This is a genomic window from Acidaminobacter sp. JC074, from assembly GCF_022496765.1.
GTDB lineage: Bacteria > Bacillota > Clostridia > Peptostreptococcales > Acidaminobacteraceae > JABXKX01.
In genome coordinates, this window is the sequence record NZ_VANV01000020.1 from 57,672 (window position 1) to 115,342 (window position 57,671).

Annotated in this window: 57 protein-coding genes and 1 riboswitch (2 of these 58 cut by a window edge); of the genes, 43 read left to right on the forward strand and 14 right to left on the reverse strand. The window is 36.1% G+C overall.

Annotation, left to right across the window (positions count from 1 at the left end):
* The 3 genes in view from EZV73_RS20960 to EZV73_RS20970 are tightly spaced (at most 45 nt apart) and all read left to right on the forward strand, a layout consistent with a single transcriptional unit that may run on beyond the window.
* A protein-coding gene (locus EZV73_RS20960) for a DNA-3-methyladenine glycosylase 2 family protein (RefSeq protein ID WP_240842389.1) crosses the window boundary here: on the forward strand, positions 1-832 show its 3' portion. It extends 584 nt beyond the left edge of the window; the window shows 832 of its 1,416 coding nt (coding positions 585-1,416); its start codon lies beyond the left edge, outside the window; it ends in the stop codon at positions 830-832.
* A complete protein-coding gene (locus tag EZV73_RS20965) occupies positions 832-1,305 on the forward strand; it encodes a methylated-DNA--[protein]-cysteine S-methyltransferase (RefSeq protein WP_330637176.1) in 474 nt (157 codons plus the stop codon). The genes EZV73_RS20960 and EZV73_RS20965 overlap by 1 nt, the downstream gene beginning before the upstream one ends.
* A 45-nt stretch (positions 1,306-1,350) precedes the next feature.
* Positions 1,351-1,887, forward strand: a complete 537-nt coding sequence (locus tag EZV73_RS20970; RefSeq protein ID WP_240842391.1) for a HutD family protein — start codon at positions 1,351-1,353, stop codon at positions 1,885-1,887.
* A gap of 84 nt (positions 1,888-1,971) precedes the next feature.
* Here EZV73_RS20970 and EZV73_RS20975 read toward each other — a convergent pair whose 3' ends face one another.
* Complete coding sequence (locus tag EZV73_RS20975) at positions 1,972-3,147, reverse strand: dicarboxylate/amino acid:cation symporter (protein ID WP_240842392.1); 1,176 nt, start codon at positions 3,145-3,147, stop codon at positions 1,972-1,974.
* A 288-nt stretch (positions 3,148-3,435) separates the two neighbouring features.
* On the opposite strand from EZV73_RS20975, the gene EZV73_RS20980 reads away from it, so the two are divergent.
* Positions 3,436-3,816, forward strand: a complete 381-nt coding sequence (locus EZV73_RS20980; protein WP_240842393.1) for a hypothetical protein — start codon at positions 3,436-3,438, stop codon at positions 3,814-3,816.
* Here the strand turns inward: EZV73_RS20980 and EZV73_RS20985 are convergent.
* On the reverse strand, positions 3,809-5,065 hold the full coding sequence (locus EZV73_RS20985; RefSeq protein ID WP_240842394.1) for an MFS transporter: 1,257 nt from the start codon (positions 5,063-5,065) through the stop codon (positions 3,809-3,811). The genes EZV73_RS20980 and EZV73_RS20985 overlap by 8 nt on opposite strands.
* Before the next feature lie 203 nt (positions 5,066-5,268).
* Between EZV73_RS20985 and EZV73_RS20990 the strand changes: the two genes are divergently transcribed.
* From EZV73_RS20990 to EZV73_RS21020, 7 genes are all read left to right on the forward strand, one after another.
* Positions 5,269-5,673, forward strand: a complete 405-nt coding sequence (locus EZV73_RS20990; protein ID WP_240842395.1) for a helix-turn-helix domain-containing protein — start codon at positions 5,269-5,271, stop codon at positions 5,671-5,673.
* 219 nt (positions 5,674-5,892) lie between these two features.
* Positions 5,893-6,061: riboswitch (cobalamin riboswitch) on the forward strand.
* A 63-nt stretch (positions 6,062-6,124) separates the two neighbouring features.
* Positions 6,125-7,873, forward strand: a complete 1,749-nt coding sequence (locus EZV73_RS20995; RefSeq protein WP_240842396.1) for a ribonucleoside triphosphate reductase — start codon at positions 6,125-6,127, stop codon at positions 7,871-7,873.
* Positions 7,870-8,361: a 4Fe-4S cluster-binding domain-containing protein gene (locus EZV73_RS21000; protein ID WP_240842397.1), complete on the forward strand. Its 492-nt coding sequence runs from the start codon at positions 7,870-7,872 to the stop codon at positions 8,359-8,361. Before EZV73_RS20995 ends, EZV73_RS21000 begins: the two co-directional genes overlap by 4 nt.
* 140 nt (positions 8,362-8,501) lie before the next feature.
* Complete coding sequence (locus tag EZV73_RS21005) at positions 8,502-8,975, forward strand: NAD(P)H-dependent oxidoreductase subunit E (protein WP_240842398.1); 474 nt, start codon at positions 8,502-8,504, stop codon at positions 8,973-8,975.
* Positions 8,968-10,242 (forward strand): NADH-quinone oxidoreductase subunit F, encoded by a 1,275-nt coding sequence (locus EZV73_RS21010; RefSeq protein ID WP_240842399.1) that lies wholly within the window; start codon positions 8,968-8,970, stop codon positions 10,240-10,242. The genes EZV73_RS21005 and EZV73_RS21010 overlap by 8 nt, the downstream gene beginning before the upstream one ends.
* The gene (locus EZV73_RS21015; RefSeq protein WP_240842400.1) at positions 10,232-11,953 is read left to right on the forward strand and encodes an NADH-dependent [FeFe] hydrogenase, group A6; all 1,722 of its coding nucleotides are present in this window, start codon (positions 10,232-10,234) and stop codon (positions 11,951-11,953) included. The genes EZV73_RS21010 and EZV73_RS21015 overlap by 11 nt, the downstream gene beginning before the upstream one ends.
* Positions 11,954-12,038: 85 nt before the next feature.
* The gene (locus EZV73_RS21020) at positions 12,039-12,794 is read left to right on the forward strand and encodes an EFR1 family ferrodoxin (RefSeq protein ID WP_240842401.1); all 756 of its coding nucleotides are present in this window, start codon (positions 12,039-12,041) and stop codon (positions 12,792-12,794) included.
* A gap of 21 nt (positions 12,795-12,815) precedes the next feature.
* On the opposite strand, the gene nadD is transcribed toward EZV73_RS21020, so the two are convergent.
* Entirely contained in the window at positions 12,816-13,403 is a 588-nt protein-coding gene (nadD, locus tag EZV73_RS21025; RefSeq protein ID WP_240842402.1) for a nicotinate (nicotinamide) nucleotide adenylyltransferase, read from the reverse strand.
* Positions 13,404-13,510: 107 nt separating this feature from the next.
* Here nadD and EZV73_RS21030 point away from each other — a divergent pair, with 107 nt between their 5' ends.
* From EZV73_RS21030 to EZV73_RS21060, 7 genes are read left to right on the forward strand one after another with little or no spacing between them, the layout of a single operon-like run.
* Positions 13,511-14,575 carry a type IV pilus twitching motility protein PilT gene (locus tag EZV73_RS21030; protein ID WP_240842403.1) on the forward strand — a complete coding sequence of 355 codons (1,065 nt, stop codon included), beginning with the start codon at positions 13,511-13,513 and terminating at the stop codon, positions 14,573-14,575.
* Between the two features lie 10 nt (positions 14,576-14,585).
* Positions 14,586-15,638, forward strand: a complete 1,053-nt coding sequence (locus EZV73_RS21035; RefSeq protein WP_240842404.1) for a type II secretion system F family protein — start codon at positions 14,586-14,588, stop codon at positions 15,636-15,638.
* A 13-nt stretch (positions 15,639-15,651) separates the two neighbouring features.
* On the forward strand, positions 15,652-15,972 hold the full coding sequence (locus EZV73_RS21040; RefSeq protein ID WP_240842405.1) for a hypothetical protein: 321 nt from the start codon (positions 15,652-15,654) through the stop codon (positions 15,970-15,972).
* Between the two features lie 9 nt (positions 15,973-15,981).
* Complete coding sequence (locus EZV73_RS21045; protein WP_240842406.1) at positions 15,982-16,473, forward strand: DUF4860 domain-containing protein; 492 nt, start codon at positions 15,982-15,984, stop codon at positions 16,471-16,473.
* Complete coding sequence (locus tag EZV73_RS21050; RefSeq protein WP_240842407.1) at positions 16,466-16,855, forward strand: type II secretion system protein; 390 nt, start codon at positions 16,466-16,468, stop codon at positions 16,853-16,855. The genes EZV73_RS21045 and EZV73_RS21050 overlap by 8 nt, the downstream gene beginning before the upstream one ends.
* Positions 16,856-16,859: 4 nt before the next feature.
* Entirely contained in the window at positions 16,860-17,330 is a 471-nt protein-coding gene (locus EZV73_RS21055) for a hypothetical protein (RefSeq protein WP_240842408.1), read from the forward strand.
* 14 nt (positions 17,331-17,344) lie between these two features.
* On the forward strand, positions 17,345-18,232 hold the full coding sequence (locus EZV73_RS21060) for a transglutaminase family protein (protein WP_240842409.1): 888 nt from the start codon (positions 17,345-17,347) through the stop codon (positions 18,230-18,232).
* A 6-nt stretch (positions 18,233-18,238) separates the two neighbouring features.
* On the opposite strand, the gene EZV73_RS21065 is transcribed toward EZV73_RS21060, so the two are convergent.
* Both EZV73_RS21065 and EZV73_RS21070 read right to left on the reverse strand, forming a co-directional pair.
* Positions 18,239-19,045 (reverse strand): MBL fold metallo-hydrolase, encoded by an 807-nt coding sequence (locus EZV73_RS21065; RefSeq protein WP_240842410.1) that lies wholly within the window; start codon positions 19,043-19,045, stop codon positions 18,239-18,241.
* 9 nt (positions 19,046-19,054) lie between these two features.
* Positions 19,055-19,810 carry an MBL fold metallo-hydrolase gene (locus tag EZV73_RS21070; protein ID WP_240842411.1) on the reverse strand — a complete coding sequence of 252 codons (756 nt, stop codon included), beginning with the start codon at positions 19,808-19,810 and terminating at the stop codon, positions 19,055-19,057.
* A gap of 160 nt (positions 19,811-19,970) precedes the next feature.
* Here EZV73_RS21070 and EZV73_RS21075 point away from each other — a divergent pair, with 160 nt between their 5' ends.
* Positions 19,971-20,399, forward strand: coding sequence for an Lrp/AsnC family transcriptional regulator (locus tag EZV73_RS21075; RefSeq protein WP_240842412.1), 429 nt, complete (start codon positions 19,971-19,973; stop codon positions 20,397-20,399).
* 11 nt (positions 20,400-20,410) lie between these two features.
* On the opposite strand, the gene EZV73_RS21080 is transcribed toward EZV73_RS21075, so the two are convergent.
* Positions 20,411-22,891: an EAL domain-containing protein gene (locus EZV73_RS21080; protein WP_240842413.1), complete on the reverse strand. Its 2,481-nt coding sequence runs from the start codon at positions 22,889-22,891 to the stop codon at positions 20,411-20,413.
* Positions 22,869-24,749 carry an anti-sigma factor domain-containing protein gene (locus EZV73_RS21085; protein WP_240842414.1) on the reverse strand — a complete coding sequence of 627 codons (1,881 nt, stop codon included), beginning with the start codon at positions 24,747-24,749 and terminating at the stop codon, positions 22,869-22,871. The genes EZV73_RS21080 and EZV73_RS21085 overlap by 23 nt, the downstream gene beginning before the upstream one ends.
* Positions 24,750-24,862: 113 nt before the next feature.
* On the opposite strand from EZV73_RS21085, the gene EZV73_RS21090 reads away from it, so the two are divergent.
* From EZV73_RS21090 to EZV73_RS21120, 7 genes are all read left to right on the forward strand, one after another.
* On the forward strand, positions 24,863-25,321 hold the full coding sequence (locus EZV73_RS21090; RefSeq protein ID WP_240842415.1) for an NAD(P)H-dependent oxidoreductase subunit E: 459 nt from the start codon (positions 24,863-24,865) through the stop codon (positions 25,319-25,321).
* Positions 25,318-26,586, forward strand: a complete 1,269-nt coding sequence (locus tag EZV73_RS21095) for an NADH-quinone oxidoreductase subunit F (protein ID WP_240842416.1) — start codon at positions 25,318-25,320, stop codon at positions 26,584-26,586. Before EZV73_RS21090 ends, EZV73_RS21095 begins: the two co-directional genes overlap by 4 nt.
* Positions 26,567-29,254 carry a formate dehydrogenase subunit alpha gene (fdhF, locus tag EZV73_RS21100; protein WP_240842456.1) on the forward strand — a complete coding sequence of 896 codons (2,688 nt, stop codon included), beginning with the start codon at positions 26,567-26,569 and terminating at the stop codon, positions 29,252-29,254. Before EZV73_RS21095 ends, fdhF begins: the two co-directional genes overlap by 20 nt.
* Positions 29,255-29,365: 111 nt before the next feature.
* On the forward strand, positions 29,366-29,782 hold the full coding sequence (locus EZV73_RS21105; protein ID WP_240842417.1) for a (2Fe-2S)-binding protein: 417 nt from the start codon (positions 29,366-29,368) through the stop codon (positions 29,780-29,782).
* 67 nt (positions 29,783-29,849) lie between these two features.
* Positions 29,850-30,929, forward strand: a complete 1,080-nt coding sequence (locus EZV73_RS21110; RefSeq protein ID WP_240842418.1) for an apolipoprotein A1/A4/E family protein — start codon at positions 29,850-29,852, stop codon at positions 30,927-30,929.
* 5 nt (positions 30,930-30,934) lie between these two features.
* The gene (locus tag EZV73_RS21115) at positions 30,935-32,314 is read left to right on the forward strand and encodes a hypothetical protein (RefSeq protein ID WP_240842419.1); all 1,380 of its coding nucleotides are present in this window, start codon (positions 30,935-30,937) and stop codon (positions 32,312-32,314) included.
* Positions 32,315-32,325: 11 nt separating this feature from the next.
* A complete protein-coding gene (locus EZV73_RS21120) occupies positions 32,326-33,003 on the forward strand; it encodes an SDR family oxidoreductase (RefSeq protein ID WP_240842420.1) in 678 nt (225 codons plus the stop codon).
* Positions 33,004-33,007: 4 nt separating this feature from the next.
* On the opposite strand, the gene EZV73_RS21125 is transcribed toward EZV73_RS21120, so the two are convergent.
* Complete coding sequence (locus tag EZV73_RS21125; protein WP_240842421.1) at positions 33,008-34,177, reverse strand: PucR family transcriptional regulator; 1,170 nt, start codon at positions 34,175-34,177, stop codon at positions 33,008-33,010.
* A gap of 130 nt (positions 34,178-34,307) precedes the next feature.
* Between EZV73_RS21125 and EZV73_RS21130 the strand changes: the two genes are divergently transcribed.
* From EZV73_RS21130 to EZV73_RS21175, 10 genes are all read left to right on the forward strand, one after another.
* On the forward strand, positions 34,308-35,198 hold the full coding sequence (locus tag EZV73_RS21130; protein WP_240842422.1) for a DMT family transporter: 891 nt from the start codon (positions 34,308-34,310) through the stop codon (positions 35,196-35,198).
* Between the two features lie 138 nt (positions 35,199-35,336).
* Positions 35,337-35,969, forward strand: a complete 633-nt coding sequence (locus EZV73_RS21135; protein WP_240842423.1) for a hypothetical protein — start codon at positions 35,337-35,339, stop codon at positions 35,967-35,969.
* A 110-nt stretch (positions 35,970-36,079) separates the two neighbouring features.
* Positions 36,080-36,745 (forward strand): TetR/AcrR family transcriptional regulator, encoded by a 666-nt coding sequence (locus tag EZV73_RS21140; protein WP_240842424.1) that lies wholly within the window; start codon positions 36,080-36,082, stop codon positions 36,743-36,745.
* Positions 36,746-36,763: 18 nt separating this feature from the next.
* Positions 36,764-39,304, forward strand: coding sequence for a PEP/pyruvate-binding domain-containing protein (locus tag EZV73_RS21145; RefSeq protein WP_240842425.1), 2,541 nt, complete (start codon positions 36,764-36,766; stop codon positions 39,302-39,304).
* Positions 39,305-39,410: 106 nt separating this feature from the next.
* Positions 39,411-39,773, forward strand: a complete 363-nt coding sequence (locus EZV73_RS21150; protein WP_240842426.1) for a diacylglycerol kinase — start codon at positions 39,411-39,413, stop codon at positions 39,771-39,773.
* A gap of 87 nt (positions 39,774-39,860) precedes the next feature.
* A complete protein-coding gene (locus EZV73_RS21155; protein ID WP_240842427.1) occupies positions 39,861-40,430 on the forward strand; it encodes a DUF5052 family protein in 570 nt (189 codons plus the stop codon).
* Positions 40,431-40,507: 77 nt separating this feature from the next.
* Positions 40,508-41,266 (forward strand): endonuclease/exonuclease/phosphatase family protein, encoded by a 759-nt coding sequence (locus tag EZV73_RS21160; RefSeq protein ID WP_240842428.1) that lies wholly within the window; start codon positions 40,508-40,510, stop codon positions 41,264-41,266.
* Positions 41,267-41,352: 86 nt separating this feature from the next.
* Positions 41,353-42,279 carry a diguanylate cyclase gene (locus EZV73_RS21165; protein ID WP_240842429.1) on the forward strand — a complete coding sequence of 309 codons (927 nt, stop codon included), beginning with the start codon at positions 41,353-41,355 and terminating at the stop codon, positions 42,277-42,279.
* Between the two features lie 73 nt (positions 42,280-42,352).
* Positions 42,353-42,781, forward strand: coding sequence for a GtrA family protein (locus EZV73_RS21170; protein WP_240842430.1), 429 nt, complete (start codon positions 42,353-42,355; stop codon positions 42,779-42,781).
* Positions 42,782-42,843: 62 nt separating this feature from the next.
* Positions 42,844-43,710, forward strand: coding sequence for a GNAT family N-acetyltransferase (locus EZV73_RS21175; protein WP_240842431.1), 867 nt, complete (start codon positions 42,844-42,846; stop codon positions 43,708-43,710).
* A gap of 49 nt (positions 43,711-43,759) precedes the next feature.
* Here EZV73_RS21175 and EZV73_RS21180 read toward each other — a convergent pair whose 3' ends face one another.
* Entirely contained in the window at positions 43,760-44,587 is an 828-nt protein-coding gene (locus EZV73_RS21180; protein ID WP_240842432.1) for a MerR family transcriptional regulator, read from the reverse strand.
* Positions 44,580-45,407 carry an aminoglycoside phosphotransferase family protein gene (locus EZV73_RS21185; protein WP_240842433.1) on the reverse strand — a complete coding sequence of 276 codons (828 nt, stop codon included), beginning with the start codon at positions 45,405-45,407 and terminating at the stop codon, positions 44,580-44,582. Before EZV73_RS21185 ends, EZV73_RS21180 begins: the two co-directional genes overlap by 8 nt.
* Before the next feature lie 110 nt (positions 45,408-45,517).
* Between EZV73_RS21185 and tsaA the strand changes: the two genes are divergently transcribed.
* The 3 genes from tsaA to EZV73_RS21200 are packed head-to-tail and all read left to right on the forward strand — an operon-like array spanning position 45,518 to position 48,474.
* Complete coding sequence (tsaA, locus tag EZV73_RS21190; protein WP_240842434.1) at positions 45,518-45,922, forward strand: tRNA (N6-threonylcarbamoyladenosine(37)-N6)-methyltransferase TrmO; 405 nt, start codon at positions 45,518-45,520, stop codon at positions 45,920-45,922.
* Positions 45,919-47,280, forward strand: coding sequence for an MATE family efflux transporter (locus EZV73_RS21195; RefSeq protein WP_240842435.1), 1,362 nt, complete (start codon positions 45,919-45,921; stop codon positions 47,278-47,280). The genes tsaA and EZV73_RS21195 overlap by 4 nt, the downstream gene beginning before the upstream one ends.
* Positions 47,281-47,316: 36 nt before the next feature.
* Entirely contained in the window at positions 47,317-48,474 is a 1,158-nt protein-coding gene (locus tag EZV73_RS21200) for a hypothetical protein (RefSeq protein ID WP_240842436.1), read from the forward strand.
* Between the two features lie 75 nt (positions 48,475-48,549).
* Here the strand turns inward: EZV73_RS21200 and EZV73_RS21205 are convergent, their stop codons facing one another.
* The gene (locus EZV73_RS21205) at positions 48,550-48,786 is read right to left on the reverse strand and encodes a hypothetical protein (RefSeq protein ID WP_240842437.1); all 237 of its coding nucleotides are present in this window, start codon (positions 48,784-48,786) and stop codon (positions 48,550-48,552) included.
* Between the two features lie 205 nt (positions 48,787-48,991).
* Between EZV73_RS21205 and EZV73_RS21210 the strand changes: the two genes are divergently transcribed.
* From EZV73_RS21210 to EZV73_RS21220, 3 genes are all read left to right on the forward strand, one after another.
* The gene (locus EZV73_RS21210) at positions 48,992-50,167 is read left to right on the forward strand and encodes a helix-turn-helix domain-containing protein (protein ID WP_240842438.1); all 1,176 of its coding nucleotides are present in this window, start codon (positions 48,992-48,994) and stop codon (positions 50,165-50,167) included.
* Positions 50,168-50,296: 129 nt separating this feature from the next.
* The gene (locus tag EZV73_RS21215) at positions 50,297-52,102 is read left to right on the forward strand and encodes an ABC transporter ATP-binding protein (RefSeq protein WP_240842439.1); all 1,806 of its coding nucleotides are present in this window, start codon (positions 50,297-50,299) and stop codon (positions 52,100-52,102) included.
* A complete protein-coding gene (locus tag EZV73_RS21220) occupies positions 52,099-53,940 on the forward strand; it encodes an ABC transporter ATP-binding protein (RefSeq protein ID WP_240842440.1) in 1,842 nt (613 codons plus the stop codon). Before EZV73_RS21215 ends, EZV73_RS21220 begins: the two co-directional genes overlap by 4 nt.
* A 28-nt stretch (positions 53,941-53,968) precedes the next feature.
* Here EZV73_RS21220 and EZV73_RS21225 read toward each other — a convergent pair whose 3' ends face one another.
* On the reverse strand, positions 53,969-54,238 hold the full coding sequence (locus tag EZV73_RS21225; protein ID WP_240842441.1) for a hypothetical protein: 270 nt from the start codon (positions 54,236-54,238) through the stop codon (positions 53,969-53,971).
* Positions 54,239-54,435: 197 nt separating this feature from the next.
* Between EZV73_RS21225 and EZV73_RS21230 the strand changes: the two genes are divergently transcribed.
* Positions 54,436-56,508, forward strand: coding sequence for a glycosyl hydrolase (locus EZV73_RS21230; protein ID WP_240842442.1), 2,073 nt, complete (start codon positions 54,436-54,438; stop codon positions 56,506-56,508).
* A 34-nt stretch (positions 56,509-56,542) separates the two neighbouring features.
* Here the strand turns inward: EZV73_RS21230 and EZV73_RS21235 are convergent, their stop codons facing one another.
* On the reverse strand, positions 56,543-57,400 hold the full coding sequence (locus EZV73_RS21235) for a 2-oxoacid:ferredoxin oxidoreductase subunit beta (RefSeq protein WP_240842443.1): 858 nt from the start codon (positions 57,398-57,400) through the stop codon (positions 56,543-56,545).
* Positions 57,401-57,671: the 3' end of a 2-oxoacid:acceptor oxidoreductase subunit alpha gene (locus tag EZV73_RS21240; protein WP_240842444.1), read on the reverse strand. It continues 1,352 nt past the right edge of the window; the window shows 271 of its 1,623 coding nt (coding positions 1,353-1,623); its start codon lies off the right edge, out of view; the stop codon is at positions 57,401-57,403.

Genomic DNA, 57,671 nt, shown 5'->3' on the forward strand with positions numbered 1-57,671 from the left:
GCCTTATGATGAGTACTTTGATTTTGCCAGTGTTTTAGACTTTTTACCTCATAGGATCACAAGAGGGGTAGAGATCATTCAAGATCAGACTTACTTACGTACCTACCGTATAAATGATTCACAGGGCTATATCTCTGTCAGTGATGAAATGGGTTATCTAAAGATTGAAGTTTACACAGAGGATTTAAGAGATGCTTATGAAGTATACCAGAGAATGCAGGGTCTCTTTGATTTAAAGACGGATTTTAATCCCATACTCAAGCGCTTTAAAACTGATCCACTCTTATCTAAGGGACTGGTAAATGGACGTGTACCTAGACTGCCTAAAGCATTTAATCCCTTTGAGCTTACCATTAGGGCTATTATCAACCAGCAAATTTCTATCAAGGCAACCTCAACATTTATGGAAAGACTGGTCAAAAAAGCTAACATAAGGACACTGGCTTGTTTTCCTCAGGGATTGGATTATTATTTCCCAAATGAACTTGAACTCGACCAGACCCTACTGGACGATATTGGCTTAACGAATACCAGACAAAAGACCATCAAGAATGTAACAGAAGCCTTGTTAAATGGTCAGGTATCTTTAACAATCAACCAATCTTTTGAAGCCTTTCAGAAATCTTTTATACAGGTAAAGGGGATTGGTAACTGGACCATCAATTATGTTGCCTTAAGAGGCTTAGGCATGGTGGACTCTTTTCCAGCTAAGGATTTAGGTGTCATCAAGGCACTTAAGACAAAAAAAGAAAAAGAACTAAATGAAATTGCGGACAAGTGGCGACCTTATAGAGGTTATGCAACTTTGTGTTTATGGCATTTGGAGGCATGATGTATTATACAAGATTTGAAACAGACATATGTGAAGTGATTTTAATTGGAGATGAATCTGGTCTAAAGCGGATTCATCTAGTGGCTGAAGACTCTAATAGAGACTTGGAGATAAAAGAGGAATGGCTTTTAAATGATGATTTTTTTAAAGAGGCAAGGTGTCAGCTGAAAGCCTACTTTGAAGGAAAAAGAAAAACATTTGATTTAAAGTTAAATCCAGACGGTACAGACTTTCAAAAAAAGGTTTGGCAGGCTCTTGGAAACATTGACTATGGGCAAACCGTTTCTTATAAGGACATTGCCATAGAAATCGGCAACGAAAAAGCATCAAGGGCTGTTGGCATGGCCAATGGTAAAAACCCTCTACCGATTGTTATTCCCTGCCATCGAGTGGTTGGCTCAAACGGCAAGCTGACAGGCTATGCATTTGGTATGACCCTTAAAGAAAAGATTATAAGCCTAGAAAAACATTGACTATTCTTTGACTAAGGTCTATTATGATGGCTTTGAGGTGAAAAGATGATTAAACATATAAGAAAAGAAGACTTAAGTACAAAGACTTGGTCGGGTGGCACAACAACACAACTTTATATATATCCAGAATCAAGTGATTATAAAGCTTTGAATTTTGATTTTAGAATATCTACGGCGACCGTTGAAGTAGAAACTTCTAATTTTACCAAGTTATCTGGCATCAATAGATTGATTATGAGTCTAGATGGTCCACTGTCTCTTATGCACAATGATGGGCCGATGATTGATCTACTGCCTTTTGAAGTGGATGCTTTTACAGGTGATGATGAAACCATCAGCTTTGGCCAAGTGACAGACTTTAATGTCATGTTTACAAGAGACTATAAAGCCAGCCTTAAAAGGGTGGAAAGTGAGATTATTAAGACCCATATAACTTGTTTATATGCCTTTGATGATCCAAGTAAACTTACCATAGATAATCAAGTTTATAGGCTTGAAGAGGGTGAGATGTTGATTATTATGGATGATCAAGAAATACAAATATCAGAACCACTTATATGTGTTCAATTACAAAAAAACTAGGGTTATGCAGCTGCATAACCCTTATATTTATTGGTTTGAAAATTTGGTTTTCATAAGTAACGAAGCACTCGATGTGCTGAGTTCTTATTCTTTGTGTTTTTTCTTGTAGATTGTATCAATGATAATTGCAATGGCACCGTCACCAGTAACATTTGTTGCTGTACCGAAACTGTCTTGTGCAAAGTGTAGAGCAATCATTAAAGTCTGTTGTGCTACTGTAAAGCCTAACATAGAATCTAATAGACCAAGTGCTGCCATAACACCACCACCTGGGATACCTGGTGCTGCAACCATTGTAATACCTAACATAAAGATAAATGGTAACATCATTGTAAATGTAGGTGTAATACCAGCAAGTAACATAACACCCATTGATGCAAGTACTAAAGTGATTGTATCACCTGCAAGGTGAATAGTAGCCCCTAAAGGAATAACCAAGTCAACAATATCTTCTGAAACATCATTTTTCTTAGCTGAATCCAGTGTAACAGCAATGGTCGCTGCAGAAGACTGCGTACCTAAAGCTGTAAAGTAAGCTGGTAACATGTTCTTAATAGCCTGTACAGGCTTCTTACCACTCACTAACCATGCAATGAGGTATTGAACAATGATGTAAGCCAGTTGTAAACCTAAAATCATAACAAATACAGAAGCGAATGCTTTCATTGTTGCAAAGATTTCGCCTGTTGCTGAGATTTTAGCAAAAATACCAGCGATATGGATTGGAATTAAAGGAATTAATACCTTATGAACAACCTGTTCCATGATGTGTTTAAAGTCTAATACCACATCAAATAGCTTTCTAGATTTAATAGAAGCCATACCTATACCCAATAAGAAGGCAAGGACAAGTGCTGTCATAACGCCCATTACAGCGCCCATATCTAGACTGAAGAAACCAGATACATCAACTCCAGCAGCAGATGATACTTCACCAGCCTTGATCACATTTGGTAGAACCATTGAACCTACAAAGAAGGCTACAAAACCAGCTGTTACAGCTGAAACATAAGCAATACCTGCTGTGATGGCAAGCATTTTACCAGCATCTCTACCAAGATCTGCAATACCTGGTGCTACAAAGGCAATGATGATCAGTGGAATAACAAATTTTAAGAAGCTTCCAAAGATACCTGAGAATGTAGACATCAATCTAACAAGTAAGTACTGTTCGATGCCAGCAGAGATAAGTCCAATAATAATACCAGCAATAATACCAATAATCAGTTTGGGTAATAACCCTAATTTTTTTTCTTTCATAATAAGACCCCTTTTTTTCAAATTTTAAGATGATTATAAAGACTTCTAAAAGGCAAAGATATGTTTTTGATGAAATATTCTGATATTTAGAAATAATTTATAAAAGGATGGGCTAAAAAGATACAAAATTTGTGGAGGCTTTGTATACTTTTTTTGAAAAAAGGTCTTTGTCCGTGTACGGGAGACACACTTTTGTCCGCAAGTGGCGGATTTGTTCTTTGTTTTTAAAAGTGTTATCATGGATTTATAATAGATGTTTATAAATTTGTCTATTGAGCGAGGTTTTATATGATAATTTATATTAAGTTGATGACATTCATTCAGTTTCTAATTGGTACTGGTGTCTTGTTATTTCATCGTTTAACAGCTTCCAATGAAGCCTTAATGACTTATGTTTACGTGCGTAAGCCAGACCATATGTTGCTTCTGAATTCAAATAATAGGCTAGGCATAGCCATTTATCTGATCATAACAGTTGCTGTGATTATGTGGGTTTATAGAAGGCTTAAAATGAAGCAAGTCCCTTTAGGGATACTACTCATTGTGAATGTGTGCCTTCTTTTGTTACCTGTACAGGAGATTTTGATATATTCTTATCTAATAGCAGCAGCCATGTCCATACTAATAATAGAATACATAAAGATTGGATTAAAAGAGCGGTCTACATAAGACCGCTTTTACTAGGTTTTTGAATTGATAGTGCCATAAGAGTAGATAAAAGTGTTATGGCCATCATGGCAATTAAAACAGCATTGTAGCCCCCTGTTAAGTCATAAGACAATCCAAATGGAATTGGACCAAGTGCAGAACCGATGACCATAAAGATGGTTGCAGCACCACGGATACTCCCCAGATATTTTCTACCAAAGTACCTTGGCCAAATAACACTGATGGTAACCGTTTGTACATTGGTGACAAGACCATATAAAAGCATGAAGATGACAGCTGTAGCAACTGAAGCTACATTTATAAACAGTAGTAAACAAAGTGTTATGGCGACAAGTGTAAATGTAATGATGTACTTTGATCTAAACCTATCGATGATAAGACCTGATACAAGTGGCATAATAAAGCCTGGAAGGGCCATTAAACCAATAACAAAGGATGCCTGTGTTTCAGAGATACCTTTTAAATCCATAATCTTAAAGAAGTGAATTACAAGTCCTGTCGAGATCATAGGTACAATCATAGAGATGATACCTACAAACCAAAATTCTTTTGTTTTCAAAGCCTGATCTAAAGTCCATGCATTTTCTGTTTGTACATTGTTTTCATAATCATCAAGGGCTTTTTCATTATCAGGCAAAGCACCAATATCTTCTGGTTTATTTACAATAAAAAGATAAGAAAGCGGTATAAAAATGACTATTACTGCTAGTGACCATAATCGCCATACATGCTGCCATGAATAGAGATTGATTAAATAGACATTGATAACAGGTACAATTAGGTTGGCAATCATGCCACCTAGGTTCATCAAACTGATGCTAAGGGCTCGTCTTTTTTCAAACCATTGTGGTGTTAATGAGTTTGGTATCAATGTTAAAGAGCCTTGCCCTAAATACCTTAATAGGAAGAAACTGATAGCAATCATAACAATGTTACTAATAAAGCTGTTAAAGAAGCAGACAATGGCTAAAGCGATGCCGACAATAATTGTCATTTTTCTTTGACCATGTTTATCAACAGCCCTGCCCACAAAGACTAGGAGTAGGCCAGAGCAAACGGTTGCTATGGAATAAATAGAAGAAATTAAAGTTTGCGATAAGCCAAAATCACTGGTATATGATTTCATAAATGTTGAAATGGAATAAGATTGTCCTGGTGCAGAAAAGAATACCGACATGCCTGCTACAAGGATAATCATCCAGCCATAAAAGAATTTCTCATTGATATATTTTGATATTTTTATATTCATATGTCCTCCGATACTTTCAAAGACAGATTATATAGGATATCGACTAAAAGGTCAATGTGGGACGACTTTGTTACCGTAACAAGGGGAATGTTAAAATATAGAGCAATTGAAAATACAGACTTGCAACCAATAGTTGCAGGATGTTATACAAGATTTCTAGCATGATTGACGTGTATGTTGTATGCTTTTAAAGAGGTGAGAAAATGAAATTTAACGAAAAACTATTACAGCTTAGAAAAGAAAAAAATATGTCACAAGAAAACCTAGCAAGTAGACTCAATATCTCTAGACAGTCCATCTCTAAATGGGAGTCTGGACAATCCATGCCGGATATGGACAACCTAATTAGGTTGAGTGACATATTTGAAGTGAACTTAGAAAGTCTAGCCAAAGAAGGCAGTTTAGAAAAGGACACCATGACCTATGATGACTATATGAAGTATAAGGAAAACACGCAAATGCCTGCGCCACTTATGCTTATGTTTGGCTTTGGTGTCATAGGACTTGCTTGGTCCATTTATGCTTCAAATTATTTTTTTGTTTTAATAGGCGCTTTGTTTGGCGTGGGTCTCGGACTAATACTAAAAGTCTTTAATTTAGTCAAGTGATTTGTGAAAAAAAATGCTCAAAAAAATGAAATTATAGAAACTATACAAACTTAAAAAATTGGCCTTTTGGTTGATTTTTTTTTATGCCTATGAAGATGAATAATTGCAATACTTTGGTCATATTAGTTTTAGATGCCATCTTTTTTTAGACACAATATCTAGTTTCTAATTGTGTAAAACGTATTGTCAGACACAATATGTTGTGCTATCGTAATTATAGAAGTTAATATTTTTTATGGTCCTTTGTTAAATGGGAATCAGGTGAAATGCCTGAACAGCGCCCTCTACTGTGATCTGGACGCGTGTATGAAAAACCACTGAGGAATCGGGAAGGTATACACAAGGGAGAAAGTAAGTCAGGAGACCAGCCATAAAAAGGAAATGAGCTCGGGGATGGGGCAAAGTTGGTTAGATAACTGCACCCTAAGTGCGGTTTTTATTTGGAGGAAATATGTTAAATAGTCAAAAAATAGTAGATTCTTATTTGAAGCAACAAGACTGGCGTGTAAAAGAAAACTCAAATTCACCATTTTCATTTGGTGCTCTTAACAAACATATAGCAGCTGAGGTTTCAAAGGATTATTGGCTAAGACAAGTTTATCCTCAATCAATTGCAGATGGTTATGTAAATGGTGACTACCATATTCATGACTTGGGTGGCCTAACAGTATACTGTTGTGGTTATTCCATTAAAAAAGTTATTAAGATGGGGGTTACAGGTATTCCTAATATCCCAACATCATCACCAGCAAAACACTTTGCTTCAATATTAAATCAGTTGGCAAACTTGATTACAGTTTTCCAAAATGAAATTATGGGTGCAGTAGCATTCTCTTCTGTAGATACTTACTTAGCCCCTTACATAAAAGAAGATAATTTATCATATAAAGAAGTAAAACAGCAATTACAGAACTTTATATTCTCAATCAACTCTAATTCAAGAGGTGGTGCAGAGCCAGCATTTTCTAATATTACATTAGACTTAACACCGCCAAGAGATTTGATTGACGAGGAAGTTTACTTCGGTGAAGGCCGTTTAAACTATACATACAGAGATTGTCAGAATGAAATGAACTTATTTAATAGGGCCTTTTATGAACTTATGGACAATGGTGATGCTGAAGGTAGACCTTTTGCTTATCCAATACCAACATACAACATTCATGACCGATTTGACTTTGACAACACAATGAACGATGCCTTATGGGATATGGCAGGTAAGTTTGGTTACCCATACTTTGCTAATTTCCTAAATAGCGACATGGATCCAGAAGATGCAAGAAGCATGTGTTGTCGTTTAAGACTTGACCTGAGAGAACTAGAAAGAAAGAACGGTGGTCTTTTCGGTGCAGGTGAATCTACAGGCTCTATCGGTGTTGTGACACTTAATATGCCGCGTTACGGTTATGAAGCCAAGACAAAAGAAGAGCTATTTAACTTAATTGATAAGAATATGGTACTGGCTAAAGACAGTCTTGAAATCAAGAGACAGTTTTTACAAGAACATGTAGTTGATTTAAACCTAGTGCCTGCTTTTAACACATATGTTGGCACTTTAGGCAATCACTTTTCGACGATTGGTCTTGTTGGTTTAAATGAAATGTGTGAAAACTTCTTAGGCAAAGACATCTTATCTGAAGAAGGTCATGACTTAACAGTAGAAGTACTTAACTATATGAGAGAAAGATTGAGTGACTTCCAAGAAGAAACTGAAAATCTATACAATTTAGAAGCAACACCTGCAGAGTCTACAGCTTATAGACTTGCTAAAAAAGACAAGGAACAGTACTTTGATATCATCACTCAAGGGACTCAAGATGTACCATATTATACAAACTCTTGTCATATACCAGTAAACAAGGTTGAATCCATCCAACAGGTATTTGATCACCAAGATGACATTCAAGTTTTATTTACAGGTGGTACAGTTATTCATGTATTCTTAGGTTCACCAGTATCTGGTGCCAAGGCCAAGCAAATTGTAAAAACAGTTTGTGAGAAATACAGGGTACCTTATGTGAGTTTATCACCAGTCAACCACTATTGCCCGGACCATGGTTATATCAGTCAGAAGACAGATGTGTGTCCATCTTGTGGTAAAGAAGTTGAAAAGTATCAAAGAATTACAGGCTATTTAAGAAACGTTAAATATTTTAATGATGGCAAACGTGAAGAGTTTGGAGACAGGACGCAAATATGAAAATAAGGTATAAATCAATTACACATGAACGTTTGGAAGATGCCCCTTTTGTAGGTGCATTGGTATGTGCATTAGATTGCAATATAGGCTGCAAGGGTTGTTTTAACCAGTCCTTAAAAGAGGCGCCTATCTTCTATAAAAAGGCAGATGAAGTCCTAGATGAGATTATGTCTAATCCTTTTAATGAAGGTGTTATTTTAGCAGGTCTTGAATGGTCACTTCAACCCAGTGAGTTGATGGCTATGATCAAATCATGTGCATCTAAAAACATACCCGTAATTGTTTATACTGGCCATAAGATTGAAACATTTTTAAGACGTGTTCCAAAGATCAAAAACTACCCTGAGGTACTGATTAAGTACGGTGCTTATGACGAGTCTAAACTGTCACTGACTCATGAAGCTTATGGTGTTAGATTGGCTTCAACCAATCAAAACATCCAGTCAGTAGCAGACATCATGGAAGTTTATTATAAAAGAGTTATATAACAAATGTATTACTAGGACAGCATTTCGAAAGAAGTGCTGTTATTTTTTTGTCGATATGTAGAAGAAAAGTCCTGAAAAGTCTATCTAAGATTTTAATAGCCATTTCCGGGTAGTGTATTAATGAGGAGGTGGGTAATCATATGGGGAATACAGTAATAGACATAATTGAGGGGATTGGTAAAAGTGAGGACAAGTTATTAGAAATCCTTATAGAGATTCAAAATCAAGAGACTTATAATTATCTTTCTAAGTCAAATATTGAAGAGGTATCTAGGTACTTAGATATTTCTGTAACGAAAATATACGGGATTGCAGAATTTTATTCTATGTTATCAACTGTAAAGAGGGGCAAACATATCATCAGACTTTGTAATTCTACACCCTGTTATTTAGAGGATGGCATGCATGTGAAGAAAATATTTGAAGACATTTTAGGTATCGGTGTGGGACAGACTACTGAAGATGGCATGTTTTCTTTAGAATACTGCTCTTGTCTGGGTGCATGTGATCAGGCTCCTGCTGTTCAAATAGATGATGCTATTTATGGCAGGCTTGATAGAAATAAGATATTTGATTTGATTTCAACCATTAGAAGGAGGGACTTAGATGAGTAAATTATTATTTGATCCTTCTGAAACCTTATTATCTTTTGATTCTTATCAAAAATCAGATGGCTTTAAGGCGCTTGCGTGTGTATTGAAAATGAAGCCTGAAGATGTTATCAAAGAGATCCAAGATTCAAAACTCGTTGGTAGAGGAGGGGCTGGATTTCCAGTAGGTATAAAAATGTCTTCGGTCCTAAGTGAAAAAGATGGGCCTAAGTACATTGTTTGTAATGCAGATGAAGGTGAACCAGGTACCTTTAAGGACAGGGAACTTTTAAAAAGAAACTCTATGAAAGTCCTCGAAAGCATGGTCATAGCTGCTTATGCAATTGGGGCGTCAAAGGGCTATCTGTATGTTAGGGGTGAGTATAACTTTTTAAAAGATCAGATACTAAACCAGCTGGATGATATGAGAAAAAATCATTATTTAGGTGACGATATTTTAGGCTCTGGCTATGACTTTGACATTGAATACCGGTCAGGCATTGGGGCTTATATATGTGGTGAAGAAACAGCCCTCATTGAATCCATTGAGGGACGTTCAGGCGACCCTAGAGTTAAGCCGCCTTATACGGCATCTAAGGGACTTTGGAATAAACCGACTCTCATTCATAACGTAGAGACCCTTATCAACATTCTACCTATTATGAATTATGGTGCAGACTATTACAAGCAGTTTGGCACTGAAAAAAGTACTGGGACAAAACTCTTTTCAGTATCGGGTTCTATAAAAAACAAGGGCGTTTATGAAGTCCCCTTTGGTACCACATTAAATAAACTTCTAGACCTTTGCGGTGGGCCTACAGGCAGGATTAAGTTTGTTCAAATAGGTGGTTCGTCAGGTATTGTCTTATCCAAAGACCAATTAGACATAGAACTGTCTCATGAGGCATTTGAAAAGATCAATGCAGGTCTTGGATCAGGAGCTGTTTATGTAGCCGATGAATCGGTTTGTATCATAGATTTTTTAAATGCCACAGCCGCTTTCTTTAGACATGAGTCTTGTGGTAAATGTACACCTTGTAGGGAAGGCAACAGGCATATTGAAAAGATATTAGCCAGCTTCAAAGAAGGCCAGGGTAAGCTTGAAGATATAGATGTCTTATTAAGAACCAGCAAGGTTATGAAAGAAGCGTCCTTCTGTGGATTAGGTCAAACAGCGACCAGTGCCTTGTCATCAGCCATTGAAGTTTTTAAAGAAGAGTTTATAGAGCATATTGAAGGTAAGTGTAGGACAGGTGTTTGTAAGATAGGAGGTCTCTCTCATGAAAGTTAATTTAACCATTAATGGTCATCAAGTTCATGCAGATGAGAACAAGACCATTTTACAAGTGGCAAAAGACAATCATATTAGGATTCCAACCCTTTGTTATCATCCCGATTTAAGGGCAAAGGGCAATTGCCGTGTTTGTTTGGTTGAGGTTGAAGGTTATAGAAACCTACAAGCAGCATGTATGACCAAAGTAGCTGAAGGTATGGTTGTAAACACCAACAACGAAAGGGTTCGTGAAGCCAGAAGAATTGTCGTTGAACTCATTCTAGCCAATCATGATCAAAACTGTACCATCTGTCACTCCAATGGTGTTTGTGAACTCCAGAGATTGACTGAAGAGCTTAATATCAAGGAAAACAGGTATGAAAATATTCTTGACCAAGAAGAGATCATGTATGGCAATCCATCTGTTGTAAGAGATATGAACAAGTGTATTAAATGTGGCAGATGTGTTCAAGCCTGCAATGATGTTCAGCGTGTTGGTGCCATTTACAACATTGGCAGGTCAACTGAAATGAGAATGGGACCAGCTTATGACTATGACTTGACCCAGGTGTCTTGTACTTATTGCGGACAATGCATCAGTGTATGCCCTGTAGGTGCCATTTATGAAAAGGATGATGTGGTAGCCGTACTTGAAGCCATTGAAGATAAAACGAAGACGGTTATTATACAAATAGCACCATCCATAAGAGTTTCTGTTGGTGAAGTCTTCGGTATGAAACCTGGTACCTTGGTCACTGGCAAACTTGTCAAAGCCTTAAGGATGATTGGTTTTGACCGTGTCTTCGATACCGACTTTACAGCTGACTTGACTATTTTAGAAGAAGGTACTGAGTTTATAGGTCGTATTAAAAATGGTGGGGTTTTACCAATGTTGACCTCTTGTTCTCCAGGCTGGATCAACTATATTGAAAACTTTTATCCAGAGCTTTTAGACCACTTGTCATCTTGTAAGTCACCTCAGCAAATGTTTGGCGCTTTGGCCAAAACTTACTACGTCGATAAACTGGGCATTAATCCTGAGGATTTGATTGTTGTTTCATGTATGCCATGTACAGCTAAGAAGTTTGAAGCCTTACGACCTGAAATGGGCAGAGATGGCATCCAGGATGTGGATTATGTTTTAACAACAAGAGAGATTGGTAGAATGATCAAGATGCAGGGCTACAATCTAGAGCATATGGATGAAGATTCATTTGATGAACCATTTGGTATCACAACAGGTGCAGGCCTTATTTTTGGAGCCTCTGGTGGTGTGATGGAAGCAGCTTTAAGATCTGTTTATGAAATTCTAACAGGAGAAGAACTTAAATCTATTGATTTTCATAATGTCAGGGGCCTAGATGGTTTTAAAGAGGCAAGCGTCATGATTGGTGATTTAGAAGTCAAAGTAGCCATTACCAACAGTCTAAAAAATGCCAAAGTCATGTTAGAAAAGATTAAGGCAGGACAAGCAGACTATCATTTTGTAGAAGTCATGTGTTGTCCAGGGGGGTGTATTGGTGGCGGCGGACAGCCTAGACCAACCAATAATGTCATAAGAATTGAAAGAATCAAAGGCATTTATAATTCTGAGAAACAGATGAAACTTAGAAAATCACATGAAAATCCAGCTGTTAAGCAACTCTATAAGGAATTTCTAGATATGCCTAACAGTCATATAGCCCATCAACTCCTTCATACGAAATATACAAATAAAAGAGACAAATAGACCTTAACCGGTCTATTTTTCTGTACATACTGATAGGGATGACTTATAATATTTTTAGTGGCTTATGCCAATTAAGGGAGGTTGTATGAAAGTAAAGGGGATATATTTTAGTCCGACAGGGACATCTAAGAAAGTTGTAGAAAGCATTTGTAAATCATTATCAAGTGAAGTCAAGTATGTAGACATAACACTACCTAAAAAGAGAAGTGTGATGACAGAGATCAAAGAAGATCTTGTGGTGCTTGGTCTTCCTGTTTACTCAGGTAGAATACCACTTACAGTAGATGGATACATAAAATCTTTAGTAGGCCATGATACACCTTGTGTTGTGGTTGCTGTTTATGGTAACAGAGATTATGATGATGCCCTTTTGGAAATGAAAGACATCATGAAGGAAAGGGGTTTTAAAACCCTTGCTGCAGGTGCATTTATTGGTGTCCATTCTTATACCACTCAAGTAGCAGGCGGAAGACCGGATACAAAAGATCTTGAGATTTGTAGAGAATTTGCTGAAAATATAAAAGAGGCTCTGAATAAAGAGGGTGATCTTAAAGTGAAAGGCAAGTTTCCATATAAGGCAAGAAAAACTGCCAGTCCGATTGGTCCAGTTATTGATGAAAGATGTTTATCATGTGGCATTTGTGCCATTAACTGTCCAACAGGTGCATTGATATACAATGGCAAGCTAAAAATTGATGACACTTTATGTATCAAATGTAATGCCTGTGTAAGAAAATGTCCAATTGAAGCCATTAGCTTTGGTGGCAAGCTGGACCCCTTTGAAAAATGGCTGATAGAAAACTGTTCTGAAAGAAAAGAACCTGAATACTTTACACTTTAAAAGAAGACCTGGTGGTCTTCTTTATTTGTATAGGTTATTTGATTTTATAATAGACAGTATATCTGGATGTAAAAATCTAGAAACCAAAAGTTTATTTTTAATCCCATGTCGGATCATGGTTGAAGAAATACCTTCTAGTGCCATCTCATGGATTTTACATGGACAGTTAAGCTGTTTTATGACCTTCTTGCTAGCTGGTAAGTCCTCTTTCTCTCTTAGAATAACTGAAAAACTCACCAAGCTTTCAAGCTCATGAACAGATGGCCAAGATAAGATATGATTAAAGACATCAGAACCAAGAATATAATGAAGCTCTGCATCTTTATAAGCTTTTTTTAGTTGATGAATGATGTCTATGTCATAGCCTTCAATTTGATGGCGAATGATTTCGTCAGTGACCTCAATGTTTTTTTCGCCTAAGAGGGCCACTCTACACATCTGGAGTCTAACAGCTGCTGAAGAGATCGTTTCATCCTTATGAGGCGCATCATAAAGCGGCACTATGATGACCTTATCAAGTTCATTTGTCAGATTTCTAGCGATGGAAATATGACCATTATGTATAGGATCAAAAGTTCCTAAAAAAATTCCAATCTTAAGTTTAGACATATCTACCTTCTTTCTGTTATTATTATACACGATTATAGATGAATATGACATGAAATATAGGGTATAATCAATATGTAGAAGTAGGTAAAAGGAGAATTGGAGAAAAAATGGATTATAAAGAATACGTAGAATATCTACTTGGGGAAACCATGAAACATAAGGCAACAGACTTACATATTTGTGTAGGTTCTAAACCTTTGATTCGCGTGAATTCAAAACTACAACCTGTAGAAGGTTCTGAAGTGATAAAACCTGATGTGATTGATGAAATTGTACAGGTTTATTTGGATGATAAAAAATATGAAAAACTAGAGAAAAATAAGTCTGTTGACTTGTCTTACTCAGTACCTAGACTGGGACGCTTTAGATGCAATTTCTATTATCAGAGAGGGACTGTAGCAATTGCTATAAGATCTTTACCCCTTGAAATTCCTGATTTGGATTCCTTAAGGCTACCAGAGAATATTATGAGATTTACTTCTAAAAAGAAGGGGCTTGTCATCATTACTGGGGCAACTGGATCTGGTAAATCCACAACCCTTGCAAGTCTAATCTCTACCATAAATCAACAGTACCATTATCATATAACAACCATAGAGGATCCTGTTGAGTACTTACATAGACACCAAAAAAGCCTGGTGACCCAAAGAGAAGTTGGTTCAGATGCCAACTCATTTGTCTCTGCTTTAAGAGGTGCTCTTAGAGAAGATCCAGATGTGGTCATGGTTGGTGAGATGAGAGATATGGAAACCATAGCCACTGTACTCACAGCTGCCGAAACTGGTCATTTGGTCTTTTCAACCCTACATACAAGTGGGGCCGTTAAAAGCATTGATAGAATACTGGATGTCTTTCCAAACAGTCAACATGACCAGATCAGAAGCCAGCTGGCAACGGTTTTAGAAGGTGTTGTCACCCAGCATTTGATTCCAACCAAAGACCAAAAGGGATTGGTACTTGCTTGTGAAATCATGATGGTAACACCAGCCATCAGAAACTTAATTAGAGAGGGCAAGCACTATCAGATTAACAATCTGATTCAAGGTGGTAGAAGTGAAGGTATGCATTCTTTAGAAAGAGAACTGGCAAAACTGTGTAAAGAAGGCATAATAGATGTGGACGAGGCTAGGTTGAGAGCCCATGATCCACAGCTATTCGATTCATACTTATAAAGAGGTCGCAATGAAGAGAAATAAGAAACAATTAGACAATCAAGTCATTGCCACATTTATCAGGCAACTAGGACTTGTACTGGATTCGGATTTACCAATTAACTCAGGTTTAGAAGTCATTCGAACAAAAGCAGACCATCCTAAACTTATATCCATCATCCAGGTTTTGCAAGATGATATAAAAGAAGGTTATTCACTCAGTGAATCCATCAAGAAATTTGAAGATGAGTTAACGCCTTTTGTTGTCAACATGATAGAACTAGGTGAAAAATCTGGTTCCTTATCAGGTGTGATGAACCAAATTGCAGATGCCATTGAAAAGGAAATAGAAATCAGAGAAAAGGTACGTTCAGCACTGGCTTATCCTGTAATTTTGTCCTTGCTTATGTTGGGTGTCATCATATTATTAGTTGTAAAGGTTATGCCGACATTCAATGAGATTCTTAATTCACTAGGTGGCGAAATGCCGGCCTTTACTCAAGGCATGATGAACTTCTCAGAGTTTATCGGTCAAAACATCATTGTTATTGTATCTGTTGTAGTCGCTCTTATAGCAGCTTACTTGTGGTATAGAAATACTGAAAAAGGTGCTTTTAGGATTGATAAACTTAAGTTTTCAATGCCTATTCAAAAGGATATCATAGCCGCACTTATGGGGGCTAAGTTTTCTAGAAACCTTTCAATCCTTTTAAAGTCTGGCTTTAGTTTTTCCATTGCACTTGAGATGTTAAAGCCTGTTATGAACAATCTATACATGACATCACTAATTGACAATGCCATTGAAAGATTAAAAGAAGGTGAGTCTCTTGCAGATGTTATTGCAAACTTTAACATCTTCCCTGGTGTTATGATCAGACTCTTTTCAGTAGCCCAGCAGACAGGGCATATGGATAAGATGTTAGAAAAAGTAGCTTTGGAAATGGAGAAGGAAGCAGATAGTAAGTTAGAAAGTATTGCAACTGTTTTAGAACCACTTCTGATCATTATCTTATCAATATTGGTCGGTGTGATTTTGGTATCAGTGATACTTCCAATTATCAACATCCTAAATGCTATTGGTTAGAAAGTAGGTTGTTATGAACAAGTACAAACTAAAGAATATTCAGTTGCTTGTAATGCTTTCTATATCCATTGTTACACTTGTCATCATCTTTTCAAGTATAGACTCTTATCAAAATCAGTTCGGAGATTTAGAGACCGATAGGATTCAAGAAGTCGTTGAAAAGTATGCTGTCCAGTGTTATGCAACTGAAGGTGCTTATCCTCCAAATGTCTATTATCTACAAGAACATTATGGACTGATTCTTGATGAGGACAAGTATATATATGAATATGAACCTGTTGCTGAGAATATTAAACCAGTCATACAGATCTTTATTAAACCAGGTTTTGAATAGGAGGATTTTATGAAAAGATTGAATGTAAATACTTCTATTGAATCCTTCTTAGTCATGGTTTTAATGATTGTATTTGCTGTGTCTACCATGTTTATTATTATAGAAGGCAAAGAAGCCTTTGAACGTGTGACAGAAAATAAGATTGAAGATGAAAATGCTAGAATTGCCCTTTCATTTGTCAATAAACGTATCAAACAAGATGATTTTAAGGGCAGCATACAAGTTTTAGACCAAGGTGTAGAAGGCTTGCCTGCACTTAGGGTTGACCATGGAGACGGTATGTATACCTATATCTATGAGTTTGAAGGCATCATGTATGAGTGTTATACCGATGAGGAACCTATCATTGCACTCAGTAGTGAAATTGTGCCTGTAAAAGATCTTGAGTTTAAAATGGACTCAAATAAAGTCATTATGTCTTTAAGCTATGAGTATCAAGGTACCATGATACCAATTGAGCAGGTGACAACACTTAGGTCAAAGGGGGAAAACGATGAATAAAAAAGGATTTACACTTATTGAAATCATCTTTTCTATCGCCTTTATCAGTGTTGTATCAGTGGTTATGTTGTCGCTTTTAGCCACATCATTTGAGGTCGAAAATGAGACCGATCTGATGGATATGGCCATCTTGAAGTTATCTAATGAAATAGAACAAGTAAAAGCCTTAGACCATATTGAAGAACAAGTGATTGAAAAGTACTACAGTGACTTTTGGCAAGAAACAAGTAAAGATGAGGCGGCTTACAAGCTGACCCTTAAGATACAAGAAGACACGAATTATGAGCAAGGCTTGTATGATATAATAGTCGATATAAAAGAAAACAAAGAGGGGCAAGTACTGGTTGCCACTCGAGCCAAACATTATTGGAATAGGAAGTGATGCCATGAGCGTATTGAATAAAAAGGGTGCCACTTCAGTTCTCATCATATTGCTGATGGTGGTTTTGATGGTTTTTGGTTTGACCATCTTAACAACAACATTATCAAACCAATCTTTATCAGAAAAAAAGCAGACTTGGCTTAGCGAGTATTACGATCTAGAGTCATATGTTGCTATAGAACTTGCATCCATAGACCAGCGTTTAACAGACCTTAAAGAAGCAAATCAAGAAGAAACACTTCTGCAGGCCTATATGGATGAGTTTGATTTAATCAAAGAAGGCGATGCTTATTACTATTATTTCAGAGTTTCTGAAGATGCAGAGGAAAATCTAAAACATATTGATGTGACCCTTGAAATATATCTTGATAAGAATCAAATTAAAAACTATGATATAGTTGACTACAGTGAAACACAAGATTTATTTGAGTATGAAGACATTAAGTTTGGGAACCCATTTATCCCTAAAGACTAGTTAGAAGGTGTGGTATGAAAAAAATCTTTATAATATGGCTGATTATTTCATTGATGACAGTGCCTGCACTTGCCTTTGAGAATGAGCCTGTAAAAACTTCGGTCAATGACCATTATGAGCTGACTGAAAAGACCCACGTTGAAGAAGCTGACCATATGTTGTTTGTTATGAAAACAAGCTCTGTCAACTGGCTTGCCATGAATATCAAGGTTCAAGCTGTAGATGCGACGGTTATTGTCAACAAGGGTTCTACGTCATATAAAAATGTAAAAACCATTGTTGAAAAGGACCAGGAGTACATTTACAACAATGTCTCAGACATTGAGTACTTCCCACTTCAAATGGGCAGTGGCAAGTATACGGTTTCTTTATTAGGGTCTAATGACGGTAGAAGGTATAGGTCACTGACTTCTAAAGACTTTAAGGTTGAAGTTGAAGAGAATGTTGTATTTCTAAATTCTACACAGACCGTTAACTGGTCAGATGAAACAGAAGTCAGCATACTTGCTAAGGCCTTGACCTTAGATCTAGAAACTGATCAAGAAAAGTTAGAAGCTGTCCATAAGCATATTGTTGATAATGTAAGGTACAACTATCAAAAGGCTGCTACACTGCCAAAAGGCTATATACCAGATGCAGAAGCTACCCTAGAAGTTGGAGACGGTATCTGTTATGATTTTGCAGCACTTTTGGCTGCAATGATGAGGTCTGTAGACGTGCCAACCAAGCTTGTTAAGGGCTATTCATCCTATACACCTGTCTACCATGCATGGAATGAAGTCTTGATTGGAGACGAGTGGTGGATAGTAGATGCCAGTACAGATTCTATATATGTAGATTATAAGGTCCAGTATGTGATCAACAAGCCAATAGAAGCTTATCAAGCAAGTAAAGTATATTAAAAAATCCTAGTTAACTAGGATTTTTTTTGTAACAAGATATTGATAGTACATATAGACCAGTGGATTGGCTCTAGGATTTTGCATGAGTCTTAAGGTGATATCATAAGCTTTCTGATACTCTTTGTTTTCTAGATGAACCCTCATTTTCTGGAATGTCTCATAATCATCATAGGTATCTCTTATGATGGTACCAAGCTCTTTCCATCGGTGATAAAACATATTGGATAGTCTTTCTTGGCCTATGGTAGACTTGTCGCCATGGGCAGGGTAGATGATTGTAGCTGGGTCATAATCTTCTAATAAGTGAATAATAGACTTTCTTAAGTCTTCTTGCTTGCCTGAAGGAAAGTCCCATTGTCCAACAGACCCCTTGAATAAGGTGTCACCAGTAAACATATGGTTTGAAAATTTATAACACACACAGCCTGGTGTATGACCAGGTGTTAAAATGACATCAATGGGCTTAGTGTTTAAAAATAACTTTGTGTTTTCATTCATTTTAATGATGTATAAGTCATCTAGATTGAAGTCCATAGAACGGCCTTCATAGTCAAAACCGTTTTTAAAACCATCCATTAAGATAGGATACTCATCTTCATGGATATAAATAGGCACGTCATAAACATCTAGAGCACCTATATGATCAAAATGGGCATGGGTTAAAAGTATGCCAATGACTTCAAGTTTGTTTTTTTCAACATAAGCTCTTATCTTATCTTTTTCATAACCAGGATCAATGATGTAACACTTGCCTTGATCTTCTAGAAAAAAGCAGTTGACTGGTATATCTCCATTTAAAAGTATTGAATTCATATGACCTCTCTAAAATTCTAATGAATCCCCTTCATTTGGGATAAGGATTCGATTCTTGTAGTTCTTGTCTTTGATAAAGTCCTTTAATAGATCTTTTGTTAAGAAGCAGTGGCTCCATGCATCCATATGAATAGCAAGTATCTTAGCATCTCCAGAATTATTTGCAAGCTGATCAATATCATTTGTAGACATGGTGATGTTCTTTCCAAATGGTAGGACAGCAGCACCTGCAAAGGCAATCACAAGATCTGGTTTTTCAGTTTCAAGTGTCTTCTCTACTTCATCACACCAAATAGAATCACCTGTTAAATAGGCTTTAGGCTCAGCAGATGAACTTAATACAAAACCAGTCGTTTTTCCCATCAACAAACCTTCTAAACCTTTACCATGACGACCACCTACTGTTTTGACTTTGATGTCATCAAAAATCTGTTTAGAACCATCAATGGCTACAATATTCTTAAAGCCACTTTTACTGATTTTCTTTACATCATGAGACCTGCAAAAAATTTTCAAGTTCTTTGGAAGCATTTTGATTGCGACATCATCGAAGTGATCAAAGTGAGTATGGGTAATAAATACACCATCTAGGGCATTCATAAAGTCTAGTTTAAATGGTAAGGGCAGTAATGGATTCTTTTCTTTGTTTCTTGCCTTAGGCATAGAAGACTTAGATCCTTTTTCAGCAAATACTGGATCGACCAGAAAAGTTTTATTGTTATACTCTAGTAAGTGACTACCGTGACGTATATGTGTAAATTTCATTTTAAATTCTCCTTTCGCTTGTATGGTCATTATAGCAAGGAAGCATCTTTCGCCGAGAACTTCTTTGATGGTTCTACTTTCACCGTGAAAGTGTTAAAATAGTAGAAAAGAAGGCTTTGTATCCAAAAGCATGAATTTTCAATGAGAAGAGGTGACTTACATGAAGAAGGTTTATATACCTGATGAAACTGATAAAAAAATTATAGACATGTTAAAAGAAAATGCCAGACTTCAATGGCGAGAAATTGGTGAAGAAGTTCATATCAGTGGTCAGGCAGTAGGAGAGAGGGTTAAAAGACTTGTGTCTAATAAAATCATCACCGGCTTTCATGCAAGCATTGATGATCAAGCCTTTGGCAAGAAAAGAGTGGATTTTATCACTGTGATCATGACAACTTCTGACCATTCAAAGTTTATGGAGGTGGTGAGTGGTATAGAAGAGATCAAGGAAGTTTACAGAATCAGTGGCAATGGTTGTTACATGATGAAAGTAGAAAGCAATGACCAAGAGGATCTCAATCAAATCTTAGAAAAACTCTTAGCATTCTCCAACTATAGCATCAATTCTGTTGTGAAGCAGATGAAATAAAAATCAACAGTTTATGACTGTTGATTTTTTATGCGTGCATCAAAATCTTCTAATGTTAAAGGTTTGCTGTAATAGTAGCCTTGTATGATGGTATCTAAATCATGTCTGATGATATTGATTTGATCTTCATACTCTACACCTTCTGCAATGATATGCATGTTATAGAGTTTGGCTAGATTGGCTATAAGGTGGTATAGTTTCTTAGACTTATCACTGGTATGAATATGGTCTACAAAGGCCTTGTCTATTTTTAGAAAATCAAAAGGCAACTGGTCTAAGTAGTTGATGGAAGAGTAACCCTTACCAAAGTCGTCTAGAGCAAAGCGTATCCCGTGATTTTTTATGTCCTTCATAATGTCTTTTGCCTGTTTGATATTAGAAAGACCGGATTCTTCTGTTATTTCTAAGGCAAACCAAGAGGTATCAATTTCCGATTTGGAAATGATGTCTAAAAGTTCCACTGTCATGCCAGGACTGTCAAAGGTATAAGTAGACATATTGACGGAGATCTTCATCTTAGGTAGACCTTGGTCTTGCCATAGCTTAATCTGTTTGCAGGCATTTTTGATCATATACATGTCTAGCTTTCTCATGAGGCCATTTCTTTCTGCCACACCGAGAAACTGGTCTGGATAGATTGGTCCTCTTTCCTTATGAACCCATCTGACCAATACTTCTGCACCAATGGTTTTTTCATGGTAAAGCTCCGTTTGAGGCTGATAGAATAACATAAAATCATTTTTTTCAAGGGCAGTCTGGATTTCTATAGCAAGTTCTTGTTCATTTAGATAATGTTTGTAAATGTCATCATCAAAGGCAGTCCATTCATTGGTGATGTTGTTTTTCTTTACAAAGTACATAACGCTTTCTAGGTACTGAATAAGTGTGTCGAAAGAACTTGTGTACTTAGGGTACTCTACATAAGAAAGACTTAGACTGAGTTTTCTTGTCCTATAATTACCCTCTTTCAGCGATTCAAAAGCCTCAGTAATCTTATTAAAATAGCTTTCATAATCATTGAGTGCAATACATGTAAACTGGTTGCCCGAGGTACGTCCGACAATTAATGAATCTGATATCTGGTCCAGCATATGAGCCATTTCTATAAGGATCTGATCACCTACTTCATAACCATAAAGATCGTTGATCAGCTTAAAACGTTTGATATCTATGAGCAAAAATGCCCCCTGACTAGATGGATTAAAGAGTTTCTTTAAGCCATAATTGTTCGGTAGATAAGTTAGCTGGTCATGTTTAAAAAGATAATTAAGTCTTCTTTTTTCATTTTGACTGAGTATTAGTTTCATAATAATATAAATAGCTATGATAAATAGCCCCGCCAGTATAAGCTGTACGATAAGACTTCTTGTTTCCATAGCTTCACGCTCTTTTGGAATATCATATAAGCTGAGTCTATAAAGTCTTTCCATAGGAAGCTGAATAGTAAAGTTTTCGAGTGAATCTAATAAGTCTATTTGACCACTTATATAATAATGCTGTTTGTTTTCAGTGATATGGTTGAGGTAAAGGACTTTTGAATCTAAATGTGACTGGCTAAACAAATAGAGACTTCTTGGTATTTGGTAGTATTTACCTGTTTGATTATGGATGTCATCTAGAGTGTTTAACTGATCATCGTAATTAAAGGACTCAAGATAGTCTGAATGATCATGGCTTGCAATAACAAGCGGCTCAGAATAGAATTCAAGACATGCTCCAAGTTTTTCATCAGAGACTAACAAGTCTATTTCACCCTCATCTAACATGGTATAAAGCTTGTCCTTTTCGCCTGTGATATAAACAATCTGACTCTTGTTGAGTTCACCATACTTATTGATAAGAGCAATGGAAAGGCCGTAGAGCCGATTGTTGTAAATATAAGAAATCGGAGGCATACTGATGATACCTACCTTGATTTCATCTTGATTAAAAGGGGCCATTTCTAAGTATTGGTCATTGTAATCATCAATCCATTTATCTATCAAACCAGTATTCAAGTAATGTTCAAAGATCGGAATAAATTCTTTATAATCTTCTTGACTGATATACAGGCCAGGTGACTCTATACTATCGAAGCCATTGAAATAAAGACCTGAGTCAGGCAAATAGTCACCTATATACGGCATAGAGATGGCATCGATGGTGCCGTCTTCAAGTCGACTTAACAATAAGTCAAAATCATCATTTAAGATAGAAACAGATGTAGTGTCTTTTTTCTCTATTTGATAAATACCATTTTGGTAGGAAAAAAGTACATGACCATCTAGACCCTCTACAAGTGTAAGGGATCTGTTTAGGTCATTTGCAAGTTGTTCCTGAAGAGGCTCTTTTATGATTTCAAAAAGAGGTCCTGATAGATGTAGAGTTACAGGACCTGATGAGCTTATGTCAAAGAGATCGTTAGAGTCCAATAGATTAAACAAAAGGATGGATAATCCAATAAGGATAATAAAGATCAAGAGCCATTTCTTATTCAGAGTCAGTTGATTCATCGTATTTTTGCTCCAATTCTTTTAGTAGATTTCTCTCTTTATACAATTGGTTTTCGTACTGAGACTGCTTGTTTATCAGTGCATTGTAGTCATCTTGTAAAATCTTGTAGGCTGCTTCTAATCCTGCTAACTCATTTTTAAGATTATCGATGGCAATTGAAAAATTGTTGATGATTCTTTCAAAATCAGCAATAGATTCATTGGTTGAAGCAAGTACAGCCTCAGGTTCAGCATATTTTTCTTCTAATTCGCCAAGAGTAGTGTTTAAGTTCTTTTTGGCTTTTTTGAGATCAGAATCTATGTCGTCTTGAAGTTCATCTGCTTCATCTTTTATGGCATTGATCTCAGCTTTCTTACCTTCAAAGACTTGATAAATACTATTGTAGTGATAGATAAATTCATAATTGTATGTGCCTGCAGGTGCGCCTTCAGAAAGATAATCATTTTCCATATAAACGGTTTCTAACATGCCTTCTAAACTTGACTTTTCTTCTTTATAAGTGTTTGCTAAATCAGTGTTGTCACCAGCTTCTTGTATAAGAGCGTCCTTGTTTATGATTTCCTGTTCGATCATCTCGATGACTGTTATACGGTCATTGAGATAGGTGTCTCTTGCCTGGTCGTATTCTTCTTCATAAGTAGAATACAGTTTATCTACTTTTTCTTGGTCGTTTTTAGTGTTTTCAACCTTTTTATTGTATAAGGCATTGGCTTCATTAATCTCTGTAGTTTTTCCTTCCAAAGCTTTTTCTAAGGCTACTTTTTCATTGGAAAGTACAATGTATTCATCCTTTAACTCTGATGAACCAGCTTGTTTCTTTTCCAAGTTGACTTTGCTTTCTGCAATTTCAGTTTCTTTTTTACTCATTTCCACTTGCTTGTTTTCAGCAGCGTTTTTAGTATTGATGAAGTTGTTATAAGTTGCATCAACTTTAAGCTTTTGATCATCGATTTGTTTAATGAGTGCATCGAGTTCTTCTTGACTTATTTGGTCTTTTTCATCCGATTCCACTGTATCGGGGGTTTGATCACTAGTTTCTTGATTAGACTCATCGTCTTCTGTCTCTATGGGATCATCGGGCTTTTCTACTTGGTCGTCTTTAGTATCAGTCACATCTTCTTCATTGGTTTCAGTATTTTCCACTGAATCAGATGAATCATCTTGAACTTTTGTTTGAGGTTTGTAAATACCTTCGACCTCCATAAAGTCATCTTCTAAGGCTTTAAGGGCATTGTTAATAAAGTCCTCATCTTCTTTAATGATGATGTCCTTTTCTTCAAGTTTTTCTTTTATGAACTGACGACCATAAGACGCTTTGGTCTCAGTTTCATGGTAGACAAGTACAATCTTATAGTTGGATTTGTTTTTACTTAAGTAGTCATCAAGTGGGATATCATCTTTGTCATAAGAGATGATGATGGTATCTTGATCATTTAGGATATCAAGTGTTAGAGCTTTTTCTGTCATTTGATCGAGAACTGCTTGTATAGGTAAGTCTGTGTAATTTTCTGGGATGAGTGATGGATCGCCTGTTACAGTAAGTGTTTCATAATCTTTATTAACTTCTATGACCATACTAGGATTGACATCATAGGATACGATACCGTAGACCCTGTTGTCGGAAGCCTGATTGAAGAGATAACCACCAATCAGTACAACCATAATGAGCATGGAGACAGATGTACCAATTTGTCTATAAGAAAATTTACCAAAGCCCTTATAGATATCTCGTTTTTCGAAGCTGACCCGCTCACCAACTTTTGTATCTCGTCGCAGTTTAATGCGTTCAATGTCATTGCTTTCTGTTTTAACAATCATAAATTTCTTTTCAATTTTAGTTACAAGTCCATGTTTCATGTCATCACTTCCTTATGTTTTATTTATTCCCCCTTTAATCTAGATAAAACAAGTAGTGATAAGTGTTTTATAAAAAAGTCTTGGGGTAGACTTAAAGGGAGGGGGGAAAATATATGAATATTGGAAAAGTACTGGGTAAATACGAGCATAAAGTAGAAAATCTATTACCAATCTTGTTAGAGATTCAAGATGACCTTCAAGATAAGTACATCACACCTGACATCGCTAGGGCTGTATCTGAGGAGATGAAGATACCTTACTCACAGATGTCAGAAGTCATTTCATTTTTTGCAGCCATCAACAAGACACCTAAAGGCAAGTATCATATAGAGATGTGTAATTCTACAGTCTGTAAGGTCAACGAAAATTTTCTGATAGAAAACTACTTAAAGGACACTCTAGGCATACAGATTGGTGAAACGACGGAAGATAAGATGTTTTCACTGGATTATGCACCATGTTTTGGGGCATGTGATGTCTCACCATCTATTCGTATCAACAAAAGAGCTTACGGGAAGCTAAGTGTTGAAAAGGTCAGAAAGATCATAAATGAGTTAAGAGGTGAACAATGAGACCATTGATTACAGAGTATTTTGGTAAATATAAATGCAATGATGTCCAATCATACGTCGATTTAGGGGGCTATTCGGGTTTGAAGAAAGTCATCCAAAAGGGTGTGGACTGGGCATTAGAAGAACTAAAGGCTGCTGATATCAGAGGCCGTGGTGGTGCTGAATATCCTGCTTGGCGCAAATGGTCTATGGCCAAAGGACGTCAAGGTGAAAAACTCATTTTATGTAATGCAGATGAAGGTGAGCCAGGCTCATTTAAAGACAGAGATATATTATTACATGACCCTATGAAAATTATAGAAGGCATGACCATTGCCGCTTACTGTACAGGGGCCAAAAATGGTTATATATACATAAGAGAAGAGTATGCCCATATAAGAGAACGATTTATTGATGCATGTGAATCAGCTAAATCTCAGGGGTATTTAGGCAATCAAATTTTAGGTCAAGACTTTGATTTTGATATCCATGTAAACATCGGTGCAGGTGCTTATATATGTGGTGAAAATACAGCCTTGATCGAGTCCATGCATGGTATGGCAGGACGACCAAGACTCAAGCCACCAAGAGTTGGAGAAAAAGGTTTGTTTGGCCTGCCGACTTTGGTCAACAATGTGGAGACCTTTGTCTGTGCGACCACAGTATTTATTCATGGCAAAGGGGTTTATTGTCAGTCTGGTACAGAAAAAAGCAAGGGCAACAAGGTCATCAGTTTAAGCGGCAAGATAAAACATGCCGGTACTTATGAAATACCATTTGGCATGACCATCAATGAAATCCTAAATGATTTAGGAGGCGGTTCTAAAAATGGCTTAAAACTCAGTTTTGTCCAATCCGGCGGTGCATCCGGGCCTTTGATTCCAGCCAGTGAGTTTGATATGCCATTTACCTATGAAGATTTTAAGGACAGGGGCTTTGTCATTGGAGCAGGTTCTATGGTTGTTGTAGATGAATCCATGGATCTTATTGATTATCTGATTGCTGTAGAAGGCTTTTTCCACCATGAATCATGTGGCAAATGTACCCCTTGTAGAGAAGGCATGGTTCATATTGTTAAGATTCTAGATAAGATTAACAATCAAACAGCCACACTAAAAGATTTAGATAAGTTAAAGCGTGTTATGAAAGTCATGGTAGAGGCTTCTTTCTGTGGTTTGGGTACCACTGCACCTACCGCTCTTTATTCAGCTTTTAAATACTTTGAGGAAGATTTGTGCAAAAACATTATTGGTTGGGAGGCGAAAAATGATTCAAGTAACCATTAACAATCAGAAGGTTCAAGTGGAAGAATCGTCTACTATTTTGAAGGCATGTGAAAAATTATCTATAGATATTCCAACCTTTTGTCATGATGATAGATTGAAGGCATTTGGCGCCTGTAGGATATGTGTTGTAGAAGTAGAAGGCATGAAGAAATTAGCAGCTGCCTGTGCAGACAAGGTCAAAGATGGTATGGTCATTCATACCCATTCTCAGCGAGTAATAGATGCAAGAAAAGAGATCTTAGAACTTATGTGGGGTGTTCACGACAATGATTGTTTATCCTGTGAAAAAGCCGGTGACTGTAAGCTACAGAACTATTGCTTTGAGTATGGCGTAGAAGCTTCAACGTCTGAGTACCAGATGAATCTACTGGGCAGGTATGATACTTCCAATAAGTTTTATACCATTGACAGGGATAAATGTATCCTGTGCGGCAAGTGCATCCGAATGTGTGGTGAACTGCAAAACACCCATGCTATTGGCTTTGATTGCAGATCAAGTGATATGCATGTGGCTCATCCATTTTCTCAGGGCATGTCAGGCTCGACGTGTGTTTCATGCGGTAACTGTGTCAATGTTTGCCCGACGGGCGCCTTGATGGAGAAAAAGGACAAACCTTTTAGAAACTGGGATATAGAAAAGAAGGTAAGAACCACTTGTGTTTACTGTGGTGTGGGTTGTCAAATTGACTTGGTCGTAAAAAACAATCGAGTGGTTAGAATAGATCCCGCTGTGGACGCTCTTAACAAGGGTCTTCTGTGTGTAAAAGGCAAGTTTGCTTATAATTTCATAGGTCATCCAGATCGACTGACAAGTCCCCTTATTAGAAAAGAGGGTAAACTTGTAGAAGCCACTTGGGATGAAGCCTATGATTTAATAGCTGAAAAAGTTAAGATGACTAAAGAGAACTACGGTTCTGATGGCTTTGCAGGATTTTCATCAGCCAAATGTACAACTGAAGATAACTACATCATTCAGAAGTTTTTTAGGGCAGTTTTAGGTACCAATAACATAGATCACTGTGCACGACTCTGACATAGCGCAACGGTTGCAGGTCTTGTAGCCTCATTTGGAACAGGTGCTATGTCAAATAGTATTGAAGAAATTGAAAACGCAGAAACCTTATTTATAACTGGATCCAATACAACGGAAACCCATCCTGTTATCGCCACCTTTATGAAACGTGCTATAAACAAGGGCGCTAAGCTGATTGTTGCTGATCCAAGAAAAATTGAAATGGCTTCTCTAGCAGATGTTTATCTACCGATTAAGCCAGGTACAAATGTCGCCATGTTAAACGGTATGATGTCATATATACTAGACAACAACTGGCATGACAAAGATTATATCAAGGATAGAACAGAAGGCTTTGATTATGTAAGACAAGCTTTAAAAGACTTTACAATTGATGATGCTGCTAAGATTTGTGAAGTGGATGTAGAAGATTTAAAGAAGGCAGCTGAGATTTATGCAAAATCAGATAAAGCTGGTATTTACTATACCATGGGTATTACCCAGCATAGCCATGGTACTGAAAATGTCAAATCAGTGGCCAACCTAGCCATGATGTGTGGCAATGTGGGTATTGAATCTGCAGGTGTCAATCCGCTTAGGGGTCAAAATAATGTTCAGGGTTCTTCGGATGCGGGCGCCTTACCGATTTATTATCCTGGCTATCAAGATGTAACAGACCCTGATATTATAGAAAAGTTTTCTAAGGCATGGTCAGTAGATCATATGTCTACAAAGAAGGGATTGACTATTCCTAAGATGATGGAAGCCATTCAGGAAGATAAAATCAAATTCTTATATGTCATGGGCGAAAACCCTATGGTCTCTGAACCTGATTTGAATCACTTTGAAAAAGTCGTTAAAAAGTTGGATTTTATAGTGGTACAAGATATTTTCCTAACAGAAACGGCTCAGATAGCTGATGTTGTTTTACCAGCCACCTGTTATGCAGAAAAAGAAGGGACTTTTACTAATAGTGAAAGAAAGGTTCAACGCGTCAGAAAGGCTGTAAACCCACCAGGCACTTGTAAAGAAGATTGGCTCATTATCCATGAACTTATGGAAAAACTCGGTTATAAAAATAAGTTTACATGTCCAAGTGAAATAATGGATGAAATGGCCACTTTAACTTCTAAGTATGGCGGCATCTCTTATGATAGAATTGAAGAAGATGGTCTTAAATGGCCATGCCCCTCAAAAGACCACCCAGGCACCAAGTATCTTCACAAGGGATCGTTTACAAGGGGACTAGGAAAGTTCCATGGCATCAAGTATACACCGCCTGCAGAAGTAACCGATGAAGATTATCCATTTGTTTTAACAACCGGTCGAGTACTCTATCATTTCCATACAAGAACCATGACAGGACGTGAAAAAGGTCTTGATGAGATATCGCCTAGAAACTATGTAGAAATCTCAAGTGAAATGGCAAAAACACTCGGTTTATCAGATAAGGAGATGGTTTATGTTTCATCTCGAAGGGGTAAGATTGAAGTGCCTGTTATGATTACAGACAGGGTGTCGAGAAATACTCTCTTTATACCATTCCACTTTGCAAAAGAGTCTGTTAACAGGTTGACCAATGAAGCCTTAGATCCTACAACCAATATACCTGAACTCAAGGTATGTGCTGTTAGGATTGATAAGATAAAGCGCTAGATTAATTTCTAGCGCTTTTGTGCTATAATGGGATGAAATGAGGTTATTATGCTGTGACGACGTAAAAGAATCCTACAGGATGGTAGGAACAAAAGAACCTATAAATGTCCCATGTGTGGTAAGACAGGCTATTTGGTCCCCAGTCAAACGGTTGAAAAACTGGTAGGTAATCTAGAGCCAGGTGTTTTCAAACTAGAGATTTTTTCATTATGCATGGACCAAGCTTGTGAAATGGCTTATTTTTCAGCTGATTATGGCTACTTGTATTTACAAAGGCAAATCAAGGTACCACTGGATTATAAAGAGGATGCAGATAAAAAATATGCCTGTTACTGTCATGAAATCACATTAGATGCACTAAGACATGCAGTTTTAAAAGAAGGGGCATCCAGTGTTAAAGATGTCCTTAAAAAGAAACCTGTCATTGTAAGTCAGTGTCAATCCAACAATCCATTTGGTTGTTCTTGCCTTGCAGATATGAATAAAAGAATAGAGGAAATAAAGTTGGGCCTAAGTGGAGAGTTGTAAACTTAGGCTCTTTTTTTGTGTAAATTTCTAGAAGTGGGTATATATAAGATGTATGAGGAGGTCTAATATGTCTGAAATGATGAACCAAGAAGAAAAAAATGAACTTTTAGAAGAGTTTGAAACCTTGATTCTTAATGTAAGCAAGGAAGTTATCGATACATCAGTGATGGACGATTTGGTACTACTTAGAGATAATTTAACACGTGAGATGAGTGAGTTCTCAGAAAAAGCTGATAAAGTGAACTCTGTCATCATCTCTATTGATAATATATTAAGCCAAACTTCTGGCAATATGACCAGTGCCATTAAAAGAACTTCAGAAGACTTGGACCGTTTTTTAAACCAGTCTATTGAAAATCTGGATGAAAAGATGGTCTCTATTGTTGATGAATTAAAGAGAATACTCACAGAGTCATCTGAACAAGTGGAGGATAAGTTTGGTTCTGTTACAGGTGATATTGATGAGATATTAAGGAAATCTTCTCATGACATCAATGAGAAATTTGATGAAACCGTTGAAGAAATTGCCAAGATCATGGCAAGGTCATCTAGTGATATGAAAACAACTTCTGATGAGTCGAATGAACAGATGAATCAAACGCTTGATGAAGCAACTACTAGGATAAAGGAATCAGTAGCCTATGTTTCTGAATCTCTTAATGATAGTTTAAGAGACAACACTCAGGAGATGGACCGTGTGATTCAAAAAACAACTCAGCGTTTAGATGGCTTAATCAACTCTACAAATGACCATTTTTCTGAAGAGATTAAGATGATCAAGGATTACTTAATCAACTCAGATAAGTTGATACGGGGCAATCAGGATTCTATTACTGATATCCAGCGTTCCATTGAAGCGAGGATGAACGAAACCCTTGTAAAGATTATGGAGCAATCTGAAAAATCAAAAGACTACTTAGATAAATCAGTTGAAAAAATTGATGATTTTGTTGAGAAGTCTTCAAAAGACATCTACTCCATGAATGAGCTTAACAATACCATCAACATCAAGGCAGACTATATTTTAAATAAGGTAAAGGAAAGTCAGAAGGCTTCTAATAAGCAGTTTCTGATAGCCTTGATACTCAATATAATCACACTGGTTTCAGTACTTGGACTAGCAGGTCTCTTGCTACTTAGGGGGTAGTTTTTATGTATGAATCTGCTAAAGATTTACTTAAGTTTTACAAGAAAATTTATGACTTAAAAAATGCAAAGCAGTCTAAATCTATAGATGATGATGTTAAAAGTGTTCAAGATAAATTATCACTACTTAATGAGACGATAAGTGGTCTTCATATAGAAGGTCAAACCAAGCTATCGGATTTGAATGGCTATTTAAAGGAACTTACATCTTCTGCTGAATCTGGGGAGGATTTTAAACTCAAAGTATGTATCATTGGTGATCAAGGCGTTGGGAAAACAACACTTGCGAAGTTCTTAAATGAAGCTGTTGATGAAATCGACTTTGTAGATATGCCTGCATATGAAGAAGATGCACTTGAATCCTATTACTACTGTGATGGTCTTATTTACTTGATTAACCATGAGACCATGTATTTTAAGAAAGATCATAAATTACAGACACTTTTTAAAAGTAAACCGAACTTAGCGGTATTATCAAAAATTGACTTATTTGATGACCCTGTATATATGTTAACAGATGCCAGAAAGTACTTTGAAGAGATGGTTAGCTTAGTCTTGCCTTTCAACGGTTTAACTCTAGAAGGCAAGTTTGAGCTGATTAATGCCATTAATAAAAGATTTATTCATGAAGAGGCTTCGCTTAAGGTGCAAAGTGTCTTTAATGTAACCAGTCAAAAAATTGCTGAGCTAAAAAGAACATTAAGAGACAACGCCATGCTATTTAGGCAAGGGGAAAACAAGAGAATTACAGATAAATCTGATGTTAAAAAATCACACCAGCAATTAGTTGATGGTTTGAATCATAAAATTGAAATGATGCTTGGTTCTTATGAAGTAGATGTTAAGCAACAAGTCAATTATCGTTCAAAGGATATTTTTGAAGTTAGTGATAAGAGAGACTTCGTTGAGAAGGAGATTTTTAAAGTAGATGCTTTGAAAAGAGACATCAATCGACTTATTGATGGTATTGAAAATGAACTTAAGAAGTTAGCGACAGATGAGGAAATTCTTTTAAGTGTTGAAGAAGATGATATTGAGTTTGTCAGCGGAGTTGAACTTAACTTGATGTTAGATCGATTAAATGAAGGTGGTTTATTTGCAACACTACAAAGAAAGAAGAAGTTGTCTGTATTTCAAAATGATTTGATGAACATGATGACTCACCATGTTTCAAATTTAAGGATTCATATAGAAAAAGCGCTGAGTGAAGCCATGAATCAAGCTTATCAGATCCAGTTCAAAAGAATAGATAAAAGTTTCGAAGAAGACTATTGTTTGGTGTCTGAAGTTGGTATTGTTATTAGAAGTGTTGATGAAGTCATCAGGGCTCTTGAACTTTCCAACATTCAAGTTGACTTAAAAGATATTATTTTAGGACGTGTATAGAAAGGAGTCATATGGGACTAGCAATCATTACAGGCGGTAACTCAGGTCTTGGCTTTGAAATGGCCAAGTTACTAAGAAGTTTGGATATAAATATTTGTTTGCTCGGAAGAGATGATCTTAAACTGAAAACGTCTTCAGAGTTTGTAAAGTCCATACAAGGAAAAGGAGATGTGGATGCTTATAGGATAGACATAAGCAGTGAAGATGAAGTAAGAGCCTTTGGTAAATACCTTAGAGACAAGGGGCAAGAAGTCGAATATCTTTTTAATGCAGCTGGCGTTGGTCGTTTTGGGCCACCAGATGAAATGAAAAGGTCAGATATTGACGAGGTTTTGTCGTCAAACTTAATAGGTATGATGCTATTAACCGGTGAGCTTCTTAGTTTGATGTCTCATAAGAGGTCTAGAATCATCAATATTTTATCAACTGCAGCAAAGGTTGGTAAGGCGGGAGAGGCTCTTTACTGCGCTTCTAAATGGGGAGCAAGAGGTTATACAAAGGCCCTGCAGGCCCATTATAAGAATACCAATATCAAAGTCATGGCCGTTTATCCTGGTGGTATGGACACGCCATTTTGGTCAGAACAAGTGACCTCTGATTATATGAATCCAGGTCAAGTTGCCAAACAGATTGTAGACACAGCCATAAGTGATTTATATATAAGTGAGTTAGTGATTGAGAGACATTGAGAAATCAATGTCTCTGTTTATGATAAATATGGCTTGCTTCATAAAACTTGATGGCAATGGACATTTGCTCGTAAAAGTCTAAATCATGTAGATAAGGCCCTGTTAATTCCTTAGCCTTTTTTACACGATACAAAATGGTGTTTCTGTGCTGAAAAAGCTGGTCAGCAACTGCTTGAGTTTGAAGACCATAATCAAAATAGAGTTTCAGTGTTTGATAGATTTCACTTTGATATTTGTCGTCGTATTCTAAGATGGGTCTTAATTTATCTTCTACAAATTTAATGGACCAGGTGTGATCCATTAAGGGCATCAAGAGCTGATGAATACCAATTTGGTCAAATGAAAGTGAGGATCTATTCTGGCTAATGGCGGTTTGATAAGCATAGTAAGATTCTTTAAGAGATTCATCTAATTGCATGAGCTGTTGTTTGATCAAGCCTTTACCAACTGTAATGCTATCTTTATCTAAACCAATCAAATCAAGTATGTACTTAAAGTCCGATTCAATATTGGTCTTGTCTTCATAAGTAAGTAGGATTAGAAGGCCCTTTCTAAATTTAAATAAGCCGTGACCAAGAGGTTTGTCATTAAGTCTATGGTATTTATCGATTAATCGGATGATGTTTTCTTCACTGATGAATCTTTTTTCGTGACAGTAAATGGCTATATGCTTGTCTTTAAAATGGCTATTAAGCTCTAAAGAGACTTCCTTAACGATGTATGGATTTAAATTACCTGTCATCAAGGTTTCAAGTTTGGCTTCTAAATGTTCATGAATCCCCTTAGTTTTTATGCCATTGAAGACTGTCCTGATAATATGCTCTATGTAGATATCTGGATGGAAGCTAAATATGGGAAAATGGTGGTCATTGGCATATGATATGATTTCATCGGGTAAATCACTATAATAAACAGATTTAATACCTAAACCAGCAGCTCCTTGAGTAATAAGGGCTTTAACTGCTTCAAAAACGAGATTGACATCGTTTCTAGCGGCAGACAGTGTGGTCATAACAAATTCACCTTCTACAAAAATATCCATCAGACCTTCAAGGATTTCATGGTCTAAAATCCCTACTGTTGTGACCTGATTGTTAAAGCCTGACTCATTTGTTAAGAGCTTAAACTCTTCTAAATACTCTAATTGTAATGCTTCTCTTACTGTAATTGACATAGGAACCTCCTAACTATATTCTATTAAATAAAAGATCCTTGTGCAAGAAACAAAGTTATGAGTGTATTATTAGTTTTGGTACAATGATTAAAACGGCGGCATCTGCTACAATTATCTTGAGGTGAGGTTTATGAAAAAAATATCAAGTTTTAAAGCAGATATGATTCTTCTGCTAGTCGCTATTTTATGGGGTACTACATTTGTAACATCGAAGTTTTCTTTAAATGAATTGGGACCACTAACCATTATATCGATGAGGTTTATATTAGCCGTATCATTTATGTCTATTATCTTTAGGAGTCATATTAAAGACATCCAAAAAAGTGATATCATAGGTGGTATGATTGTTGGTTCTGTATTATTCATTGCATTTGCAACACAGTTGATTGCACTTAATTACACAGAGCCAGGCAAGCAGGCTTTCTTAGCTGGTACTTACGTTATATTTGTACCATTTCTAGTATGGGGTGTTACTAAGAAGAGACCCGATACCAAGTCATTTGTAGGGGCATTTGCCTGCATGATCGGTATCGCCATGTTGACACTAAAATCGGGTTTATCCATTTCTTTTGGTGATTCGTTAACTCTTTTTTCTTCTGTATTCTTTGCACTGCATATATTAACAACAGGACATTTTGTTAAGAAGTCCACACCAGTTAAAATAACCATTGTTCAGTTTGCAACTGTTGCTGTATTGTCAACGGTATCTGCACTGGCTTTTGAAGGTGTACCATCACAAATGTCTCCTGGTATTATGATAGGTATCTTGTATCTAGGTATTGTATGTACAGGACTGGCTTACTTTTTACAGACTTTTGGCCAGAACTATACCAAGTCTACCCATACTGCCATTATCTTAAGTTTAGAAGCTGTATTTGGTAGCCTATTATCAGTTATCTTTATGAAAGAGGTCTTTACACCTGTTATGATCTTAGGATGCGTGATTATATTTGCATCAGTCTTAATTATAGAACTAAAGGGGTCTGGTGAAACTGAAGAAGTATTAGAACAAGTCAATTAAAGTGCGAATGCACTTTTTTTTGACATGACCAATTATTTTCACATATTTGTTTGATTTTCTCCACACAGTCTGAGTATACACTGTACTCAGAAAACAAAACAAATGGCAAACAGCCACACAAGAAAAGGAGAAAAGAAAATGAAAAACTTACAAAAGGTATTAGCAATGACAGTGGTAGCAACATCTCTATTTACATTCAATGTATTCGCTGAAGATATGACAGCTAAAGAAAGAATGGAAGAATTACATGAGGATGGCTATTCAAGAGTAGAGATTGTAGAAATTCTTAAAGAAGAAGGTTATGAGCTTCATACCTTTGATGGTTCAAAGTTTACAAACAAGGTTAGAGAGAATGTTGCTGGTCCTAAAATGAATCAAGAAACATTGGATAGAATGAATGAACTCAAAGAAGAAGGCTATGAAAGAAGTGAGATCAAAGACATCTTAGTTGAAGAAGGCTATGTGCTTGAGTCGCCAGCTCAAACCTTATTAAAGATTTTAAATGCTGATTATTATGAGGCACTTAAAGACATCGAGTTTGATAAAGACAACCGTGAAGAGAACATGACACTTGTAAAAGAGTTAAATGATATCTATCAGCCATTACACATTTTTAACTTATCAGAAGAAATCATTGAGATTGCCAATGAAATGCTAGAAAATGGTGATGATCTAGAAGAAATCAGAAACTATATTAGAGACTCATCTGAAAGCTTAAAGACTGAAAGAGCTGGTCAAGTAATCAATCAAGTTATTTCAAAAAGAAACTAATTCTAAGGATACATCCATGAGGGTGTATCTTTTTATATTTGACAGAAAAATTCAGAAGTGATATGATTAATACAAGAACAGACCGACGGTCGGTCTGTAAGGAGGAGCTTATGAGTTTGCGAGATAAAATCATTGATGCTGCCTATGAATTGTTTGCAACTAAGGGATATGAGAAGACATCTGTTGCTGAGATTATAAAGTTAGCTGGCGCATCCAAGGGTGGTTTCTATCATCATTTCACTTCTAAAGAAGAGATACTTGAAACCATTACTTTCGGTTACATTGATCAAGTCAGAATCATGTATGATGAGGTTCTAAAGAGTCCTCTCAGTATTGAAGACAAGTTTATAGAATCTTTCTATCAGCTGAACAATATGAAACTAGAACAGGTCAAAGACTGGGACAAAATAAAAAATTTATATACTTTTAAGGACAACCATATTCTTCTCAGAAAAATGGGGGAAGCCTTTGAAAAGGAAACCATGGTCTATTATCAACAATTGATACAAAAGGGTGTGGATGAAGGTCGCTTTTTTACAGATTATCCACAAGAACTTGCTGCTTTATGGGGACGAGAAGTGATTAAGTTTCAGCAAATGTCTAGATGGGTACTGATGGACCGATTAGATAAAGAGACTTTTTTCAGAACACTTAGGTTCAATGAGCAGCTGATTAATAGTCAGTTAGGTTTAAAAGATAAGACCATTGAATTAGAAAAAATGGGCATCAAGTATTTAGAGGCTATGAAAGAAGAAATTGGTGATAAAAGAATGTAAGTTTTAAGGAGGGTGCATATGATTTTATGGTTTGATCAAATAGGAAATGACTTTGAGAAAGTAGGCGGAAAAGCTTTAAACTTAGCAGACATGTACAAAAAAGGTCTGAATGTACCAAAGGGATTTGCCATTACGACTGAAGCCTATGAAGCTTATATCAGTAAAGATGACTTAAAAGAAAAAATAGATACTACCTTAGAAGCTGATTTAGATCTTGAAAATAAATCTAAAAAGATACAGGCTATGTTTAAAGTTGAAAACATGTCTGAAAGTTTAAAAGACATGATTGTTGAGAACTTCAAAGCATTTGAAAGTAAAAGAGTTGCTGTAAGATCATCTTCAACGGCTGAAGATTTACCAGGTATGAGCTTTGCCGGACAGTATACCACTTACTTAAATGTGTTAGAAGAGGGTCTATTAGATGCTGTTATCAAATGCTGGCGATCACTTTATAATGCAAGGGCTATTGATTATAGGCTAAGACAAGGCATCCATGAAAGCTTTAGTCATGCAGTCCTTGTTCAGGAAATGGTTGAATCTGAAAAGGCAGGCGTTTGTTTTTCTGCCAATCCAATCAACGGTAGAAGAGACCAAGTGGTGGTAGAAGCATCTTTTGGTTTAGGAGAGGCCATTGTTTCTGGTGAAGTTGTTCCAGACCAGTATATTATTGATAAAGCAACAAGGGTCATTGATGCAAAGATTCATAAAAAACATATGAAATATGTTTATGACGCTTCTGGTATCAAGGCTGAAGTCATTGATTCTGATAAGGCTTGTCTACATGAGAATGAACTTTATAAACTTCTTGATGCTTCTAAAAAAATCCAAGACTATTTTTCAAAGCCACAAGACATGGAGTTTGCCTTTGATAAAAGTGGTGAATTGTATATTTTACAGTCCAGAGATATTACAACTCTTTATCCCATTGACGGACTCAAGATAGATGGTAAAATAAGAGGCTATATGTCAGCTTCTACAGTCCTCTTAGGTGTAAGAGAACCCTTTACACCACTGGGCTATGAGTTGATGAGTCACATGTTTCCTGGAATCATCAACATCATGACTGCCAGAAAGAAAAAGCCTTTAACCAACAGTTTTGTAGCTTTTCCTGGTAACAGAATCTATGTAGATATGACTTACTTATTATCTAGTAAGTTTGTTGCCAAACAGTTTGCCAAGGCCTTTTCAGGCAATGACTTACCTTTAGAGGGTGTTATGAATCAAATGTTAGATGATTATGGCAAGGCATTTAGAGGTCAGGGCATTCATTTTAAACCACCACTTGGTGCTGTTAAATATAGCTTTTCTATGATCGGTTCTGTAAGACGCATCATGAAGATACCTAATAATCAAAGGTATGAAGCTATGATTGAAGAAGGTAACAGGTGGTATGATGATATAGTTAAGAAATATGAAAGTCTATCAAGCATAGAAGAAAAATTAGATTTTTCAGAGTATGCACTGGTTCAGGCCTTTAAATTATCACAAGCCCAGGCCATGTATTGTTTAGATGCCAATAATTATATTAAGATTGAAAAAGTTTTAAAGAAGCATTTTAATAATGAATACGCAGTAGAGACCTTGGTTCAATCGTTACCAGGCTGCTTTACACAAACCATGACCATAAAATTGAATGAATATGCCAAATACTGCTCAGAAAACAAGCTAAGTCCATCAAAGGACCATGATATGTTTAAAGAGATCTTAGAAATTTATGGTCATAGGGCAACTGTTGAACTAGACTTTGGTACAAAAAGGTGGCGAGAAGATCCAAATTACTTACTTGATTTAGTTAAGTCCTATATGGCTGATGACATGTATAAGAGAAACCTTTTGGATCATGAAGCTAAAAAGAAGGCAGCAGAAGATATGATAGAAGAGGTTTCTAAACGACTTATAGATAAGATGGGTAAAAAACGAGCTGACAAGTTTAGAACCTATATGATCAACTACAGGTATGCTGCTGCTATGAGAGAATACCCTAAGTCTGATATTGTAAGATTTTTAGAACTGGCGAGAAAGGCTGTTTTGTCTATCGGTGAAGACTATGTCAGTGATAATATATTAGATGTCAAAGAAGACATTTTCTTCTTAAGAAGAAGTCATATCTTAGAAGCTAAAGATTTAAAAGCTAAGGTAGATTCAGCAAAGGAAATCTATTCTAAGGAAATGAAAAGAAAATCCATACCAAGAATGCTTCTTAACAATGGTCATACTTATTATACATCAAGCATGATTGATCCAAATTCTAAGGTTTTACAGGGGATGGCTCTATCAGTAGGTGTATATGAAGGCAATATTAAGATTGTTATGGATCCTCATGATCATGACCTTAAAGAAGGTGAAATTATGGTGACCGAATCTACCAATCCAGCATGGACACCGCTATTTGCAACAGCAGGTGGTTTGATTATGGAATATGGTGGTCCAATGAGCCATGGCGGTATAGTTGCTAGAGAATACGGTATTCCAGCGGTTGTTGGTATATCGGGCAAAAGTTTAAAAGACGGTATGCGCGTAAGAGTAAATGGTGAAACAGGTACTATAGAAATACTTTAAAACTCCTTCGGGAGTTTTTTTGGTGTTTTTTAGCCAATGACCAGTAGATTGTATTATAATAAAAGAGGAAGATGTAAATGTATATTAGTGATATAGAGAGATGATAATGAAGAATAGAAAATTTTTAATGAGCTTTAAAAATGCATGGCAGGGACTTATTACTGCCTTTAAAGATGAAAGAAACTTTAGAATAGAACTGGTGATGGGCATCATGGTCATCATTTTATCTTTTATTCTGAAGATATCCATACTGGAATGGACTGCCATTGTCTTTTGTATTGTTCTAGTGCTGATTGCAGAACTCTTTAACTCTGCACTGGAACATCTAGTAGATTTATTTAGTCCTGAATACCATGAACATGCCAAGAAGGCAAAAGATATCGCTGCAGCAGCTGTACTGACCATTTCTATGGGGACTGTTGTGATTGGCTCTATTATATTCATTCCCAAACTATTATCTTTCTTTTAGAAGTATTAGAAAATCATTAGACTTTTAAAATTAACTTTCTATTTTGATAATTTTTCTTTAGAATAAGAATTGCAGAGAGGAGAATTTATGAAAAAGAAGAGTTTAATTTTAATCAGCATTTTGATTATTTCATTGGTTTTTGTTGGGTGTACATCACTTAAGTCGCAGTTTAAGGATATGAGTGCAGAATGGATTGGTCTTGAAAGAACCTTTAAAGTATACGACGATGATGGTAATGAAACCATGACTGTAACAGGTGATAATACAGATATGCAACCATCAGAAGTATCAGGTGTCTTAATGATAGAGGTAGATGGTTCGAGATGGCAACATGTTGGTTCTACTTTAATCGCTTATGAAACGGGTTTAGAGAACCACGTGGACGACTATAAGGATGCTTTAACACTTTCAGGTGACGGATCAGGTATCACATCTATCTCAAAGGCCTTAAATGAGTTTGTTGCAACTACTTCAGGTTTAGAAAGAGTCATCATTGTTAAGACTCAAACTGGTAAGACCATAGCTGTGTTTGAAGGTGATAATGTCTTAATAGAAGATTCAGCACTTCCAAATACTACGAAGGTATTAATAGATAATAAGAGACTCCATATCTACCGTGCAGATTTAGAGGTCATAGAAAAATCATTGTTAGATTAGCCACCTATTTAGGTGGTTTTTATTTTTAGATAATTCTACCTAGTCAATTAGTGATAGTATAAAGGCGGAGGTGTATGATGAAAATAGCAACTTATAACATATGGTATTCTGGGTTGGGATGGCCACAAAGACATGAATTGATTGTCAGTGAAATTAACTCACTAGATCCAGATATTATTGGACTTCAAGAAGTTAGAAATGAAGCATATTTTAACAAGTTAAAAGAAGAACTTAACTATCCTTTTGGTATCTTTCATCCTCATGAGGATGAAGATGGCCTTGCCATTCTCAGTAAATGGCCCATAGAATTTCTTGAGTATACACATTTCGGTCTTATCTGTTTGATTGACCATGGTGATTTTAAATACCAGGTGATCAATGTTCATTTGCCATATGACAGTATATTAGAAAAAGAGACATGTATCGTAAAGATCATGGAGAAAGCAAAGAATATAGAATCTGATTACGAATTCATACTAGGCGATTTTAACTCTAATGAAAAAAGCTCCATCTATTCTTATGTATCAGGTGATAGGAGTTTACTAGGTACAGAAGTGGATGTTTACTGGACAGATCTTGCATGTGTGGCTAAAGAACAGCTTGGTCTAAAGAGACAACAGACATTAGATTTGATGCATAATCCTAGGTGGAAAAACACGTCTATAACAGATGCTGGTGCTGAAGTGGACTTTATCTTTATCCATGACTGCTATCCAAATGACTATCCATCACTAGAATACTTTGTCTACTTCGGTCATTCTATAGATGAAGAGACTGGTTATTCTCCTAGTGACCATTATGGTGTCTTTTCTCAACTTAAAATGCCTCACGACTAATTTTATGATAAAATGTTGTTGACCTTAACACTGTGTCAAGCTATATACTCAAGTTACAGAAGTCAAAGAATCAGATTAGAGGTTATATGAACGAAAGATTTTCAATTGGTGAGTTTTCAGATTTAACAGGCATTTCAAAGAGAATGTTAAGACATTACGATAAGCTGAACTTGTTTTGTCCAGCTGAGATCAATGAGGATAATGGTTACCGTTATTATTTGGCATCTCAAGTGGATGACTTAGACAAGATTCAGTTTCTTAGAACACTGGGATTTTCACTATCTTCCATCGGTGATATTTTATCAAAGCCTATCAGTGTCAAAGATTTTCTAGAGATCTTAAAAGACAAGGAAATGCTTTTGAATAAAGAATCGGATGAGATAAAGTCCAGTCTCTTATCCACCAGTCGTATGATTAGCCTACTTGAAAATCAAACGTCTAAGATGTTTCCTTCTGTCTATAAACTATTAGATTGGGAAAGGAGCTTACAAATGACACAAAATAATCATTTAGAATTAATAAAATTATCGGGTCTGATGAATAGAGATTTGTTTTTAGAAAAAATTGAAGAGGTCATGGCAGAAGATTTAGAGGCAACCTATTACTTTTTAACATTTGATATCGATCATTTTATGCAGGTCAATCAAACCTCTGGTTATGAAGTGGGTGATAAGGTCATTCAGACCACATTATCTATTGTAGTTGACCAAGTTAAGCCACTTATAGGTAACTTAGAAGATGCATATGTGACACGAATGGGTGGTGACGAGTTCTCTGTCTTTGTAAAAAATGCATCGGAAAAAGAAGTAGAGTCTTGTGTCATGGGTTCTATTGATGGTGTTAGAGAATATGACTTTGAAGCAATTGGTTGTAAGGTGCCGGTGACGATTTCATGTGGTATCTCTGTCGGCAAGACGCCTGAACATATCATAGCCCTAAAGGATGCAAGTGCCAGAGCTTTAATGGATGCTAAAAGATATGGTAAAGATAAGTATTTAATGACCCATTTATAAACAGCCTTTTAAAGGTTGTTTTTTTGATGTATAATAAATTGAGTGAATATTCACTCAATTTAAAGGGGGATATATGAAACTATCTAAAAAAGAGAATACCATTCAAGTCATTAAGTTTGTTTTATTTTCTATTTCAGCAGGCGTCATTCAGATCATCACTTTTACACTGATGACCAATCTAACCACTTTACCTTATTGGCCCAAGTATTTAACAGCTCTGATTTTATCTATTATTTATAACTTTACGGTAAATAGGCGCTTTACTTTTAAATCAGCTGCCAATGTACCAATTGCCATGCTAAAAGTCTTTGGCTACTACTGCATTTTTACGCCACTATCTACATGGTGGGGAGACAGCTTAACTGAAGTGGGTTGGAATGAATACATCATACTCTTAGGAACCATGGCCACTAATTTAATTACAGAATTTTTATTTACTAGGTTTGTTGTTTACAGAAACTCCATTAACACCAATGACTTGGCAAAGAGAGAAGCTGTTTAAATCATTTTTACCCTATATTTTTCTTCAACTTGTTTTATAATAGAAATGATGAGGAGACATATATGGACATCAAATTTATTAAAGATTATAAAAACAAGGAAAGTTTAAGAAAAAGCTTCAGTCAGCTGGCTTTAGATACCTTTGGGATTCACTTTGAAAAATGGTATGAAAAAGGTCTTTGGAACGACAAATATGTGAATTATTCATATGTAGATGGTGAAAAGGTTATTTCAAATGTATCTATTAATAAGATGCATGTATCATGGGAAGGCAAAACTTATACTGCCATTCAGATTGGTACAGTCATGACAGACCCTGACTATAGAAAAAAAGGCCTTGCCTATAAGCTTCTTCAAAAGGTTATGGAAGATTATACAGATAAGGTTGATTTTATCTATCTGTTTGGTAATGACCTGGCCTTAGACTTATATAAGAAGTTTGACATGCATGAGTTTAAAGAACACAGATATATGGGTGATTTGCCTAAAGTTGAATCTAGCGACTTTAGAAAAATCAGTTTAGATAATCAAGAAGACTTTGATCTGATGATGAAAATTGCAGATGAGAGAAGTTTTTTATCAGATGGAATAGGCACTAGAAACGACAGTCATCTGACCATGTTCTATGCCAGCTTATCCTATTATGACTGTATCTATTATAGCAGTGACTTAGATGTCATTGTTATATTAGATGAATCAGAAGGTATATTAAATCTATACGATGTGCTTTCAACAGATAAGGTCGACCTACCTGAACTGATAAAAAAACTTCCCCTTAAGGAAGCTGATAAGATTGAATATCATTTTAAACCAATTGGTATGAAAGTGAAAGAGACCCAGATGGTTGTTGAAGACCAAACACTTCTTATCAGACATAAGCAATTAAATATAAAAGAAAGCTTTAGATTTCCAGCTTTTTCACATGCTTAACCCACATTTCTGTGGGTTATTTTATTTTTTATGATGATATCCACAGGGGTTATTTTTTCTTAATCAATATGGCGATTTCTATTAGATAGTCCTCCTCACTTTCTTCAGTTAAAAAATTGGAGATGATGGTTTCAAAGGAGTTGCCTGCTATTTCTAAGTTATTGTCTTCAATATACTTAAATAATCTTTTATAGCTGTCTACAGACTTTTGAAACTTGCCTTTATGGTAGCCAACAACATACAAACCTTTTTCAACGATTTTATATTCTAAGTCGCTTTCGATGTGGGTAAGCGGCACACATAGGTAGGATATATGGTTGTCAAAATCCTCATTCAGATATTTATTCTCTACAATAACACTGTGCTCTAAGCCCAGAAGGCCCTTGTCATTTAAATCATTTTCAAAATCATGGACACACCTAAAATGACCATCACCATTTTGGTCCTGATCTGTTAGACGTCTGCTGGTATATACCTTCAGGGCTTTTCTATTTTCTAGCTTGATTTCATTGTAGTCTTTAATGTCGCTACTTTTACCAAGTAAGTCTTTCTTATGGTTGATGATCTTGATGTAATTATTGGTTCTTTTGATTTGTTCATACATCTTGTTTTCTACATCCGTTAAAAGCATCATCAACTGGTCCTTATCCTTCTTATCTAGATAGGCCTTGATGGTTTTTAGCGGTAATCCAAATTCCTTTAGTATATTGATGATCTGAATTTGATGGATCTGTGTGATGGAATAGTATCTGTATTTGTTTTCATCAATAAATGCAGGTCTTAGAATGTCTTTTTTATCATAAAAGATAAGCGTTTGTCTTGTGACGTTTGTGAGCTTAGCCACAGAACTGATTTTAAAATATTCAGGATTATTCATAAAATCTCCTTACTAAATTAAGTCCTTCCATATAAAAGTCTTTAACATATGCTAATGCCCAGGAACAAGTATGCAAGCCGCGGTAAAGCATAAAAAAATCTATTTTATCAGGCTTACTGCCATATCCTTTAAAGAAGGCTGATTGATATTTTTCTTCGACTTTACTTAGGGTATAAGCAAGATCCCAGTTTCTATCGGATATGATACTTTGTTCAAAATCGATAATACCCGATATTTTCCCGTTTTTTATTAGAATATTTCTGTCACAATAATCCATATGGCAAAGTGTTTTATCTTCAGAAGAAAAGGTCTGCTTTTTTATAGTTTCAATGCCTTTTTCAATAATATCTGGAAAAGGGTGATTATCACGTTTTAAGTACATCAGGATTCTTTCAAGTTCATATTGAAAGTGTTGATCAAATAAATCAAATTTCTTTGAACCGATTCTTCCAAAGGATAGGTCATGTTTGACTCCATGAATCTTTTTTAAGTAAAGACCTGCTTCATAATAGATATGATTCTTTTCAGTATCCGAAAGTTCAAGCTTGTCCAGCGGGCATCCTTCTAAAAGAGACATAACTACATATTCACTACCGTCCATCTCACCATGCTTGATTATTTTAGGTGTCGGTAAGTCCATGCCTTCTAGTAGCTCTAATGCTGCGAGTTCATTTTGAAATCTGTTGTCAACGCCATAAAACTTAATGATATAGGTGTCTCTCTTGGTTGTAACCTTGTATACCTCATGTCTTTTCAGGTGCACGTGTCCAATTGCTTCTACCAAAAGAACATCTTCAATGATTTTTTTGATTCTTTCCATCTGGTCCTCACCTATCTAAAAAAATATTTTTAAACATCCTTGACTGTATAGTTAGAATACACTTTATACTATCACTATCAAGAGGAAATGTTAAGGTCATGGAGGTAAAAATGACAGAAAATATTATCTTAAAACCCATAGGTCACATTGAATCCGATTACAATCAAAGACCAGGCACACCAGCTCAAGGCCAGGGGCTTATAAATAGTATTGGAAAAATCATCATATACGATGATTTCTTTCAGGGGATGGCTGGTATTGAAATTGGTGATAAACTTGAAGTCTTGTTTTGTTTTCATCAAAGCATCACCTATGATTTGAAAATTGTTCCCTATCAAAGGGAGAAGGTAACAGGTGTTTTTAATACACGTTCACCAGATAGACCCAATCCAATCGGATTAAGCAAAGTTGAAGTTATTAAGGTTGAAGGCAGTACCTTGACTTTTGTTGGAGCAGATATGTTAAATGGCTCACCGGTACTGGACATCAAACCTGTCATTGAGGAGGCAAAATGAAAAAAACAATTGATTTAATGAATGATCCCATTAAAAACTCATTTTATAAGTATTTACTACCAGCCATAGGGGCTATGATAGTCAAATCACTTTATGTACTTGCAGACTCTATTTTTGTAGGTGTAGGTGTTGGTGCAGAAGGTCTTGGAGCCGTATCTTTATCGGTACCCTTCTTTTCACTGTCTGCGGCCATAGCCTTAACCATCGGGATAGGTGGTGCGTCAATTATGTCTGTAGAGCTAGGAAAAAATAATAAAGATCAGGCTCAAAAGGTATTCAGTCAATCTATGGCTATGATATTTGTTACAGCCTTAGTCTTGGTTTCCTTAGCATTTGTCTTCTTAGAAGACCTTATAGGCCTCATGGGTGCAAGCGGCCAACTGGCTATTTTAACAAAGGATTATTTAAGTGTTATGCTGCCGTTTTTTATCTTTCATGGCATGTGGTGGGTACTGTCTGCATTTGTCAGAAATGATACCAATCCATCATTGGTTATGTATGCAACAATTGGCTCAGCACTCTTAAATGTGGTCTTGGATTATGTATTTATCTTCGTCTTCGCTTGGGGTGTAAAAGGAGCAGCCTTTGCGACTGGATTGTCACAAGCATTTACCTTTACAGTGCTTTTATCACACTTTAAGAGTCATAAGGGCATATTAAAGTTATCATTTAAAGATTTAAGATTTGATAAAGCAAGGAAGATTGTGAAAATCGGACTACCAACGTTTTTTGTTGAGTCGACAACAGCTGTTTCTGTTATGATTTTTAATTATGTTCTACTAAGAAATTATTCACCGCTTCATGTATCAGCTTATGGTATTGTGATGAATGTTGGCCTTGTTGGTCTCTTCTTACTGGTCGGTATTGGACAGGCTTGTCAACCAATCATCAGCTTTAACTTTGGAGCAGACAGACTTGAAAGAATTAAAGAAACCTTGTATCTAGGTTTGAAATACTCACTATCAATTGGCTTAACAGTATCTCTTATCACCATTGCATTTTCTAGACCCTTGGCATCACTCTTTACAAGAGAGAATCAAGCCTTGATTGACTTGGCATCATCAGCCATGAAAGTATATTTTCTAGCACCACCTATTATGGCCTTTAATGTCATTGTTGCAACACTCTTTCAGTCTATTGAAAAACCTAAGTATGCAACTATCATAGCCTTAAGCAGAGGTTTTGTCTTCGTGGTAATTGGCCTGTTGGCACTACCGATTGTCTTTCCTGTAAATGGCATCTGGGCATCCATATTGTTTGCAGAGCTAATAACAGCAGTATACTCTGGCTCAAAACTTTTCAAGTATTTGAAATCAAGCAAAAAATTCTACAATCATTTGGAGAAAATTGCCTCATAAAATTCATTTATGATAAAATAAATGAGAGGTAATAAAATGAAAAAGAGATATATTATAATACCAGTCATATTGGTGATAGGCTTGTTTGGATTTTTTAAGTTTAAGGAATATAGACAAGAAGAGTATATGAAAGAAGTACTAGGTGTTAATAGAAATCTTGATGTGCCATTTAAGATTACAGGTGATATTACAGGTGTATCCATATCTTATGCGTCAGTCATTTATTATGACGATTATGTTTATAGCGCGACAGACTGGTTATCTTATGGTTATGATCACGAGTTTGGTGAGTTGCCTTATGAAAAAGGAGACAAACTTGGTCAGATCTTAATTGATCTGAAGTACAAGTCCTATGAAGGGATTCCGCCTGACTTTTCTTCAACTTATGATGAAGGTTTAGAGATCTTTGAGTTAAAAGGCGTAAAAAAAGAATGGGCATTTTTATTAGAGACAAAGCATTCTGATATTGTCTTTTATCGGTCTCATCCGACAAGGAACGTAGAAATGACTTTTGAACAAATCCTTAAGATGATTTCAGATAAACCGACTATAGTCGGGGTAGAGTACAGAAGTGAAGAAGATGGATCTTGGATGAAAACAGTTGAGGACAAGGCTTTGATGGACCTTTTAAACAAGGAGTTGCCTGGTCTCTCTCGGATCAGCTATGATGAAATGGAGTCCGAGCCCTATAAGAATTCTAGTCGCATACCTATTAACCTAATCTTAGAAGATGGGCCAATGATTCATATACAAGTGCTTCCAGAAAGTAAGTATGCTTCGGTATTTGGAGGCTATATAGCTCTTAGTGATGAAGTCATTAGAAAACTTCAGTCTTTTAATCATGAATCTTATAAGAGACTATCTGATATTTTAAGATATGATGAAGACGAAATCAATTATGTGGCGGTCAGTGATCTTGTAAATAACCAAGTGGTACCAGTTGAGGATCCAGAGTGGCTTGGAAGAACATTTTATTCTAAGATGAATTACTACCGCCTTATTGAGTCAGAAGTAAAGTCTGGCCAAAAGGTCTTATCTGTTGAGATTGGAAAGTCGGAGACTGATTACAAAGTCATTCATATTTATCAAAAAGAAGACTTGTCTTTAGAAGTAGAAATGGATGATAAGACTTATAAGGTCTTAAAGGGGAAGATCTTGTATGAGAAGATTATGGCATTAATGAATGATCAGTAGAACAATCTTTTAGCCTAGCTAAAAGGTTGTTTTTTGCAATAAAAAAAGCTCATCTACTTTTTTAGATAAGCTTCTTTAGCTAACTAATTTTAATGCTACTTTCTTTAGTAACTTGTTAGCAGCCTTGTCACTATGACCTAAAGTCATGTTGTCTAAGTCCCACTTAACATCTGAAATACCTAAAGATACTTTACTTGAGACTTGAGGCTTAATTGTTTCAATGATTTCTTTGTAATGCTTTTCTTCTTTAGAGTTGTAGAAGTTGACACCAATACCTTTGTCTGTGTATCTAAGTTTAATTACGTTTGACATGTTTTTCTCCTTTCATCTTGTTTACACTGCAAGTATACAACATCAGTCTAGATTTGCAATAGGAAAACACTAGGAAAACGGTGTCTATTTTAGGAAAACGGTATTTCCTTTTCATGAAAATGTTTGCCTTTTATGATACATTAGAATACACAGACTGCAAAGCAATTGTTTTTATTCATTAGTATAATCATATCAGGAGGTCACAATGAGTTTACAAAATAAAATGAATGAATCTATGAAGTATATTGAGAATAAGCTGACTGAAGATATTGATTACAATGTACTGGCTAGTTATATTAATGTGTCTGAGTGGGAATACAGGAGACTATTTTCATTTCTAACCCAGATGCCTATCTCTGAATATATTCGAAGAAGAAGACTAACTGCTGCCTTAGGAGACATACAAGATGGTCATAAGATAGTGGATGTATCTCAAAAGTATTTATATGATTCTGCAGCAGCCTTTTCTAGAGCATTTAAACACATGCATGGGATGTCACCATCTAAGGCTAGAACAAAAGGTGCAGTCACAAATTCATATCCTCCGATCAATTTTAAGTTAGTGATGATGGAGGGATATGAAATGGAAGAAAATAAGCGTGTTATTGTAGGTGGTCGTGGTGACCGTTATGGGATCAGTGTTGACAATGATCCGAAGAAGATTCATGAAACCAATGAGAACTTTTGGAGTCATTATGGCAATGATATTATAGGTTGTCTGGCACTACCACTTTATGGGGCATTTATCAGTGAAGAAAAGTGTCAACTGATGGGCAGTCTTGAAGGTAAGAAGGTATTGGATATTTGCTGTGGCTCTGGTGAATCCTTGCTTTATACAGGAAAAAATAAGGCTTCAGAACTGTGGGGGATTGATATCTCTAGTAAACAAATAGAAATCACTCAATCACTTTTAAGCAGAAATGGCTATGATTGTCACTTAAAGTGTACACCCATGGAGAAAGCATGTGGCTTGCCAGAAGACTATTTCGATTTGGTCTATTCAGTTTATGGCATAGGCTGGACAACAGACTTAGAGGGCACTTTTTCAAAAGTTGCATCCTATCTAAAAAAGGATGGTACCTTTATCTTCTCATGGTCACATCCCATCCATAAATGTGTTTCTGTAGAATATGACGCCTTAACATTTAAGAAAAGTTACTTCGATGAATCCTGGTATGCACTTTCCTTAGATGGTCGTGTGATTTCTTTGGCTGACAGGAAACTGTCTACTTATATCAATGCACTGGCAAGGGCTGGTTTTGTCATTGAAGAGCTGGTAGAAGAATCACAGGAAGATCTTATAAAAGCATCTGACAGTGTTTTTTCTAAAAAAGCATCCATGTTGCCTGTCACCTTTGTTATAAAGGCAAGGAAACTTTAAGAGGAATATTTGTATAAAACCATTTTTATCCTATTATATTAAAGAAATTTCACATCTTATGTAATATAATATTAAGTGACTTCATTATTATTTGGTGGAGTCATTTTTCTATAAATATAAGGGGGCTACATGAATAAAGCAAAGTACGGCGTTTTTTCCAACATATTGTATATCATAAGAAATGTCTGGCGGGTAGATAGAATCTTGCTACTTGCAATGATTGCATCAGTGATCGCGACAGTTGTTCAACCGATTATTATTATTTATATGCCAAAGTTTATCATTCAGTTTTTTGAAGAAGCTAGACCAGTCGCTGATTTGATGAGGCTGGTAGTTTATTTTGGCGTCATTTCATTAATCATAGGCAGCATCAAAAGTTTTGCTGATGGTTATTTGCCTAGAAAAATTGCCTACTTTAGAAGTATGAAACTAGGCTCGGAAATGGCTTTGGCATCCTTAAACGTTCATTATAAGTATTTGTCTTCTGATAATGGCCAGCAAGAGATAAGAAAAGCCAGACAGGCTATGAGTAGAGGCAATATTGGCATACAGGATATGGCCAATAAACTTATCTTATGCACAGCCAATTTAATTGGCGCCATCGTTTATATATTCATATTATCTGCACTAAACCCACTAGTAATCATCGCTCTGATATCATGTGGTTTACTGTCTTACTTGGCTGGAAACCGTGTCAACAAGTACAGACTTAAAACCAAAGACGATATCTCCAAAGTTGAAAGAAAAAGACATTACATCAATGACTCAACAAGGGATGTTAAATTTGCAAAAGATATAAGACTATATGGCATGTTTGAGTGGCTGGTATCTTTAGGTGACAAGTTTATCTCAGAAGAAAATGAATGGTATAAAAAGATTACAACAAAGGTTTTTAAAAACACCATTATAGATGGACTCATTGCCTTTTTTAGAGATGGCTTTGCCTATATTTATCTTATTAATCTGGTTTTAACAGATCAGATTGCCGTATCAGAGTTTACCCTATACATAGGATCTATTGCTGGTTTTTCTCTATGGATAAGCCGCTTGGTTAACAATACGATTATTTTAAATGCAGATTCTCTTCAAGTTTCAGACTTTAGAGTTTTTATGGACAGGGCAGATGACAACATAAAAAATAGATTACCTGAGAAAGAAATAAAAACACCTATATCTATCGAGTTAAAGGATGTGAACTTTTCATACAATGACCATGTTATTTATAAAGACTTTAACCTTAAGATTGAAGCGGGTAAAAAGATTGCCTTGGTAGGTATCAATGGTGCTGGCAAGTCCACATTGGTTAAGCTGATCTTAAATCTGATTGAAGCAGATTCAGGTCAAATTCTTATCAATGGTATAGATTCAAGAGAGATTGATATGCTTCAGTACTACGACCTCTTTTCAGTTGCCTTCCAAGATGCTTTAATTCTTGCCTATGGCATTGATGTCAATGTGTCTATGACATCGAGTGATCAGACCGACCAAGAAAAAGTAGACCACGTCTTAAAACTATCAGGTTTAGACGAAAAGGTAAAATCATTAAAAAATGGTAAGTATACAAGTGCCGAAAGGTATCTAGACAGTGATGGTACTGAGTTATCAGGTGGCGAAAGACAAAAGCTGATTTTAGCAAGAGCCCTTTATAAGGATGCACCAGTCCTAATATTAGATGAGCCGTCTTCAGCCTTAGATCCTATTGCTGAAGCAGAACTCTATGAAAAGTACCATGATATGACCAAAGATAAAACGGCAATTTATATATCACATCGTTTGTCTTCTACCAAGTTTTGTGACGAAGTGCTTTTATTAGATGAAGGTCAAATCATAGAAAGAGGTAGTCATAAAGATTTAATGGCTTTAGATGGCAAATATGCAGAGATGTTCAATGTACAAAGTCACTACTACCATAAGGAAGTTGAGGTGATTTCTTGAAGAAACTAAATATATCATCCGTTAAAATAGCAATAAAAAAGATCTATGAGATTAGAAAAGAGTATATCAGAGTTTTGATGGGAGACGCCCTTTTACAAGCCATTAGACCTTTCATTCCCATTATTTTATCAGCCCTGATACTAGATGAGCTTTTAGGAGATAAATCACAGGGTAAGCTTATGGTCTTATCTCTTATGCTAGTGGGCTTTATGCTTCTTACACATATCATTTCTGGTTATTTTACAAAGCGATACAGTGAAGAATCCAATCTCATGATCAGTCACTATTTTTTCTCGCTTTCTAAAAAGACCATGAAGATGAAGTATGAATACATCGAAAAGAAAGAGACTCTAGACCTTTTACACCAGATAGAAGGAGCAAGTTCTAGCTTTATGGCCATTTGGAACATAGCAGAATACATGCAAAAGGGCATGTTGGCTATTATAGAAATCATCTTGTCAACTGTTTTGATTGTCACCATGTTTATGAACTCAAATGAAGTTGTTAGAACAAGTGAAATACCGCTGATTCAGTCGCCTGTATCGTATGTATTCTTGGGACTAGTCCTTTTGATCGGGCTTTACTTCTATAGCCTCTTACAGACCAAAGTAGGAGAGACTGCAGCCAATGATATGAAAGGGGCAGTCGGTGGCAATAGGATATTTTCCTACCTCTTTTTTAGAATGAGCAATAACTATGAAAACGGTAAGGATATCAGGGTCTATAAGGCCCAAGGATTACTGCATGAAAAGATGAAAGGCTTTGTAAAAAACAATTACTATGAATGTGATGAATTCTTTGTAAAACCCAATATCAAACATTTTACCTTAATCAATCTAGTAAATGTGATCATGTTGGTTGCCGTCTATACCTTTATCATCCTAAAGGCCTATATTGGCGCCATAACAGTTGGTGCAATCTTTATACAGATCAACGCCATTATGAGACTTTATGAAGGGGTAGGCAGCTTCTTAAACCAGTACAATATGTTAAGAGCAGCTTGTGAACACTTTAAATACTCTATTGAGTTTTTCGACTTGCCTGAAATGAAAAAAGAGGGGACTAAAAAGCTTCAAAAGACTGGAGACTATGTATTTGAATTTAAAGATGTGTCTTTTAAATATCCTGGTTCTGAAAGTCTGGTTCTTGATAAAATCAATATGACCATTAAGTCTGGTCAGAGACTGGCTGTTGTAGGCATGAATGGTGCTGGTAAAACTACCATGATCAAACTTCTTTGCAGACTTTATGAGCCGACTGAAGGCGTGATTACTTTAAATGGTATGAATATCAGTGACATTGACTTTGATGACTATATAGATCTCTTTTCAGTTGTTTTTCAAGATTTCCAGCTTTTTTCATTTGGTATGGATAAGAATATCTTCTCTGGTAGAGAGGAAGATTATGATAAGCTGAAAGAAAATCTTAAAGGCGCAGGTCTAGAAAATATACTAGAAGAGCTAGACAATATTCATGTGGCCATGGGTAAGAACTTTGATGAGAACGGTAGAGACTTCTCTGGTGGTGAAAAGCAGAAGCTTGCAATAGCAAGGGCACTATATAGAGGTGCACCTATTGTTATATTAGATGAACCAACTGCAGCTTTAGACCCTGTTGCTGAGTATGATATTTATACAAGGTTTAACACACTTGTAAAAGATAAGGCAGCGGTCTTTATTTCACATAGGCTTTCATCATGCAGGTTTTGTCACAATATTGCTGTCTTTGATAAAGGAAAAATTGTGCAGACCGGTGATCACGAGTCACTACTTTTAAATGAATCAGGCAAATATCATGAACTCTGGCATGCACAGGCTCAGCACTATGTCTATGAATAAAAAAAAGTCAGTCCATCTGGACTGGCTTTTAAATATCATGTTCTATAATTTCAATTTCAAAATAATCAAAGTTGATCGATTCAATAAAATGATGGTCGTAAAAACTTGTTTTATGGATGACTTGATAATCAGCCTTGTTTTCAGAAAACCACATAGGCTTTGAAAGATCAAACTCATAACATAGGTATTCCATGCCTTTTTTTGTTTTGCCTAAAAAATCTAAATCACTTGAATCTTCATAAACCAGATCATTTATCATTTCATTATTCTTAAATAGTTTTCCCCATAATCGGAACATACATAACTCCTTGTCTCCTATAGCTTTTATAAGTATAGCAAGGAATAAAGTATTAGTAAAGTTATCATTATGTAGGTTTAAATTTCCTATATAATCTTATAAATGAACAGAATTTGCTATTTTGTTTTATATAACTTGACACCATGTATTTTTTCATGCAACATATGAAAGGTAAGAGGCTGATTAAAGGAGTAAATATGATAAGAAATGTAAGAAGATTTGTAGCACTGGCTTTTGTTATGGTGCTTATGTGTAATGCAGTTTTTGCTGGTTCTTTTAATGTTTGGAAGGCCATAGAAGAAGCTGGTACATATGAAACTGCAGGAGAACTTGATAAAGCCTTACCTTTATGGTTAGACATTATTGATTACTACCAGGCGCAACCTGAAGATGAAGGCATCAACACCAACATAGCAATTTTCGCTAAGAAGGTTGGTAAGTACTATGACCAAACAAAGCAATATGATTTGGCAGTTAAGTACTATGAAATGGAAAATGATTATTGGAACAAAGTCGGCAACTCTTGGGGGGCTGAAGACATGCTTCGTGCTGAGGAAATCCGTACACTCTTTGAAATGTACGTAGAAGTTGAAGCTGATAAGAAGCAAGATTTAGAAATGTATGAACCTGTTTCAGGTATTTATACTGGTATCTATTCAGAAAATGATCCTGCTGTTGGTCAGAAGTTTAACAAGACCGAATCAGTATATGGTCCTCATGCCCAATACGTTTTATACCAAGACTGGGGTAAGATGATTGGTTCTGATTACATTGATGTGATGTTGGCAGAAAGAATGAAGGATGAAAATGCATCTTTCCACATTGCCATCAATCCAATGAATGGTTTAAAGGAAGTAAAAGAAGACAAGTGGATTGTTAACTGGGCTAAACAGGCTAAGCAGTTAGATATGCCAATCTTTTTAAGGTTTGCAGGTGAAATGAATGGCGACTGGGTAAAATGGTATGATTCACCTGAAGCTTATATTGAAAAGTTTAGATTGGTGCATGACATCATGGAAGAATATGCACCTAATGTTGCCATGGTATGGACACCAAATGATACACCTGTGGAGTCAAATGGCAATCGTATAGAAGATTACTATCCAGGTGACAAGTATGTAGATTGGGTTGGGGTCAACTTCTATGTAGATTATTATGACAGTGGTAATGTTCATGATGGTGATAACCACCTTCAAAATCCACTTTCACATTTAGATTATATCTATGAACTTTATGCAGACAGAAAGCCAATCATGATTTCTGAGACTGCTGTAACACATTATTCTATTCCTAATAGCAAGGATTTAACAGACTGGGGTGTAGAAAATTTAAAGAAGTTTTACAGTCAGTTGCCAATTAAATATCCAAGAGTAAAAGCTGTTAACTATTTCTCTTTAAACCAGGCAAACCCTAATTATCATGTAGGTAACCTGTGGAACAACTATGCTATATCAGAAAATTCTAAGATGAAGACAGCTTATAAATCTCTTATTAAATCAGACTATTACTTAGGTTCTATGGATGATTCAGTTGATACAACATTTAAGCAGATTACAGAAGATCAACTTTCTGACTATGATGAAATATATTTTGTAGTAAAAATCCCTGATTATAAAATCAGTAAGATTGAGTTTTATGATGGCGATAAGCTTTTAGGTAAAGATACTGAACTACCTTATTCATTTAAAGGTGACTTATCTAAAATTGATAACTTCACTGTGAAGGTTTATGATTCAAAGAATGACTTAAATTATACTAAATCATTTGCTGCACCTGTAGAAGAAGTAGTGGAAGAGATTGTTGAGGTGGTTGAAGAACCTATTATCGTCTCAGCAGGTGAGTTTAAAGTTACAATTCCTAAGTTTGGTGTTGCTCTAAAAGGTTCTAAGATGAATCCGCAAAAGAGTGAGTATCCACTATTTGTGTACAACGATATTACTTATTTCCCGATGACATTTAATGCAACGCAGGGCTTGGGATTAGATGCCAAATGGTCAGATGCAACTAAGACGCTTTCAATTTCTCAAATCAAATCTAATGGTAAGATAAAAGAATATGAAAAGCCTGCAACTAATCCATCATCTATGCTAGCGACCAAACCAGCCTTTAAGGTTGAGGTTAATGGCAAAGTGATAGACAATGATAAAGAAGACTATCCAATCTTAGTTTTAAACAACATCACTTATTTCCCTTTAACCTGGAAGTGGGTAAATGATGAATTTGGATGGAAAATTAACTTTGATAATACAAGTGGTTTAACAATCAATTAAGAAAGACTGCATCGCTTTTGATGCAGCCTTTTTTTTATTTGAACTCGTCGATTAAGTTTTGTGTGTTTTTAACTTTCCAAGAACGGTTTGTAAGAACCGTTTCATTATCTAAATGAGGTATCTTCTTAAAGTAAGAAGCTTTCTCTTCCTTGTAGATAATGCCTGTAGGGATTTTTTCGCCCCATTCTTGTCCTGTTTTAAAAGCTAGGTCTTTGTTTGTGAAATCGTATTTTTCATCAAGTGTATAAACTCTTTCTTTATACCACTGATAGGTGTTAACCTTGTTAAATGAAACGCATGGTTGCAAGATATCTATAAAGGCATAACCATCATAGAGGTAAGCTTCTTTTATGAGTTTAACAAGTTGGTCTGAATCGCCTGCAAAACCTCTTGCAACGAATCCGCAGTTAAGCGATAGAGCCATGGCAATAGGATTTAAGGCTTCTGAATAAACACCTTGGGTTTGACTGGTTGTCTTTTGTCCCATGGCGGTTGTTGGTGATCCTTGACCTTTTGTAAGACCATAAATTTGATTGTCATATACCAAATGAACCAGATTTAGATTTCTTCTGATATTGTGAATAAAGTGATTACCACCTTCGCTAAAGGCATCGCCATCACCTGTAACAACAAATAAGTTTAAATCTTGATTGGCTACATGAACACCGCATGCAGCTGGAAGACCACGGCCATGTAAACCGTTAAAGCCATTGGTATTTACATAGTGGGGTGTTTTTGCAGCCTGTCCTATACCTGATACCACGACAGTATCAGTCGGTGTTAATCCGAGCTCTGAGAAGGCTTGTTTTAAGGCCTTTAAGATTATATAATCGCCACAACCTGGGCACCAGGTGATTTCTTTAGCTACGTTGAAAAGTTTTACATCTGTCATTTACATCACCTCCAAAACCTTTGACTTCAGCTCTTTTATGTCAAACTGACGACCATCGTATTTAAGGAGTTGATGGTCCATCGTAATACCAGTTTCTCCACGTAGGTATTTGGCAAATTGACCTGTCGCATTATGTTCTACAGAGATAAATTTGACACCTTTAGCCTTTAGTTGAGATATTCTTTCACTTGGAAGTGGATAAATATCTCCAAATACAAGGGCACCTAGATCTAGGTCTTGTGTGACTTCTTTTAACAAGCCTGAAGATGAA

Coding starts and splice junctions, on each gene's coding strand:
- EZV73_RS21000 (WP_240842397.1), top strand. CDS start 7,870: ATGAAAATAAGGTATAAATCAATTACACATGAACGTTTGGAAGATGCC.
- EZV73_RS21150 (WP_240842426.1), top strand. CDS start 39,411: ATGAAGAATAGAAAATTTTTAATGAGCTTTAAAAATGCATGGCAGGGA.
- EZV73_RS21225 (WP_240842441.1), bottom strand. CDS start 54,238: ATGTTCCGATTATGGGGAAAACTATTTAAGAATAATGAAATGATAAAT.
- EZV73_RS21125 (WP_240842421.1), bottom strand. CDS start 34,177: ATGTCAATTACAGTAAGAGAAGCATTACAATTAGAGTATTTAGAAGAG.
- EZV73_RS21210 (WP_240842438.1), top strand. CDS start 48,992: ATGAGTTTACAAAATAAAATGAATGAATCTATGAAGTATATTGAGAAT.
- EZV73_RS21170 (WP_240842430.1), top strand. CDS start 42,353: ATGAAACTATCTAAAAAAGAGAATACCATTCAAGTCATTAAGTTTGTT.
- EZV73_RS21070 (WP_240842411.1), bottom strand. CDS start 19,810: ATGAAATTTACACATATACGTCACGGTAGTCACTTACTAGAGTATAAC.
- EZV73_RS20995 (WP_240842396.1), top strand. CDS start 6,125: ATGTTAAATAGTCAAAAAATAGTAGATTCTTATTTGAAGCAACAAGAC.
- EZV73_RS20975 (WP_240842392.1), bottom strand. CDS start 3,147: ATGAAAGAAAAAAAATTAGGGTTATTACCCAAACTGATTATTGGTATT.
- tsaA (WP_240842434.1), top strand. CDS start 45,518: ATGACAGAAAATATTATCTTAAAACCCATAGGTCACATTGAATCCGAT.
- EZV73_RS21075 (WP_240842412.1), top strand. CDS start 19,971: ATGAAGAAGGTTTATATACCTGATGAAACTGATAAAAAAATTATAGAC.
- EZV73_RS21130 (WP_240842422.1), top strand. CDS start 34,308: ATGAAAAAAATATCAAGTTTTAAAGCAGATATGATTCTTCTGCTAGTC.
- EZV73_RS21165 (WP_240842429.1), top strand. CDS start 41,353: ATGAACGAAAGATTTTCAATTGGTGAGTTTTCAGATTTAACAGGCATT.
- EZV73_RS21090 (WP_240842415.1), top strand. CDS start 24,863: ATGAATATTGGAAAAGTACTGGGTAAATACGAGCATAAAGTAGAAAAT.
- EZV73_RS21010 (WP_240842399.1), top strand. CDS start 8,968: ATGAGTAAATTATTATTTGATCCTTCTGAAACCTTATTATCTTTTGAT.
- EZV73_RS21185 (WP_240842433.1), bottom strand. CDS start 45,407: ATGGAAAGAATCAAAAAAATCATTGAAGATGTTCTTTTGGTAGAAGCA.
- EZV73_RS21080 (WP_240842413.1), bottom strand. CDS start 22,891: ATGAATCAACTGACTCTGAATAAGAAATGGCTCTTGATCTTTATTATC.
- EZV73_RS21120 (WP_240842420.1), top strand. CDS start 32,326: ATGGGACTAGCAATCATTACAGGCGGTAACTCAGGTCTTGGCTTTGAA.
- EZV73_RS21140 (WP_240842424.1), top strand. CDS start 36,080: ATGAGTTTGCGAGATAAAATCATTGATGCTGCCTATGAATTGTTTGCA.
- EZV73_RS21215 (WP_240842439.1), top strand. CDS start 50,297: ATGAATAAAGCAAAGTACGGCGTTTTTTCCAACATATTGTATATCATA.
- EZV73_RS21235 (WP_240842443.1), bottom strand. CDS start 57,400: ATGACAGATGTAAAACTTTTCAACGTAGCTAAAGAAATCACCTGGTGC.
- EZV73_RS21230 (WP_240842442.1), top strand. CDS start 54,436: ATGATAAGAAATGTAAGAAGATTTGTAGCACTGGCTTTTGTTATGGTG.
- EZV73_RS20965 (WP_330637176.1), top strand. CDS start 832: ATGTATTATACAAGATTTGAAACAGACATATGTGAAGTGATTTTAATT.
- EZV73_RS21030 (WP_240842403.1), top strand. CDS start 13,511: ATGGATTATAAAGAATACGTAGAATATCTACTTGGGGAAACCATGAAA.
- EZV73_RS21050 (WP_240842407.1), top strand. CDS start 16,466: ATGAATAAAAAAGGATTTACACTTATTGAAATCATCTTTTCTATCGCC.
- EZV73_RS20990 (WP_240842395.1), top strand. CDS start 5,269: ATGAAATTTAACGAAAAACTATTACAGCTTAGAAAAGAAAAAAATATG.
- EZV73_RS21045 (WP_240842406.1), top strand. CDS start 15,982: ATGAAAAGATTGAATGTAAATACTTCTATTGAATCCTTCTTAGTCATG.
- EZV73_RS21005 (WP_240842398.1), top strand. CDS start 8,502: ATGGGGAATACAGTAATAGACATAATTGAGGGGATTGGTAAAAGTGAG.
- EZV73_RS21200 (WP_240842436.1), top strand. CDS start 47,317: ATGAAAAAGAGATATATTATAATACCAGTCATATTGGTGATAGGCTTG.
- EZV73_RS21110 (WP_240842418.1), top strand. CDS start 29,850: ATGTCTGAAATGATGAACCAAGAAGAAAAAAATGAACTTTTAGAAGAG.
- EZV73_RS20985 (WP_240842394.1), bottom strand. CDS start 5,065: ATGAATATAAAAATATCAAAATATATCAATGAGAAATTCTTTTATGGC.
- EZV73_RS21135 (WP_240842423.1), top strand. CDS start 35,337: ATGAAAAACTTACAAAAGGTATTAGCAATGACAGTGGTAGCAACATCT.
- EZV73_RS21060 (WP_240842409.1), top strand. CDS start 17,345: ATGAAAAAAATCTTTATAATATGGCTGATTATTTCATTGATGACAGTG.
- EZV73_RS21085 (WP_240842414.1), bottom strand. CDS start 24,749: ATGAAACATGGACTTGTAACTAAAATTGAAAAGAAATTTATGATTGTT.
- EZV73_RS21055 (WP_240842408.1), top strand. CDS start 16,860: ATGAGCGTATTGAATAAAAAGGGTGCCACTTCAGTTCTCATCATATTG.
- EZV73_RS21040 (WP_240842405.1), top strand. CDS start 15,652: ATGAACAAGTACAAACTAAAGAATATTCAGTTGCTTGTAATGCTTTCT.
- EZV73_RS20980 (WP_240842393.1), top strand. CDS start 3,436: ATGATAATTTATATTAAGTTGATGACATTCATTCAGTTTCTAATTGGT.
- EZV73_RS21105 (WP_240842417.1), top strand. CDS start 29,366: ATGTGTGGTAAGACAGGCTATTTGGTCCCCAGTCAAACGGTTGAAAAA.
- EZV73_RS21195 (WP_240842435.1), top strand. CDS start 45,919: ATGAAAAAAACAATTGATTTAATGAATGATCCCATTAAAAACTCATTT.
- EZV73_RS21095 (WP_240842416.1), top strand. CDS start 25,318: ATGAGACCATTGATTACAGAGTATTTTGGTAAATATAAATGCAATGAT.
- EZV73_RS21020 (WP_240842401.1), top strand. CDS start 12,039: ATGAAAGTAAAGGGGATATATTTTAGTCCGACAGGGACATCTAAGAAA.
- nadD (WP_240842402.1), bottom strand. CDS start 13,403: ATGTCTAAACTTAAGATTGGAATTTTTTTAGGAACTTTTGATCCTATA.
- EZV73_RS21145 (WP_240842425.1), top strand. CDS start 36,764: ATGATTTTATGGTTTGATCAAATAGGAAATGACTTTGAGAAAGTAGGC.
- EZV73_RS21180 (WP_240842432.1), bottom strand. CDS start 44,587: ATGAATAATCCTGAATATTTTAAAATCAGTTCTGTGGCTAAGCTCACA.
- EZV73_RS21015 (WP_240842400.1), top strand. CDS start 10,232: ATGAAAGTTAATTTAACCATTAATGGTCATCAAGTTCATGCAGATGAG.
- EZV73_RS21115 (WP_240842419.1), top strand. CDS start 30,935: ATGTATGAATCTGCTAAAGATTTACTTAAGTTTTACAAGAAAATTTAT.
- EZV73_RS21065 (WP_240842410.1), bottom strand. CDS start 19,045: ATGAATTCAATACTTTTAAATGGAGATATACCAGTCAACTGCTTTTTT.
- EZV73_RS21035 (WP_240842404.1), top strand. CDS start 14,586: ATGAAGAGAAATAAGAAACAATTAGACAATCAAGTCATTGCCACATTT.
- EZV73_RS20970 (WP_240842391.1), top strand. CDS start 1,351: ATGATTAAACATATAAGAAAAGAAGACTTAAGTACAAAGACTTGGTCG.
- EZV73_RS21205 (WP_240842437.1), bottom strand. CDS start 48,786: ATGTCAAACGTAATTAAACTTAGATACACAGACAAAGGTATTGGTGTC.
- EZV73_RS21155 (WP_240842427.1), top strand. CDS start 39,861: ATGAAAAAGAAGAGTTTAATTTTAATCAGCATTTTGATTATTTCATTG.
- EZV73_RS21160 (WP_240842428.1), top strand. CDS start 40,508: ATGAAAATAGCAACTTATAACATATGGTATTCTGGGTTGGGATGGCCA.
- EZV73_RS21175 (WP_240842431.1), top strand. CDS start 42,844: ATGGACATCAAATTTATTAAAGATTATAAAAACAAGGAAAGTTTAAGA.